49 protein-coding genes and 2 pseudogenes (2 of these 51 only partly in view) are annotated in these 56,947 nt (G+C 72.0%); 17 read left to right on the forward strand and 34 right to left on the reverse strand.

Going from position 1 to position 56,947, the window contains the following annotated elements; genetic code table 11:
• Both AB0D18_RS08290 and AB0D18_RS08295 read right to left on the reverse strand, forming a co-directional pair.
• Positions 1 to 135, reverse strand: the 5' portion of a protein-coding gene (locus tag AB0D18_RS08290) for a 3-keto-5-aminohexanoate cleavage protein (protein WP_362414252.1). It extends 765 nt beyond the left edge of the window; only the first 135 of its 900 coding nucleotides appear in the window; it begins with the start codon at positions 133 to 135; the stop codon falls past the left edge of the window.
• A gap of 56 nt (positions 136 to 191) precedes the next feature.
• Positions 192 to 1,079, reverse strand: coding sequence for a TetR/AcrR family transcriptional regulator (locus AB0D18_RS08295; RefSeq protein ID WP_362414254.1), 888 nt, complete (start codon positions 1,077 to 1,079; stop codon positions 192 to 194).
• Positions 1,080 to 1,258: 179 nt separating this feature from the next.
• Between AB0D18_RS08295 and AB0D18_RS08300 the strand changes: the two genes are divergently transcribed.
• Positions 1,259 to 2,569, forward strand: coding sequence for an MFS transporter (locus AB0D18_RS08300; protein ID WP_362414256.1), 1,311 nt, complete (start codon positions 1,259 to 1,261; stop codon positions 2,567 to 2,569).
• A 56-nt stretch (positions 2,570 to 2,625) separates the two neighbouring features.
• Here AB0D18_RS08300 and AB0D18_RS08305 read toward each other — a convergent pair whose 3' ends face one another.
• The 8 genes from AB0D18_RS08305 to AB0D18_RS08340 form a co-directional block, all read right to left on the reverse strand.
• Positions 2,626 to 5,304 (reverse strand): AAA family ATPase, encoded by a 2,679-nt coding sequence (locus tag AB0D18_RS08305; protein WP_362414258.1) that lies wholly within the window; start codon positions 5,302 to 5,304, stop codon positions 2,626 to 2,628.
• Between the two features lie 261 nt (positions 5,305 to 5,565).
• Positions 5,566 to 6,408 (reverse strand): SAM-dependent methyltransferase, encoded by an 843-nt coding sequence (locus AB0D18_RS08310; protein ID WP_362414259.1) that lies wholly within the window; start codon positions 6,406 to 6,408, stop codon positions 5,566 to 5,568.
• A 55-nt stretch (positions 6,409 to 6,463) separates the two neighbouring features.
• Positions 6,464 to 7,510, reverse strand: coding sequence for a putative sulfate exporter family transporter (locus AB0D18_RS08315; protein WP_362414261.1), 1,047 nt, complete (start codon positions 7,508 to 7,510; stop codon positions 6,464 to 6,466).
• Positions 7,510 to 8,079 carry a cysteine dioxygenase family protein gene (locus AB0D18_RS08320; RefSeq protein ID WP_362414263.1) on the reverse strand — a complete coding sequence of 190 codons (570 nt, stop codon included), beginning with the start codon at positions 8,077 to 8,079 and terminating at the stop codon, positions 7,510 to 7,512. Before AB0D18_RS08320 ends, AB0D18_RS08315 begins: the two co-directional genes overlap by 1 nt.
• Before the next feature lie 111 nt (positions 8,080 to 8,190).
• Entirely contained in the window at positions 8,191 to 9,096 is a 906-nt protein-coding gene (locus AB0D18_RS08325; protein ID WP_362414264.1) for a LysR substrate-binding domain-containing protein, read from the reverse strand.
• Positions 9,097 to 9,194: 98 nt separating this feature from the next.
• Positions 9,195 to 9,734 (reverse strand): hypothetical protein, encoded by a 540-nt coding sequence (locus tag AB0D18_RS08330; RefSeq protein ID WP_362414266.1) that lies wholly within the window; start codon positions 9,732 to 9,734, stop codon positions 9,195 to 9,197.
• A complete protein-coding gene (locus AB0D18_RS08335; protein WP_362414268.1) occupies positions 9,731 to 12,976 on the reverse strand; it encodes a M36 family metallopeptidase in 3,246 nt (1,081 codons plus the stop codon). The genes AB0D18_RS08330 and AB0D18_RS08335 overlap by 4 nt, the downstream gene beginning before the upstream one ends.
• 148 nt (positions 12,977 to 13,124) lie before the next feature.
• Positions 13,125 to 14,807: a cytochrome bc complex cytochrome b subunit gene (locus AB0D18_RS08340; RefSeq protein WP_362414270.1), complete on the reverse strand. Its 1,683-nt coding sequence runs from the start codon at positions 14,805 to 14,807 to the stop codon at positions 13,125 to 13,127.
• Between the two features lie 562 nt (positions 14,808 to 15,369).
• On the opposite strand from AB0D18_RS08340, the gene AB0D18_RS08345 reads away from it, so the two are divergent.
• Positions 15,370 to 16,764, forward strand: a complete 1,395-nt coding sequence (locus AB0D18_RS08345) for a hypothetical protein (protein ID WP_362414272.1) — start codon at positions 15,370 to 15,372, stop codon at positions 16,762 to 16,764.
• Here AB0D18_RS08345 and AB0D18_RS08350 read toward each other — a convergent pair.
• Positions 16,751 to 18,904 carry a tetratricopeptide repeat protein gene (locus AB0D18_RS08350; RefSeq protein WP_362414274.1) on the reverse strand — a complete coding sequence of 718 codons (2,154 nt, stop codon included), beginning with the start codon at positions 18,902 to 18,904 and terminating at the stop codon, positions 16,751 to 16,753. The two genes, AB0D18_RS08345 and AB0D18_RS08350, sit on opposite strands and share 14 nt — an antisense overlap.
• 168 nt (positions 18,905 to 19,072) lie before the next feature.
• On the opposite strand from AB0D18_RS08350, the gene AB0D18_RS08355 reads away from it, so the two are divergent.
• The gene (locus AB0D18_RS08355; RefSeq protein ID WP_362414276.1) at positions 19,073 to 20,245 is read left to right on the forward strand and encodes a M20 family metallopeptidase; all 1,173 of its coding nucleotides are present in this window, start codon (positions 19,073 to 19,075) and stop codon (positions 20,243 to 20,245) included.
• Here AB0D18_RS08355 and AB0D18_RS08360 read toward each other — a convergent pair.
• Genes AB0D18_RS08360 through AB0D18_RS08370 form a run of 3 tightly spaced genes read right to left on the reverse strand, consistent with a single transcriptional unit; the run spans position 20,202 to position 23,348 of the window.
• Positions 20,202 to 21,005 carry an ABC transporter ATP-binding protein gene (locus AB0D18_RS08360; RefSeq protein WP_362414278.1) on the reverse strand — a complete coding sequence of 268 codons (804 nt, stop codon included), beginning with the start codon at positions 21,003 to 21,005 and terminating at the stop codon, positions 20,202 to 20,204. The two genes, AB0D18_RS08355 and AB0D18_RS08360, sit on opposite strands and share 44 nt — an antisense overlap.
• A gap of 4 nt (positions 21,006 to 21,009) precedes the next feature.
• On the reverse strand, positions 21,010 to 22,263 hold the full coding sequence (locus tag AB0D18_RS08365; protein WP_362414280.1) for an iron ABC transporter permease: 1,254 nt from the start codon (positions 22,261 to 22,263) through the stop codon (positions 21,010 to 21,012).
• Complete coding sequence (locus tag AB0D18_RS08370; protein WP_362414282.1) at positions 22,260 to 23,348, reverse strand: iron ABC transporter permease; 1,089 nt, start codon at positions 23,346 to 23,348, stop codon at positions 22,260 to 22,262. Before AB0D18_RS08370 ends, AB0D18_RS08365 begins: the two co-directional genes overlap by 4 nt.
• A gap of 167 nt (positions 23,349 to 23,515) precedes the next feature.
• On the opposite strand from AB0D18_RS08370, the gene AB0D18_RS08375 reads away from it, so the two are divergent.
• The 6 genes from AB0D18_RS08375 to AB0D18_RS08400 all read left to right on the forward strand — a co-directional run bounded on the left by AB0D18_RS08375 (position 23,516) and on the right by AB0D18_RS08400 (position 31,361).
• Positions 23,516 to 24,502, forward strand: a complete 987-nt coding sequence (locus AB0D18_RS08375; protein WP_362414703.1) for an iron-siderophore ABC transporter substrate-binding protein — start codon at positions 23,516 to 23,518, stop codon at positions 24,500 to 24,502.
• 146 nt (positions 24,503 to 24,648) lie between these two features.
• Positions 24,649 to 26,289: a (2,3-dihydroxybenzoyl)adenylate synthase gene (locus tag AB0D18_RS08380; RefSeq protein ID WP_362414284.1), complete on the forward strand. Its 1,641-nt coding sequence runs from the start codon at positions 24,649 to 24,651 to the stop codon at positions 26,287 to 26,289.
• A 57-nt stretch (positions 26,290 to 26,346) separates the two neighbouring features.
• Positions 26,347 to 26,991, forward strand: coding sequence for an isochorismatase family protein (locus AB0D18_RS08385; protein WP_362414286.1), 645 nt, complete (start codon positions 26,347 to 26,349; stop codon positions 26,989 to 26,991).
• Between the two features lie 4 nt (positions 26,992 to 26,995).
• Positions 26,996 to 27,244 carry a phosphopantetheine-binding protein gene (locus AB0D18_RS08390; RefSeq protein ID WP_362414288.1) on the forward strand — a complete coding sequence of 83 codons (249 nt, stop codon included), beginning with the start codon at positions 26,996 to 26,998 and terminating at the stop codon, positions 27,242 to 27,244.
• Positions 27,241 to 31,173 (forward strand): amino acid adenylation domain-containing protein, encoded by a 3,933-nt coding sequence (locus AB0D18_RS08395; protein WP_362414290.1) that lies wholly within the window; start codon positions 27,241 to 27,243, stop codon positions 31,171 to 31,173. The genes AB0D18_RS08390 and AB0D18_RS08395 overlap by 4 nt, the downstream gene beginning before the upstream one ends.
• Entirely contained in the window at positions 31,170 to 31,361 is a 192-nt protein-coding gene (locus AB0D18_RS08400; RefSeq protein WP_362414292.1) for an MbtH family NRPS accessory protein, read from the forward strand. The genes AB0D18_RS08395 and AB0D18_RS08400 overlap by 4 nt, the downstream gene beginning before the upstream one ends.
• Positions 31,362 to 31,406: 45 nt before the next feature.
• Here the strand turns inward: AB0D18_RS08400 and fes are convergent, their stop codons facing one another.
• On the reverse strand, positions 31,407 to 32,660 hold the full coding sequence (fes, locus tag AB0D18_RS08405) for an enterochelin esterase (protein ID WP_362414293.1): 1,254 nt from the start codon (positions 32,658 to 32,660) through the stop codon (positions 31,407 to 31,409).
• Between the two features lie 197 nt (positions 32,661 to 32,857).
• On the opposite strand from fes, the gene AB0D18_RS08410 reads away from it, so the two are divergent.
• Positions 32,858 to 35,197 carry a molybdopterin cofactor-binding domain-containing protein gene (locus AB0D18_RS08410; protein ID WP_362414295.1) on the forward strand — a complete coding sequence of 780 codons (2,340 nt, stop codon included), beginning with the start codon at positions 32,858 to 32,860 and terminating at the stop codon, positions 35,195 to 35,197.
• 27 nt (positions 35,198 to 35,224) lie between these two features.
• Entirely contained in the window at positions 35,225 to 35,701 is a 477-nt protein-coding gene (locus AB0D18_RS08415) for a (2Fe-2S)-binding protein (RefSeq protein WP_362414297.1), read from the forward strand.
• Between the two features lie 63 nt (positions 35,702 to 35,764).
• Here the strand turns inward: AB0D18_RS08415 and AB0D18_RS08420 are convergent, their stop codons facing one another.
• The 8 genes from AB0D18_RS08420 to AB0D18_RS08455 all read right to left on the reverse strand — a co-directional run bounded on the left by AB0D18_RS08420 (position 35,765) and on the right by AB0D18_RS08455 (position 43,975).
• Positions 35,765 to 36,511: a ferredoxin reductase gene (locus tag AB0D18_RS08420; RefSeq protein ID WP_362414299.1), complete on the reverse strand. Its 747-nt coding sequence runs from the start codon at positions 36,509 to 36,511 to the stop codon at positions 35,765 to 35,767.
• Entirely contained in the window at positions 36,504 to 37,172 is a 669-nt protein-coding gene (locus AB0D18_RS08425) for a sulfite oxidase-like oxidoreductase (RefSeq protein ID WP_362414301.1), read from the reverse strand. The genes AB0D18_RS08420 and AB0D18_RS08425 overlap by 8 nt, the downstream gene beginning before the upstream one ends.
• Entirely contained in the window at positions 37,169 to 38,458 is a 1,290-nt protein-coding gene (locus AB0D18_RS08430) for an amidohydrolase (RefSeq protein WP_362414303.1), read from the reverse strand. Before AB0D18_RS08430 ends, AB0D18_RS08425 begins: the two co-directional genes overlap by 4 nt.
• Complete coding sequence (locus AB0D18_RS08435; RefSeq protein ID WP_362414305.1) at positions 38,455 to 39,213, reverse strand: nucleoside phosphorylase; 759 nt, start codon at positions 39,211 to 39,213, stop codon at positions 38,455 to 38,457. The genes AB0D18_RS08430 and AB0D18_RS08435 overlap by 4 nt, the downstream gene beginning before the upstream one ends.
• Positions 39,210 to 40,151, reverse strand: a complete 942-nt coding sequence (locus AB0D18_RS08440; RefSeq protein WP_362414307.1) for an ABC transporter permease — start codon at positions 40,149 to 40,151, stop codon at positions 39,210 to 39,212. The genes AB0D18_RS08435 and AB0D18_RS08440 overlap by 4 nt, the downstream gene beginning before the upstream one ends.
• Positions 40,151 to 41,215, reverse strand: a complete 1,065-nt coding sequence (locus AB0D18_RS08445) for an ABC transporter permease (RefSeq protein ID WP_362414309.1) — start codon at positions 41,213 to 41,215, stop codon at positions 40,151 to 40,153. The genes AB0D18_RS08440 and AB0D18_RS08445 overlap by 1 nt, the downstream gene beginning before the upstream one ends.
• Positions 41,212 to 42,780 carry an ABC transporter ATP-binding protein gene (locus AB0D18_RS08450; protein WP_362414705.1) on the reverse strand — a complete coding sequence of 523 codons (1,569 nt, stop codon included), beginning with the start codon at positions 42,778 to 42,780 and terminating at the stop codon, positions 41,212 to 41,214. Before AB0D18_RS08450 ends, AB0D18_RS08445 begins: the two co-directional genes overlap by 4 nt.
• Positions 42,781 to 42,913: 133 nt before the next feature.
• Entirely contained in the window at positions 42,914 to 43,975 is a 1,062-nt protein-coding gene (locus AB0D18_RS08455) for a BMP family ABC transporter substrate-binding protein (RefSeq protein WP_362414311.1), read from the reverse strand.
• A gap of 249 nt (positions 43,976 to 44,224) precedes the next feature.
• Here AB0D18_RS08455 and mtnA point away from each other — a divergent pair, with 249 nt between their 5' ends.
• Entirely contained in the window at positions 44,225 to 45,298 is a 1,074-nt protein-coding gene (gene mtnA / locus AB0D18_RS08460) for an S-methyl-5-thioribose-1-phosphate isomerase (RefSeq protein ID WP_362414313.1), read from the forward strand.
• A gap of 122 nt (positions 45,299 to 45,420) precedes the next feature.
• On the opposite strand, the gene mtnB is transcribed toward mtnA, so the two are convergent.
• The 9 genes from mtnB to AB0D18_RS08505 form a co-directional block, all read right to left on the reverse strand.
• Positions 45,421 to 46,035, reverse strand: coding sequence for a methylthioribulose 1-phosphate dehydratase (gene mtnB / locus AB0D18_RS08465; RefSeq protein WP_362414707.1), 615 nt, complete (start codon positions 46,033 to 46,035; stop codon positions 45,421 to 45,423).
• 28 nt (positions 46,036 to 46,063) lie between these two features.
• Entirely contained in the window at positions 46,064 to 46,777 is a 714-nt protein-coding gene (gene mtnC, locus AB0D18_RS08470; protein WP_362414315.1) for an acireductone synthase, read from the reverse strand.
• Positions 46,774 to 47,382, reverse strand: a complete 609-nt coding sequence (locus AB0D18_RS08475; protein WP_362414317.1) for a cupin — start codon at positions 47,380 to 47,382, stop codon at positions 46,774 to 46,776. The genes mtnC and AB0D18_RS08475 overlap by 4 nt, the downstream gene beginning before the upstream one ends.
• Before the next feature lie 160 nt (positions 47,383 to 47,542).
• Entirely contained in the window at positions 47,543 to 48,334 is a 792-nt protein-coding gene (locus AB0D18_RS08480; RefSeq protein ID WP_362414319.1) for an amidohydrolase family protein, read from the reverse strand.
• Between the two features lie 147 nt (positions 48,335 to 48,481).
• A complete protein-coding gene (locus tag AB0D18_RS08485) occupies positions 48,482 to 49,057 on the reverse strand; it encodes a hypothetical protein (protein ID WP_362414321.1) in 576 nt (191 codons plus the stop codon).
• Positions 49,054 to 50,448 (reverse strand): hypothetical protein, encoded by a 1,395-nt coding sequence (locus AB0D18_RS08490; RefSeq protein ID WP_362414323.1) that lies wholly within the window; start codon positions 50,446 to 50,448, stop codon positions 49,054 to 49,056. The genes AB0D18_RS08485 and AB0D18_RS08490 overlap by 4 nt, the downstream gene beginning before the upstream one ends.
• Positions 50,445 to 51,251 carry an ABC transporter ATP-binding protein gene (locus AB0D18_RS08495; protein WP_362414325.1) on the reverse strand — a complete coding sequence of 269 codons (807 nt, stop codon included), beginning with the start codon at positions 51,249 to 51,251 and terminating at the stop codon, positions 50,445 to 50,447. Before AB0D18_RS08495 ends, AB0D18_RS08490 begins: the two co-directional genes overlap by 4 nt.
• 101 nt (positions 51,252 to 51,352) lie before the next feature.
• Positions 51,353 to 52,165, reverse strand: a complete 813-nt coding sequence (locus tag AB0D18_RS08500; RefSeq protein ID WP_362414327.1) for a zf-HC2 domain-containing protein — start codon at positions 52,163 to 52,165, stop codon at positions 51,353 to 51,355.
• Positions 52,162 to 52,665, reverse strand: coding sequence for an RNA polymerase sigma factor (locus AB0D18_RS08505; RefSeq protein WP_362414709.1), 504 nt, complete (start codon positions 52,663 to 52,665; stop codon positions 52,162 to 52,164). The genes AB0D18_RS08500 and AB0D18_RS08505 overlap by 4 nt, the downstream gene beginning before the upstream one ends.
• Before the next feature lie 261 nt (positions 52,666 to 52,926).
• Here AB0D18_RS08505 and AB0D18_RS08510 point away from each other — a divergent pair, with 261 nt between their 5' ends.
• On the forward strand, positions 52,927 to 54,339 hold the full coding sequence (locus tag AB0D18_RS08510) for a cytochrome P450 (protein WP_362414329.1): 1,413 nt from the start codon (positions 52,927 to 52,929) through the stop codon (positions 54,337 to 54,339).
• On the opposite strand, the gene AB0D18_RS08515 is transcribed toward AB0D18_RS08510, so the two are convergent.
• On the reverse strand, positions 54,296 to 54,556 hold the full coding sequence (locus tag AB0D18_RS08515; RefSeq protein ID WP_362414711.1) for a nuclear transport factor 2 family protein: 261 nt from the start codon (positions 54,554 to 54,556) through the stop codon (positions 54,296 to 54,298). The two genes, AB0D18_RS08510 and AB0D18_RS08515, sit on opposite strands and share 44 nt — an antisense overlap.
• 22 nt (positions 54,557 to 54,578) lie before the next feature.
• Positions 54,579 to 54,704 (reverse strand): annotated as a pseudogene (locus AB0D18_RS08520) (nuclear transport factor 2 family protein); the annotation flags it as partial.
• Positions 54,705 to 54,732: 28 nt separating this feature from the next.
• On the opposite strand from AB0D18_RS08520, the pseudogene AB0D18_RS08525 reads away from it, so the two are divergent.
• The 4 genes and pseudogenes from AB0D18_RS08525 to AB0D18_RS08540 all read left to right on the forward strand — a co-directional run.
• Positions 54,733 to 55,266: pseudogene (locus AB0D18_RS08525) on the forward strand (LysR substrate-binding domain-containing protein); the annotation flags it as partial.
• 60 nt (positions 55,267 to 55,326) lie between these two features.
• Positions 55,327 to 56,088, forward strand: a complete 762-nt coding sequence (locus AB0D18_RS08530) for a class I SAM-dependent methyltransferase (RefSeq protein ID WP_362414713.1) — start codon at positions 55,327 to 55,329, stop codon at positions 56,086 to 56,088.
• A 307-nt stretch (positions 56,089 to 56,395) separates the two neighbouring features.
• The gene (locus AB0D18_RS08535; protein ID WP_362414331.1) at positions 56,396 to 56,725 is read left to right on the forward strand and encodes a 2Fe-2S iron-sulfur cluster-binding protein; all 330 of its coding nucleotides are present in this window, start codon (positions 56,396 to 56,398) and stop codon (positions 56,723 to 56,725) included.
• Between the two features lie 52 nt (positions 56,726 to 56,777).
• Positions 56,778 to 56,947 carry the 5' end (the start) of a 2OG-Fe dioxygenase family protein gene (locus tag AB0D18_RS08540; protein ID WP_362414333.1) on the forward strand. Its footprint extends 544 nt past the window's final position, so the window shows 170 of its 714 coding nt (coding positions 1-170); it begins with the start codon at positions 56,778 to 56,780; its stop codon lies beyond the right edge, outside the window.

Raw genomic sequence — 56,947 nt, forward strand, 5'->3', positions numbered from 1 at the left:
GGCCCCTGCCCCGGCCGCCTCGACGGCGGACTTGGCTATCTGCTCGGGAGTGACGGGGACGTGCGGGCTCTTGCGCACGGTGTCGCCCGCGCCGGTGAGGGCGCAGGTGATGATGACGTCCTGGTTGACGGACATGGGTAACTCCTAGCGAGTGGAGGGGGGTTGGGGGGTGCCGGAGGAAGCAGCGGGCCTCAGGAAAGGAGCGTGGCGTCCACGTACGCGAGCAGCGCGGCGTGCATGTCGTCGGCGCCGGTGGCGCCCGCGACGGTTTCACCGGGCGTGGAGGCCAGGACCTGGCCGGCCAGTCCGTCGATGAGCGCGGTCAGCCGGAGGGCGGCCGCCTCCGGGTCGGTGCCGGTCCTGAAGGCACCCTGGTCGACTCCGCGTCGTACGACATCGGCGACGGTGTCCCGCCACTGCCGGTAGTAGTCGACGTGCAGACGTCCCACGGCAGTTGACCGTGCCGCCTCCGCCCACAGGTCGAGCCACACCCGCCACTGGCGGCGCTGCTGCTCGGTGTACGGGGTCTGGAGCTCGATGAGCTGGCGCAGTTCCTCGGCGGCGTCGGACACCTCGGCCGTACGGGCGGCGCGCCGCGCGGTGTCCTCGTCCATGCACCACCTGACGGCCGCTTCGAGGAGGTCGTCGCGGCCGGGGAAGTGGTAGTGGATGGCGGCGGTACTGGTGGCGCAGGCCTCGGCGATGTCGGCGACGCGCACCGCGTGGAAGCCGTGCTCGGCGATCAGCCGGACCGTCTCCCGCACGATCTGCAGCGGCCGCCCGCCGTCCGGGGCCGGGTTCGCGGCGGCGGCACGGGTACGTCGTACAGGTGCGATCGGCGGTGTACGGGACCCCAGCAGCCAGCCCGCGTCCACGCCTCCGGTGTCCGCGATCCGGGCCAGTTCCGCGGCGGTGAACCGGCGGGTACCGCCCAGCGAGCGGGACAGCTTCGACGGGTCCATCACGATCCGCCGGGCGAACTCCCGCTGGCTGACCCCGGCCGCCGCGATGACCTGCCGAACGCGGTCGGCGACGGCGGAGGGGGACTCGGGCGCCGGCTCCGCTGCTTCTTGCTGCATGGTGGGCCACCGTACCCACGGATTGAGGCAATCTCAACACGCGAACGCCGCCCACAGTGGAATTGCGCCTCTGACTGACCCATCAGTCACATTCGCAACGCAGAGTGTCCCGCATTGTTTGACGCAGCCTTCACACGGGGCTCTTGTGCCCGCCCCGCAACTCGGCAATCGTCCGGATCATGAAAGAGACGCCGACGCCGACTCCCGACACCCTCACTCCCCCGCCTCCGGCCGCCCGCCGCCCCGTGCGGCAGCTCCTCGCGGCCTCCGTGGGCAATGCGGTCGAGTGGTACGACTGGTACGCGTACACCTTCCTCGCCACGTACATCGCCGGACAGATCTTCCCCAAGAGCTCCGGCAGTCCGCTCGTCCCGCTGCTGTCCACGTTCGCGGTCTTCGCGGTCGGCTTCTTCATGCGGCCGGTCGGCGGGCTGCTGCTCGGCGCGGTGGCGGACCGGCGCGGGCGGCGGACCGCGCTGACCGTGACGATCCTGCTGATGGGCGGCAGCAGCCTGCTGGTCGGGCTGACCCCCACGTACGCGTCGATGGGCATCCTCGCCCCGATCGTGCTGGTGGTCGCGCGCCTGCTCCAAGGTCTGTCCGTGGGCGGTGAGTTCGCCGCTTCGACGACCTTCCTGGTCGAGTCGGCGGGGCCCGGCAGGCGCGGTCTGTTCTCCAGTTTCCAGTACGTGTCCACGACGGCCGGGCAGCTGGCCGCCTCGGGCATCGCCGCGCTCCTCGTGTCGAGCCTGAGCGACGGGCAGATGGACGGGTGGGGGTGGCGGGTCCCCTTCGTGCTCGGCGCACTGCTGAGCCTGGTGGGGTTCTGGATCCGGCGCGGGGCGCACGAGACGCACGCCCCGGCGGAGCGGGCGGAGCGCCCCGGCCTGTTCGACGCGCTGCGCACGTACCCCCGGCAGTCGCTGCTGATCTGCGGCATCACCGCGGGCGGCACCATCTCGTACTACACGTGGACGTCGTACCTGCCCACGTACGCGGAGCTGAACGCCGGCTTCGAGAAGTCGGACGCGCTGCTCGCGGGCACCATATCGCTCGCCTTCTTCGCCCTGCTCCAGCCGCTCGGCGGGCTGCTCTCGGACCGGATCGGGCGCCGTCCGCTGCTGCTGTTCTCCGGGCTCGGCTTCGCGCTGCTGATCGTGCCGCTGCTGAAGGTCGTCGACGGAGGGATCACCTTCGGGACCCTGGTGCTGGTGCAGTGCGCGGGAATGGTGCTGCTGACCGGGTTCACGTCGATCTCGGCGGCGGTCAACGCGGAGATCTTCCCCGCCAAGGTACGGGCGTCCGGCATCGGCTTCCCGTACTCGCTGACCGTGGCGCTCTTCGGCGGCACGGCCCCGTACATGGGCACGCTGTTCAAGGAGATGGGCAACCCGGGTCTGTTCGCCTGGTACGTGGCGGCGCTGTGTCTGGTGTCGTCGGCGGTGTTCTTCCGGCTGCCGGAGAACGCGCACAAGGAGCTGGAGAAGTAGCTCCGGTCAACTCCGCTTCCGGGGCGGGTGCTTGAGGGGCCGGTGCCTGAGGGGTGTTACTCGTCGCTCCTCAGGCACCCCAGTTCCCGCAGGGCCCGGTCGGCTGCCTTCACCAGGGCCGAGGCGCCGCAGTTGCGGGCGTGGTCGCGACCCTGCTCCAGCTCCGTACGGGAGCGGGCCGCGATGCCCAACTCGACGCGGGCGGCGGCGTATTCGTACTTGGACGGGGAGGCCTTGAGGCAGTTCACCGCCCGGCGCAGCAGCTCGACGGCGCGCGGGCCATCCGTCAGTGCGGCCTGGCAGCGCAGGGCCTCGCCGATCGCCGTGTACGTACCGAACCTTTCAGCCTTCTCGCGGGCGTACACGGCGAGTTCGCCGGCCCGGCCCGGGTCGTCGGGGGCGACCGCGCGGGCCAGGTCGAGGGCCCAGGGCGCGAGGACCGTGTTGTGCCTGCCGCGGGCCTTCAACGCCTCGCCCGCCGCTTCGAGTTCGGCCACGGCCTCCTTCGTACGGCCCTTGGCGAGCAGCAGCCTTCCCCGGACCGAGCGGGCGTCGGGGATGACGATCGTGGAGGGGTAGTCCGGGCCGAAGCCGAAGTCCTCGGCGGCCTGCCAGGCCTGTTCGACCAGGCCGCGGGCGAGGAGCGTGTCGATGAGCATGCACACGGCGTCCCAGTGCATGGGCAGCCCGTGCCCGACGCGCTCGGCGAGCCGCACGCTCTCGCGCAGGTCCTCCTCGGCGCGCACCAGGTTGCCCCGTCTGCGCTGGAGGTATCCGGTCAGGGCGTACGCGAAGGACAGGTGGCCACCGCTCCAGCCCGCTTCGGTGAAGGCCCGGCGGGCCTCGGTGAAGAGGCTGTCGGCCCGGTCCAGTCTGTCCGCGAACGCGTAGCTGAGCCCGAGGAGGGCGGCCGGTTCGAAGCCCCAGATGGTGTCCGTCCAGGTCAGTCCTGCGGGCAGGCTGCCGTTGACGAGGGCCAGGTCGCCGATGGCGACGACGGACTCCGCGTCCTCGCCGATGGCCGTCGCGTCGAAGGCGCGGAGCATCAGCAGGGCCTGCTCGGTGGTGTTGCCGCCGTCGACCTTGGCGGCGGCCTCGGCGAGGCGGCGGGAGCGGCCAGGGCCGTCCGTCTCGACCGCCAGTACGCCCTCCCACAGGAAGTGCACGGTCTGCAGGCGCATCCGGGTGGGTCCCGCCGGTGCGGCGGCGGCCGCCGCGGCGACCATCCGGCCGGCTTCGGCGATCTGGTTGTTGTGGGTGAGGGCCTGCGAGAGCAGGAACACGGCGTGCGCCTGCTGGGCCGAGTCGAGGCCGGGCTGGTCGAGGGCGGCTCTGAGGTGCTCGACGGTGGTGGCGGGGTCGCCGAGGTAGATGGCCTGGCCCAGTTCGTACCGCACCTGGGCGAGGACGGTGGGCAGCGGCGGCTCTTCGAGGGCCCGCTCCAGGCAGCGCCTGGCGGCGTCGGGCGCACCGACCGCGACGTACTCGCGGGCGGCGGCCCGCATCTGCTCGACCAGCTCGGGGTTCTCCTCCCTGGGCACGTCGATGAGGTGCCGGGAGGCGGCGGCCGCGCCGTGTCCCGCGTCGGCGAGGATTTCGGCGGCGACGCCGTGCATGGCCTTGCGGAGGTGCTTGGGGATGGCGTCGTAGACGGCGCCCGCGATCAACGGGTGGGCGAACTCCAGGTGTTCGTCCTCGCCGGCAAGGATGCGGGCGGTACGCAGCCGGTCGGCGGAGTCGGCCGCGTCGCCGAGCGAGATGGCCGCCAGTTTCGCCGCGAGCCGCAGCGAGACGTCGGTCCCCAGGATGGCGGCGGCGAACGCGAAGTGGGCGGTGGTGGTGCCCATCGCCATCAGCCGCTCGACGAGCCCGGGGCCGCGGGCGGACATGATCAGGTCGCGCAGCGAGCCCGCCGTGTCCTCCACCGGATCCAGTCCGCTGTCCTTGGCGCGGGCGAGCAGCTCCACCGTCTCGTACAGGTTGCCGCCGGTGACCGCCCACACCTCGCGGCAGAACGGGTCGTCGGCGTGCTGCCCGAGCTCGCTGCGGGCGAACTGGGCGGTGGCGGCGGGGGACAGCGCGTGCAGGGCGACGGCGCTGCCGGTGGCCCTGGCCGCGGTGTCGAGGTCGCGCAGCAGCTCCGCCGTGTCGCCGTCGGCCTCGTCGGTGCGGTAGGCGGCGACGAGCAGCACCGGCAGCCGGTTCCCGCGCTGGGCGTAACGCACCAGCCAGGTCAGCGTCTCCAGGTCGCTCCACTGGGCATCGTCGACGACCAGCACGAGCGGACGGTGCGCCTCGGCGAGCCCGCCGACCAGTACGTCCAGGCCGTCCCTGACGCCCTGCGGGTCGGCCTTCACCTCGCTGTTGGGCGGTGCGATGCCGAGGGCAGGGCCCGCGCTGCCGTACCGCTCACCGAGGAGGTCGCGGGCAGCGGCGTCCCCAGTGAGGGAGAGGGCGGGCTGCAGCAGCTGCCGCACGACGTGGAAGGGGACGGAGGTGACGGTCTCACCGCCGCGGGCGGCCCACACCGTGCAGCCCTGCTCGCGGGCGATCCGCTGGACCTCGCCGAGCAGGGCGGTCTTGCCGATGCCGGCGACTCCCCGGTAGACGAGAACGCCGCCGCGGGCGGGATCCGCACACAGGTCGCCGACGGCCCGCGCGGCAAAGCCGAGTTCGTCCTCGCGCTCCAGCAACGGCGGTACGGGGACCGGGTCTTCCGGCCGGGACACACCCATGCCATCCCCCTTGCGGTATCGGAGCTCCGAGCCTAGCCCGGTGGGCCGGACACTGACCAGACTCCTTGGTAATTCACCGGTACGGGTCCGCTCGGCTGATGCTCAGAGCGGGGCGGCCACGGAGGGGGCATGCCCCGCTGCCCAAGAGGGCTAGCGGGCTGAGGGGCAGGCATTTAGGGGCGCGGGGAACTGCGCGACCAGCCACGACGCACCCGCACGGAACAACCCCCGCCCGGACGGGCACCCACCGGCCCAAGAAGCTCACGGCTTGCGGGCCACCGCCGCGTACAGCGGGATCGGCGCCGCCGTGCGGGGCTCGTCTCCGGACGAGGCGAGCTCCGGATGCCAGTCCTCCAGGAGTACGAGACCGGGGGCCACCGGCACCAGGCCCTCGAAGAAGCGGGCGATCTCGGTGCGGTTGCGCGGAGCAAGGCTCACGCCCCCCGCCGCGTACATCTCGACGCCCCGCTGCACCCCCACCGGGTCGAGTTCCGGCGTGAGCTGGGAGAGGACCAGGTAGCTGCCGGACGGGAGGGCGTCGACGAGGTGCTTGACCAGTTCGTACGCACCGTCCTCGTCGGGGACGAAGTGCAGCAGGGCGACCAGGGACACGGCAACCGGGCGTGTGAGGTCGAGGGTGGCGGCCGCCAGGTCGAGGATGCGGCGGGGCGAGCGGACGTCGCACTGGAGGTAGTCGACCGAGCCCTCGGGGGTGCTGTGCAGCAGGGCCGCGGAGTGGGCGAGGACGACGGGGTCGTTGTCGGCGTAGACGACGCGGGTTTCCGGGGCGGTCGCCTGGGCGATCTGGTGGAGGTTGGGGGCGGTGGGGATGCCGCTGCCGATGTCGAGGAACTGGCGTATGCCCGCCTCGGCCGCCAGCCAGCCGGTGGCGCGGCGCATGAAGGCGCGGTTGCCGCGGGCCACGTGCTGGGCGCTCTGGTCCAGGGACATGATCTGCTTGCCGAGCGCTTCGTCGACGGGGTAGTTGTCCTTGCCGCCGAGGAACCAGTCGTAGACCCGGGCGGGGTGCGGCTTGCTGGTGTCGATGCGGGCACCGGCGGGGGCGCCGGTGGGCGGGAGGGCGGCGGGCTCGGTGCCGGTCATGTGCGGGGCTCTCCTTGGTCGGTGATCATGCGTGCCCGCCAACTCTCCTATCCCGTCACCCGGTTGTCAGCAGAACTCCCCCGTAGGAAACTCCGGCCACGACCACCCAGGCGCACAGCCCGAGCCCCGCGACGCGCCCGCCGGTGCGGGTCAGCGAGGGGAGGTGGACGGCGCTGCCGAGGCCGAACAGGGCGGCGGCGAGGAGGAGTTCCTGTGCGTGCTGCGCCAGGTCGAGCGCGCCGGTCGGCAGCCATCCGGTGCTGCGCAGCGCGACCATCGCGAGAAAGCCGACGACGAAGAGCGGGACGATCGGCGGGCGCTTCTGTCCGGCCGCCGCCGACGACTGCTTGCGTCGCTTGCGTACGGACAGGGCGACCGCCGCGACCAGCGGTGCGAGGAGTGCGACGCGCATCAGCTTGACGAGGACCGCCTCGCCGAGCGCGCCGGGGCCCGCGGTCTGCGCGGTGGCGACGACCTGCCCGACGTCGTGCACGCTCGCCCCGACCCACCGCCCGAACTCCGGGTCGCTGAGCCCCAACGGGCCGTGCAGCAGTGGGAGTACGGCGATGGCGAGCGTGCCGCACAGGGTGACGAGGGCCACCGAGGTCGCGGTGTCGCGCTCGTCGCTGTCGGTGGCCTCGGCGACCGCGCCGATCGCGGAGGCGCCGCAGATCGAGTAGCCGGTGGCGATGAGGAGGGGCTGGTCGCCCGGCAGCCCCATCTTCCGGCCGAGCCACCAGGTGCCGAAGAACGTCGCGGCGACCACCACGAGGACCATGGCGACCGTCGCCCAGCCGATGCCGAGTACGTCGTCGAGGCTGAGCTTGAGGCCCAGCAGGACGATGCCGACCCGCATCAGCCGTTTCCCGGCGAAGGTCAGCCCGGGACGCGCCGCACCCCGTACCAGCGGACGTGCGAACGGCAGGTGCGCGACGACGATGCCCAGGACCACGGCCACGGTCAGCATCGGCACGGCGGGCAGCAGCAGGTGTACGCACCAGGCGAAGGCGACGCCGCCCGCGGCGAGCGCCAGGCCCGGCACCTTGCGGGGCCCGGCGGGGGCGACGGACGGCGGGCGCGTGGGGCGTTGCAGCAGCGCCATCAGCGGTCGGCCGGGAGCGCGTACACGCGGCGGACGCTGGAGCCGATGCGGGATATGTCGGCGCCGTAGATGTGCAGGGATATCGCGAGGTCGGTGCAGGCGTTCCAGACCCGGTGGATGTCGCCGGGCGGGGCGAAGCCGCAGACCGCGCCCTGCGGGTTGACGACGTCCTCGGTGGCGACGAGTCGGGCGTCGGTGTGCTCGCCCGCGGGGACCAGCCGGTAGCGGCGCTCGCGCTCCTCACCGACGTGGACCCCGGTCGTACACCAGGAGACGTGGTCGTGGACGGAGGTCTCCTGGCCCGGCAGCCAGACGAGGGCGACGATCGAGAAGCTGCCGTCGCGCTCGGCGTGCAGGAGGTGCTGGCGGTAGCAGGTGGGGTCGGACTCCTGCTGCTCGGCGGTGAGCAGGTCGTCGGCGCCGAGGTGCGGGGCGAGGCGTTCGCCGACGAGGTAGGCGGTGAGGTCCGGCGGCAGTCCGCGGCCGACGGCCTCGCGCACCGAGGCGACGAGGGCGTCCAGGCGGGCGGTCGTGCGCGCGGCCGAGTAGGCGGTCGAAGTCGTGGTCATACGGGCAGCGTGGCGCCGTTCGACCCATCACGTCCAACGCCGGTTCCTAGGCCGTACCCCTCTTTCTGCTTATGGGTTCGGCGTGGTGGGCGGAGCGGGTTCCGGCGGGGCTCAGCAGCCGATCTTGTTGGCGGCGACCGTTCTGAGTTCGTCGAGTACGAGAGCGGTGGCCGGTATGCGCAGGTGTTCCCGCAGGACGTACGCGGAGACCTGGCGTCTGGAGGCGGGGGCGAGGGCCCGCCCGGTGACCTTCTCGTGGCGCAGGAAGTTGAGGACGAGGCCGGGCATCAGCGCGATCCCGAGCCCTTCGGCGACCAGGCTCTGCACCACCAGGTTGTCGTCGGTGGTGAAGGCGATGTCGGGTGCGAAGCCCTGCTCGGCGCATTCGTGCAGGAAGTTGACGCGGCAGCGCAGGCACCCGGCGATCCACCGCTCCTCGGCCAGGTCGGCAAGGGTCACGGTCCGCCGCCGGGTGAGCGGATGCCGGGTCGGCAGCAGTACGAGGAGCTGGTCCTCCAGGAGCGGAACCGCCACCACCTCCTCGGGTACGTCCTCTTCGAGGCCGGGGTAGGTGAAGGCCAGCGTGATGTCGCACTCCCCGCGCACCAGCCGCTGGAGCGACTCCGGGGGTTCGTCCTCGCTCAGCTCGACCCGCACCCCTGGGTGCCCGGCGGCGAGGCGGGCCATGGCCTCGGGGATGAGGGTGGCGCTGGCGCTGGGGAACGCGCAGACCCGCACCCGTCCGCTGTGCAGCCGGGTCAGCGCGTTCATCTGCTGCTGGGCGGCGGACATGGTGTCGAGGATGGCGGTCGCGTGCCGCGACAGGGTCTCCCCCGCCTCGGTGAGCCGCAGGCCACGGCCCGCCCGGGTGAAGAGGGGGGTGCCGACGTCGCGTTCGAGTGCCTTCATCTGCTGGGTGATCGCGGGCTGGGTGTATCCCAGAGCGCGCGCGGCGGCGGAATAGGAACCGGTCCGCACCACTTCGTGGAAGGTCTTGATGTGCCTCGAATCGAACACCGGGTCAGCATAGCCGGGGCCGGGGCCGGGACTGCGGCCGTCACTGCGACCGCGCCCACGGCCGTGACCGCGGCCCCGGATCATAAGCAGAATTTGGGCTACTGCCGCACCGGCTCCAGGACCCGGAATCCGATCCGCACGCCGGGTCCGCCGCCCCGCTCCCCCACGCGTACGGCGACCGTGCCCGCCCGTACCGCCCGCACCTCCCACTCGCGGAAGCCGGGGTCCGACTCGTAGTCGACCGGGACCAGGGTCACCTCGGGCCCGTCCGTGACGGCGTCCGCCCAGCGTGCGGAACCCGTGAGCCGCAGCTGGGCGACGCCGCCGACGGCGAGGGCGAGGGTGCGGCCGGCGTCGTCCTGGGTGAGGGAGAGACGGACGGGGGGTGTGGCGGCGGGGGAGGTCGGGGTGGGGATGGGGGTGCGGGGCCCCGCGGGGGTCGTGGGAGGCGCTGCGGGGGTCGTGGGAGGCGCTGCGGGGGTCGTGGGAGGCGCTGCGGGGGTACGTGCCCCGGTCGGCCCGGAGGTTCCCGGCCCGCTCTCGGCGCAGGCGGTCGCCGCCACCCCGAGAACCAGGGTGACGGCGACCAGCGCACCGCGTGTGCGCAGTGTCGTACACAGGGTCGTACGACGGGTCATACGAGCGGAACGTTGATACACGTGAGGATCTTCGCCTGCCTCGTCAGGGCCTGCCAGTCCGACGCCGGGTCCAGCCGTACCTTCTCCGCGTTCTGAAGGGCCGTCAGGAACGGGGTGTCCGCCAAGAGGTCGCCGTCCGTGTCGACCTTCTCGTCCGGCTCGAAGGCGCCGTTCGCGAAGTTCAGCCAGGCGCCGAGGAGTTGGCGGTCCACGGCCTTCTTGGCGTCGAAGAGGGTGGGCGCCAGGGTGTGCGCGGCCCGTGCCTGCGTCGAGATGTCGACGGCCTCCGAGAAGACCGCACTCGCGTGCTGGACGATCTTCAGGTAGCAGTCGAGGCGTTCCTTGCCGAGGCCGGTGAGGTCTCCGGTCAGGTACTTGACGTACCAGATGTCGGCGAGGAACGAGAGCGGCGCGTTGCCCTGGACGATCACCTTGACCTTGTCGGAGCCGGTGCCCGCGTCGTCGTCACGGGCGCCGAGGCTCACGTCGTACAGGCACGGCTTCCGGTACTCGTGGGCCTGTGCGTCGGTGAGGTCGCGCGGCTGGACGCTCGGGCTGTTCGCCGGGTCCGGATTCGGCGGATTCACCAGGGAGTGGGTGACGGTGTCGGGGGTGCCGTCCCCCCACTTCCAGGTGAGGGTCTCGTCGTCGCTGCCGGGGTCGGTGACCCGCCCGGACAGCTTGGACTCGTCGTCGCCCGCGTGGACGACGATCGTCTTCCCGCCCGCGAGGTCGACGGCCTTGGACTTGTCGATGGCGACGGCCGGGTCGACGTTGGCGACCTTGACCTCGGCCTGCTCGCAGGTCTGCGTGTCGTCGTCCTTGCCGCAGACCTTCACGGTGAAGGTGCCGTTGTCGCCGAAGACGGTGTCGGTGGAGAAGGTGAGGGTGGCGTCGGGCCGTCCGTTCTCCACCTTCCCTTCCAGAGGTACGGACTTGCCGTCGCCGAGGTCGACGGTCGCGGTGAGCGCATCGAGCCAGCCGGGGTCGGTGACGGTGCCGCTGACGGTGAGCTTTCCGCCCTCGACGGCCTGGCCCTTGACGGTGAAGGCGATCGCGGGGGCCACGTTGGTGACGGTCACGGTCGCCGTGTCGGTGCTCGCTCCCGCGGCGCTGGTGACCCGCAGGCCCACCGTGTAGGTGCCGTCCTGGCCGACCCGGTCGAACAGCGGGGCGGGTCCTGTCGCGTCGTCGTACGTGCCGTCGCCGTCGAAGTCCCAGGCGTACGAGGCGCCGCCGCCGGGCGAGGTGCTGCCGGAGCTGTCCAGCCGGACGTCCGCGCCCTCCTTGGTGGTGTACGGGCCGCCGGCGTTCGCGGTCGGCTTGCAGGTGGCCGGGAAGTCGGTGGCGGGGGTGGCCTGGTCCTGGGCGGAGGAGGAGGCGCTCGCGCCCATGCCGCGCTTGGCGAAGGCACCCCACAGCAGGCACTGGTTGGCGCCGTTGTTGTTGGCGCGGTCGGCCGCGAGGATGCCGTCGCGGGCGTCCAGGAAGTCCGGCTTGGTGGGGGTCAACTTCATTCCGTCGACCATGAGTTGCTCGTGCTGCGCCTTGCCGCCCGCCGCCCCGTGCGCGCCGACGAGGGTCGAGCGCATCTCCCACATGGCGGTGGCCCAGATCTCGCCGTCCCTGTGGACCTCGCAGCCGCCGTCCTTGCAGAGGTCGCCGTAGGTGAGCGGACTCTTGTCGTACGCGTAGCGGCGCACGCCGGTCGCGGTGCCGGTGGCGTACTCGCCGTAGACCGGGTCGCTCCACATGGAGGTGGCGATGGCGTCGCCCCAGCCCTCGCCGAGCGCGCCGGTCTGGACGCCGCCGCCCATGTTGCCGCCGCCGACGAGGCGGTGCGAGAGGCCGTGGCTGTACTCGTGGCCGACGGTGTCGCCGTTCATGCCGCGGTGGGTGTTGAGCGGGCTGCAGGAGGTGCGGCCGACGAACAGACGCATGGTCGGGTTCTGGCCGTCGGCGGGGGTGCCGAAGTTGGCGTTGCAGGCGCTGGGGCCGGAGGCGTTGTAGTCCACGTAGACCTGGACGCGGTCGCTGCCCTTGCCTCCCTTGCCGAGGTTGTCCTCCTGGAAGTTGCCCGACGCCTCGTCGAAGCCGAGCTTGTACAGGAAGTCGTGCATGTTGTTGGTGTAGTAGAAGGCCTGGGTGACGACGGCGTCGCGGTCGGTGGTGAGGTCGGTGCCGCCGCTGGTGCGGAAGGCGTCGGTGAAGGCGTAGTTGAAGTGCTGGTAGGCGGGGTCGCCCGCGGGCGGGGTCTGCGGCTGGTAGCCGAGCGACTCCTGGCCGGTGAGGTTCTGCGACGTCTCGGCGTTGTTGCCGGTGGGCACGCGGCCCTCGACCCAGGAGCGGCCGAGACCGCTGAAGGGGACGGTGCTCTGACTGCCGACGTTGGCGTTCTGCCCGGTGAAGACGCGGCCCTCGGGGCCCTCATTGTGGCTGAGGTCGGTGCGGCTGAGGATCTTCCCGGACCCGGCGTCGACCACCGTGTCGTACACATGGCCGTTCTTGGCGGTGAGTTGGGTGCGCCAGGCAGGGCGTACGGTGCCGTCGGCGAGCGGGAGGACGACGCGCGTGGCGGTGGTCTCCCCTGCCGGTTCCGCGGTACCGACGGAGGCAGCGGCGAGGTCAAGTGCCTTTGTACGGTCGAGGGTTGCGGCACCGGCCGCACGCAGGCCGGTGACCAGAGCGCCGGTGGCGGTGACGATGCGGCCCTGCTTGTCGACGGCCACCGAGAGCTGGGCTCCGTGGACCGGGATGCCCCGGTCGGTCTGGCCGAGGAAGACGTGCCGCACGCCGTTGTGCTTCGTACCGTACGACTTGACGACTTCGAGGCCCGCGAGGTCGGCGGAGTCGAGTCCGTACAACGCGGCGTTCTCGCGCACGTAGTCGAGGGCGACGGTACGCGCGTCGGCCTTGCTCGCGCCGGTGAGGGCGGGGCGGCCCCGGGGGACGACGAGACGCGGGGTGCCGGTGCGGCCCCAGCGGACCGCGGCGGAGTCCAACTGCTGGGCAGCGGCGAGTTGTTCGGCGGACGGGCGGATGCGCACCGAGCCCTGTCCTTCGATGTCCGGGTAGGGCTGGTCGGACTTCTGCTCGGCGGACTCCCCTGCCGTCGGGGCCTGTTGGCCGGCGGCGGAGGCGGCCGGTGCGGCCAGCGCGGTGGCGGGCAGCGCGAGCAGCGCCGCTCCGACGACGAGCGCTCTGGCCCCTCGGGTTCCTCGGCTTCTTCGGGTTCTTCGCATGCGTGCGGACGGCATCGTTCTCCCCCTGGTGCATGGGCCTCACGGACTCGATCCGAGTCAACGTACGTGAGCATGACAAGAGGGAAAAGGGTATGGAGGAGCGGAGGGGCAGGCTGGCCGAAAGTTGCGTACACCTACCCCTGTGACGTCAGTGGTGCTGCGACTCCTCGCTCTGCCCACTGTGTCCGCCGTCTCCGCTGTGCAGCGCCCGGTACTCCTCCGCGGTCGGCTTGGGTACGTACGTCCCCGGCCCGTACATGGACTTCGCCAGGCGGGCCCGCAGCCGGTCGGAGCGCTTGACCGGCCGCCGGACGCCGTTCGCGTCGACCGCGGGGCCCGCCTCGAACGGGATGGGCTGCTCGTGTGCGGTGAGGGTGTGCAGCTCGGCCTGGCTGAGCGGGGTGTGGATCTCGACGAACTCGCCGTGCGGCAGCCGCTTGATGATGCCGCTCTCCCGCCCGTGCAACGCCTTCTCGCTGTCACGGAGTTGGAGCCCCTGACAGATCCGCCGGGTGAGGACGAAGGCCAGTACGGGCACGACGAAGGAACCGATCCGCACGAACCACGTGATGGAGTTGATGGAGAGATGGAAGTGGGTGGCCCACAGGTCGTTACCACCGCCGACCAGCAGCACCGCGTACAGCGACAGCCAGGCGACGCCGAGCCCGGTCCTGGTGGGGGCGTTGCGCGGGCGCTGGGCGATGTGGTGCTCGCGCTTGTCCCCGGTCACCCACGCCTCGATGAACGGATAGACACCGATCGCCAGCATGATCAGCGGGAAGAGCGTGAAGGGGATGAAGACGCCGAGCTGGAGCGTGTGCCCCCAGGCGCTGATCTCCCAGCTGGGCATCACCCGGATCAGCCCCTCGGAGAAGCCGAGGTACCAGTCGGGCTGGGCGCCGGTGCCCACCAGGTCGGGCCGGTAGGGGCCGATCGCCCACACCGGGTTGATGGAGGCGACCGCACTCATGATCGCGAGGACGCCGAAGACCAGGAAGAAGAAGCCGCCGGCCTTGGCGATGTAGATGGGCAGGAAGGGGGCGCCGACGACGTTCTTCTCGGTCCTGCCGGGGCCCGCGAACTGGGTGTGCTTGTGGTAGAAGACCAGGATCAGATGGGCGACGACCAGCCCCAGCATGATGCCGGGCAGCAGCAGGATGTGGATCGGATAGAGCCTGGCGATGATGTCGTCGCCGGGGAACTCGCCGCCGAAGAGGAAGAAGGCGAGGTACGTCCCCACCACCGGCACCGACAGGATCGCGCCCTGCGCGAAGCGGAGCCCGGTGCCGGAGAGCAGGTCGTCGGGGAGCGAGTAGCCGGTGAGCCCGGTGACCAGACTGAGGAACAGCAGGGTCCAGCCCAGCATCCAGTTGAGCTCGCGCGGCTTGCGGAAGGCCCCGGTGAAGAAGACCCGCATCATGTGCACGAGCATCGCGGCGACGAAGACCAGAGCGGCCCAATGGTGGATCTGCCGGATCAGCAGACCGCCGCGCACCTCCATGCTGATGTCGACGGTGGACTCGAACGCCCTGGTCATCCGGATGCCGTGGAGCGGTGTGTACACGCCGTCGTAGACGACTTCCGCGCTGCTGGGCTCGAAGAACAGGGTGAGGTAGACGCCCGTGAGGATGATGATCAGAAAGCTGTAGAGGCAGATCTCGCCGAACATGAACGACCAGTGGTCCGGGAAGATCTTGCGCATATTGGCCTTGGCCAGCGGATAGAGCCCCAGCCGGCCGTCCGCCCAGTCGGCGATCTTCTCGCCCTTGCCGGGTGGCCCCTTCCGTGCACTGGCGCCTTCGGTGAGTGCCCTGTCGCTGCCCTCGCTCATACGACCCCCTCATACGGACCTTCAGAGTAGGCGCGGCGCCTTACAGATCCAACAGACATGACGACGCGGGGAGTTGATATGTGAGGTGACGGCGGAAAAGAGTCCGGACGGCGGCTCGGCACCGGTGCACCGGCCGGTGCGACGGCTGGATATCGTGGCCGGTCACAGGGTGTGCGGCAGTGCGGGAGCGAGGGTGGGGGCGGGCGGCGAGTGACGGATCCGGAGCGCGAGGACTGGATACGCGTACCGGTCGGGGACGGCGCGGTGCGGTGGGCCACCCGGGGCCAGTGCCGGCGGGTGCTGCTCGTGGTGCACAACGTGACGTCGGCGACGCGGCTGCTGGATGTGCTGCCGCTGTTCGACGACGATCTGGGGGTACAGCTGCTGGTGACCTGCCCGGGGTCGTCGGCCTTCCGGGCCGGGGTCGCGGAGCTGTTCGCGGAGATCGGGGTGCCCGTACTGCCGTGGAAGCAGGCGCTCGCGACGCCGGTCGCGCTCGCGATATCCGCGAGTTTCGGCGGTGAACTCCAGTTGATTTCAGGGAAGTTGGCCATCCTCTCGCATGGGGTTGGCTACACTAAAAGGCTGGCCACACCGGACACCGGACACCGGACACCGGACACCGGACACCGGACGGCTTGCGGCCGGGGCCCAGACCTCGCCACCCACCTTCGGGCTCTCCCCCGAGTGGCTGCTCCACGACGGCGTCCCGATCGCCGACGCGCTCGTCCTCTCGCATCCCGAGCAGCAGGAGCGGCTCAAGGACGTCTGCCCGGAGGCCGCCCATACCGGTGTGCTCGCCGGTGACCCCTGTTTCGACCGGATGCTGGCGGCCCGCCCGTACCGTGAACGCTTCCGCCGGGCGCTCGGGGTCCGCCCCGGCCAGCGGCTGGTCGTCCTCAACTCCACCTGGAACCCCGAGTCCCTCTTCGGCGACGGCGGCGACGAGAACCTGCTGCCCGCCCTGCTCCCTCGGCTGACCTCGGAACTCCCCGCCGACGAGTACCGGGTCGCCGCCGTCCTGCACCCCAACATCTGGTACGGGCACGGCCCCGGCCAGGTCCGCGCCTGGCTGGACCGGGCGCGGCGGGCAGGGCTGACCCTGGTGGATCCCTTGCGGCACTGGCGGCAGGCGATCTTGGCTGCGGATGCGGTAATCGGTGACCACGGGGCGGTCTCCTACTATTCCGCTGCAATCGGGGCACCTGTCCTGCTGGGTGCCGCCCCGCTCGCCGGACTCGACCCCGACTCCCCCGTGGCCGACTTCGTCGCCGGTGCGCCGCGCCTGGATCCATATGGTCCGCTCGCACCCCAACTGGACCAACTCATCGCCGCACACCGGCCGTTGGCCGCGGCTGCCGAGTTCACCACTTCCGTGCCCGGCCAGTCGGCGGCCCTCCTGCGCAGGCTCTTCTACGGGCTGATGGACAGCCCCGAAACGCCGGACGCACCCACTGCCTCCCTCCTACCGCTACCGCGGCCTCCGTACGAACCCGCGCGGCGCACCGCACCCACCCTGGTCGTCACCCGGCCGACCGGGCGGCCCGGTGAGGTGACCGTCACCCGTTACGCGGACCCGCGCGGGCGACCCTGGGAGCCGGGCGGCGAGGTGCACATGGCGGTGCACGAGGACGTACGGGACCCGGGGCGGCTCGCACTCGCGGATGTGATCCACCGCGAGGGCGCGCCGGACGACCCGGTACTCGGGGGCCCGGCGCGGTGGACGGCCGAGGTGCTGGAGCGGTTTGCGCAGTGCGGGCTGGCGGCGTACGTCACGGGGGCCGACACCTGCACCGTGCGCACCCGGGAGGGCTCGCTGTGGTGCCTGACCGGGACGACCGGCGCGGACCCGGCCCTGTACGCCTCCGCGTGGTACGCCCTGCTCGGGGCCGGGGAGTCCGGATTCACGGTGCGGACCGGGTCCGCCGTTCACCCGGTGACGGTCACTCCGGGCTGACGCACAGGTCGCGCAGGCGCCGCAGATAGGCGAGGTGGTAGTCGGCCTGCTCCCCCTCCAGGACCGTGAGCGCCTCGTCGACCAGCGGCAGCGCGGCGGCCTTCTCCGCCGGGCTCGCGCGCCGTGTCCCGTCGACGTACGAACGGGCGAGGTCGGTGAGCGTGCGGGCCGTGTTGTACGCGTCCGTGCTCGTACGGAAGTACCGCAGCGCGGTGCCGAGTCGCTCGCGCCCCTCGTCGAGGCGGTCCATGCCGGTGAGCACCCGGCCCCGGTGGCGTTCCAGGAGGGCGCGGGCGCGGGGCAGGTCCGCGGCGCCCTCGTCGTCCGGGCCGATGGCCGCGTAGAGGGCGTCCACCTCGTCGAAGAGGTCGTACGCCTCGGGCAGACGCCACTGCGCCAGTCGCAGTAGCCCCAGCCCTTCGACCGCCGACGCGTGTCCGCGGACGTGCCCGGCCGCGCTTTCGTCGCGGGCGGCGGCGCGCAGTTCGATCTCGGCCTCCTCGTACCGTTCGAGGGCGGTGAGGGCGAAGCCGAGATGGGTGTGCGTCATCGCGGCGCTGCGGGTGCCGGGGAAGTGCGTGTCGGCGGTGCGGGCCCCGGCGTGCAGGGCGGGGAGCAGGGTTTCGAGGTGGCCCGCCTTGAGCTGGACCGGCCACAGGGCGCGCACCAGGCGGCACACCGTGTCCGGTGCCCCGAACTCCTCGGCCGCGGCCACCGCTTCGGCCAGGTTGCCCGCTTCGGTGGCCAGCGCGGCGACGGCCTCGCCCGCGCTCCCGTAGGTCAGCTGCTCGTCGCTGTCCGTGGGCCGCGGTGAGCGCCAGCTCTCGGGGAGGGCGGCGCGGGCGGTCGGCTCGGCGAAGTGCAGGAGTCCGCGCAGGACCCGGTGCACGGCGGCGGAGCACACGGCCACCCCGTCCTCGGTGACGGCCGCCTGTTCGGCGTGGGCGCGTACGGAGGGCCGGTAGCGGTAGCGGCCGGACGGGGTGGTGTCGAGCAGTCCGAGTGCGGCGGCGGCGTCCAGCGCGCGGGCCGCTTCGGCGGTGGAGAGGTTCGCGGCCAAGGCGGCGATACGGGCGGTGCAGTCCGGCCAGGGACGGAGGGCGGTGAGTCGGTACACACGGGCGGCGACGGGGTCGAGGCAGCGGTAGGAGTCCTCGATCGCGGTACGGACGGGGTCGCTCTCGGGATTCTGGGTCATGGCGGGTACGGGTGACCTTTCCGTACGGGGTGGCGGCACATGTGCCAGCCGGGGTGCCGCGGCCCGCAGCGCGTACGGCGAACCGGCGCAGCGGGCGAACAGCTGGGGCAGTGCGTCGCGGGCCGCGTCGACGGCGGGCTTCCCCGCCACGCCCACGAGGAGGCGGTGGGCGTCCTTGTCAGCAAGCGGCCCGACGGGAATCCGCAGCGCGTCGAGCCCGTAGAGCGGGTCACGGGAGACGATCACGGTCAGCACCTTGGGTGCGGAGGTGACCAGCGGGCGGACCTGGGCGGCGGAGGTCGCGTGGTCGAGTACGACGAGCAGTTCGCGGTCGGCCGCACAGGTGCGGAAGTACTCGGCCCTGCGTTCCTCGCAGACCGGTATCTCCTCGTCGGGGAACCCCAGTTTGCGGAACACCTCACGCAGTGCGGCGCCCGAGCCCATCGCTCCGTCCGGGCCGCTCCGCAGGTCGAGATAGACCTGCCCGTCCCCGTAGCGGTCCGCGTTGCGGTTGCCCCAGCACTTGGCGACCTCGCTGGTTCCGATGCCCTCGGGCCCGTACAGCAGGACGGTCCGGGGAAGGCCGTCGGGTCTGCGCGAGGCCTCCTTGTCCAGCAGCTTCATGAGCTTCACGCGGTCCGTGAACGCACGCGTGGTGGCGGGGAGCTGCGGTGTGGAGCGGATCCCGTGCCCCCTGCCCACGGTGCTCGCGAAGACGGCCCAGTCTCCGGCGAGAGCGGGGTCGCGTCGCATGGCTTCATGTAACTGCCGTGCCAGCTCTGCCAGTTGATGGCCGTTGGCCGGGGCGGGCACTTCTCGCCCCAGGGCCCGCCGCGCCAGACCGCCGGCAGACTGCCAGACCCACTTCCCCGCCTCGCTCGCCGTCCCGTTGGCCACCGCCGCCAGCACCGCCGCAATGCCCGCCAGTGAAATGGGATCCATCAGGCAACTCCCCCGTCGTCCCGGTCCGTGGTGGAACAGTCGTGGATCAACGGTATCGGCAGATGCGGCCGATCAACACCGGGCGGGGAAACCGGTGTTGATCGGCCCGTCCGGTACCCCCGTATGGTGGCAAGGACAGCACAAAAGCCATGGTCAGGAGGGCAACAGGTGTCGGAGAGCGGCGACGTCAAGGCAGCGGTGCGCGCCAGGGTCGGTGAGGTGCGCGAGGAGCTCCTCTCCCTCAGCCGCCGCATCCACGCCCACCCCGAGACCGCTTTCGAGGAACGGCAGGCCGCCGGGTGGTGCGCGGACGTGCTGCGTGGGCACGGGTACGCGGTGACGGCTCCCGCGTACGGGCTGGAGACCGCCTTCGAGGCGACCGTCGGGTCGGGTCCCGTGACGGTCGCGCTGGCCTGCGAGTACGACTCGCTGCCCGGGATGGGGCACGCGTGCGGGCACAATCTGATCGCGGCGGCCGGAGTGGGTGCGGCGCTGGCGCTTGCTCCGTACGCCGATGAACTCGGGCTGACCGTCCGGGTGTTGGGCACTCCGGCCGAGGAGAGCGGGGCCGGGAAGGCGCTGCTGCTCGACGCGGGGGCGTTCGACGGGGTGGACGCGGCGATGATGATCCACCCGTGTCCGTTCGAGGTGGCGGACTTCCGGTCGTTCGCGATGGGCTCGCTCGACGTCACGTACACGGGCAAGTCGGCGCACGCGGCGATGAACCCGCAGGACGGGCGGAACGCGGCCGACGCGCTGACCGTGGCGCAGGTGGCGCTGGGGCTGCTGCGGCAGCAGTTGCCCGGGGAGTGGAAGGTGCACGGCATCGCCACCGAGGCGGGTACCGCGCTCAATGCGATCCCGGAGCGGTCCCGCGCCGCATACGCGCTGCGCACCCCTTCGGTGGAGGAGCTGCGGGAGCTGCGCGGCCGGGTGGAGGACTGCTTCCGGGCGGGGGCGCTGGCCACCGGGTGCGAGATCGACCTCGCCCAGCCCTCGCCGGACTATCTGGACTTCCGCTCCGATCCGCAGCTGGTCGCGCTGTGGTCGGCGAACGCGCGCGAGCTGGGGCGTCCCGAGCCGCAGGTGCGCGGCCCCTTCGCGTCGACCGACATGGGCAATGTGTCGCACGTGGTGCCGTCGATCCACCCGGTGCTCGACATCGGCAGCGGTACGAGCGGCCCGCACCAGCCGGAGTTCACGGCGGCCGCCGCCACCCCGGCCGCCGAGCGGGCGATGCTCGACGGCGCGGTGGGACTGGCGTGGACGGCGGCGGACTTCGCGCTCGGCCGACAGCTCAGCCGACGGGCGACAGCCGGTCCGTCTTCACAGCGGCCGTAGGTACGACGATGGGTGAGCCGTCGCCCGGGGCCCGGAGGATGTCGGCGTCGATGCCGTACAGCTCCTTGACCAGGGCGGCGGTGACCACCTCGCGGGCGGGCCCGTGGGCGACGACACGGCCCTCGTTCATGGCGACGACGGTGTCGGCGTAGCGGGCGGCGCTCGCCAGGTCGTGCAGGACCATGACGACGGTGCGGCCGGCCGCCGCGACCTCCCGTACCAGGGACAGGACTTCGACTGCATGGCCGAGGTCGAGTGCGCTGGTCGGCTCGTCGAGGAGCACGATCGGGGTCTCCTGCGCGAGGACCATCGCCAGCCAGCAGCGCTGCCGCTGCCCGCCGGAGAGCTGGTCCAGGCGCCGTTCGGCGAGGGCGGTGGTGCCGGTGGCTTCCAGCGCGGCGCGCACCGCCGCCTCGTCCTCGCGGGACCACTGGCGGAACAGGCCCTGGTGCGGGTGGCGTCCGTACCGTACGAGACCTGCGACGGTGACCGCCTCGGGGGCCTGCGGGGACTGGGCGAGCAGGGCGATGCGGTGGGCGGCCCTGCGCTGGGTGAGCTGCCAGACGTCCGCGTCCCCGGCCCGTACGGTGCCCGACTCCGGCTTGTGGAGGCGGGCGACGGCGCGCAGCAGGGTCGACTTGCCGCAGCCGTTGGGGCCGACGATCGCGACGACCTGTCCGCTGGGAACGGTGAGGTCCACGGCGTCGACGACGGGGTGTCCTGGGTAGCCGGCGGTGAGCGCCTCTACGGTCAGTTCCACGGGGTCAGGCCTTTCCGGTCTGCGAGGGGCTGGCTGACTTCTTGCCGAAGAGAACCCACAGCAGGAAGGGTCCGCCGAGGACGCTGGTGACGACTCCGACGGGGATCTCCACCGGGGCGATGACCCGGCCGAGCGCGTCCGCGCCGCCGACGAGGGCCGCGCCGACGAGCGCGGACCCGATGATCGGCACCCGGGTGGGGCCGCCGAGGCATGCGGCGAGGACGGGGGCGGCGAGCGCGACGAAGGCGATCGGGCCGCCGATGCCGACGGCGATGCCGGAGAGAGCGACCGCGAGGGCGAGCGTCACGGCCCGTACCCGGGCGACGTTGACGCCGAGGGTGGCGGCCGTGTCGTCGTCGAAGCGCAGGAACTGCAGGCGGCTGCCCGCGACGAGCGCGAGCGGCACGAGGACCAGCAGGAGGAGGGCGAGGGGTGTGCCGACGCCCCAGTCACGGCCGTTGAGCGAGCCGACGGTCCAGAGGAAGACGCCGCCCGCCGTGTTGTCGTTCTCGCGGGACATGACGAGGTCGGTGACGGCGCCGATGACGGTGGAGACGCCGATGCCGACGACGAGGATGCGGTATCCGCTGCGGCCCGCGCCGCCCGCACAGGCGACGACGACCATGGCGGCGGCGGCCGCTCCGAGCGGGCCGAGCCACCAGTCGCCGATCATGCCGGTCGACGAGCCGACGACGGAGGCGACAACGGCCGCGGTGGCACCGTCGTTGACGCCGATGATGTCGGGGGTGGCGAGCCGGTTTCCGGCCAGGGTCTGGGTGAGGCAGCCGGCGACACCGAGGGCGGCGCCGACCATCAGGCCGACGGCGATGCGCGGCAGCCGGAAGTCCTGAACGAGCATCACGGTAGCGGAGTCACCGGTTCCGAGGAGTCCGGCGAGGCTCTCGGAGAAGCTCATGCTGGTCGAGCTGGCGAAGGCCGCGAAGGAGACGATCACCCCGATCAGCACGGCGAGAGCGACCGCGACGAGGGCGCTGCGGTGCGGGAAGAGCCAGGAGAAGGTGCCGACGCGGACGGGGAGGGAGTCGGGCGGGACGAGGGGCCCGCCGGCCTTCACCGGGTCTGCGTCGATGGCCTTCACCGGGTCCGCGTCGCCGGGCTTCACCGGGTCCACGTCGCCGGCCTTCACCGGGTCCGCGTCGCCGGGTTTCACCGGGTCTGCGTCGCCGGGTTTCACCGGGTCCGCGTCGCCGGCCTTCAGCCGGCTCTCGTCCGCGCCCTTGGCCAGGTCCTGGCTCATCCGTTCGCTCCCGCCGTCGACATGCGCTGCGAGCGCGCGATCCAGATCAGCAGCGGGCCGCCGATGAAGGCGAGCAGCACGCTCACCGGGGTCTCCCAGGGCCGGATGACGACCCGTGCGAGGAGGTCGGCCGCGATCATCACGCACGCCCCGACCAGTCCGGACAGCACCAACTGGCCCGCCATCCGCGGCCCGGTGACCATGCGTGCCGCGTACGGTGCGAGCAGTCCGAGGAAGGCGATCGGCCCGGCCAGTGCCACCGCGGAACCGGCGAGCAGCGTCACCGCCACCGCCACGATCAGCCGGATCCGCCCGGGGTGGTGGCCCAGCGAGCGCGCGCTGTCGTCGCCGAGTGCCAGCGCCGACAGCGGCCGTACGCACCCGAAGGCGATCAGCAGGCCGATCACGATCAGCGGGATCAGCGGGTACGTGTCCTTGGTGTCGATGCCCGCGAGGGACCCGATCGTCCAGTAGCGGTACGTGTCGAACGTCGACTGCGTGCCGAGCAGGACGTACGAGGTGGCCCCGTGGAAGGTCGCGCCGAGCGCGGACCCGGCGAGCACCAGCCGCAGCGGCGAACCGGCGGCCCGTCCCGACGCGGCGAGCAGCAGCACCACCGCGCTCGCGGCCATGCCGCCAACCAGTGCCCACACCAGGACTCCGTACGCCGACGTCACTCCGAAGTACGTGAGTCCGATCACGACGCCCAGCGCCGCACCGGAGTTGACGCCGAGCAGGCCGGTCTCGGCGAGCGGGTTGCGGGTGACGGCCTGGAGGAGACAGCCGGCCGCGCCGAGCGCGATGCCGACCAGCAGCCCGGCGAGCGTGCGCGGCAGTCGTACGTCCATGACGGCGAGCCGGATCTGCGCATCGGCGCGGGCGGCGGGGTCTCCGGTGAGGAAGTCCCAGGCGCGGGCCATCGGGTTGGACCCGGAGCCGATCAGCAGGGACAGCACGGTCAGTGCCGCCAGGAGCAGGACCAGGGCGGCGGCCGCCCAGAGGGTGGGGCGATGGAGCCTCGCCGAGCCCGGTATCGGGGGTTCGGTTCCGGCCTCCCGGACCCGCCCCTCTTGCGCAACCAACATGAAGTTAGCCTAACCTAACCACGACGTGGAACCCTTGGCCGGGGCACTGCGAACTCCCTGTTCCCACAGGTGGATTCCGCAATGCCCCGACTAGGGGTGTGTCACCCCGTATGTCCGGATCCCGTCCGGGCAGCAACTTCGCCTTCACCAGCATGGAGATCACGGACATGTCCTCGAACCTCATCCCGCGCGCCCGGCTGACCGCGGTGGCGGCCCTCACCCTGGCCTCCGCTCTCACCCTTTCCGCCTGTGGTTCGGACGACTCCGGCTCCGGCTCGGGCCCCGACAGCCAGGCGAAGAACGCCAAGGGCGGCAGCACCGTCACGGACGCCGCCGGCGCCGAGGTGAAGCTCAAGGCCGACACGAAGAATGTCGTCGTGCTCAGCGAGATGGACCTCGACTCCGCACTCGCCCTGGGCGTCAAGCCGGTCGGCCTGTCCGCGGGCCGCGGCCAGAAGGGCGCCCCGGGTTACCTCACCGAGCAGGCGAAGGGCATTCCGGTCGTCGGCGCGGTCACAGGACCCGACATCGAGAAGGTCATCGCGGCCAAGCCGGACGTCATCCTGGCCGGTCAGCTCGCCGACAAGCAGGTCCTCAAGCAGCTCCAGGCGATTGCTCCGACGGTCGTCACCATCGACAAGAAGAAGGACTGGAAGAAGTCCCTCGAACTGACCGGCAAGGTGCTCGGCAAGTCCAACGAGGCGACCGCCTTCCTCAAGGGGTACGACGCCAAGCTCGCCGAGGTGAAGACGGCCCTCGGCAAGAACGCCGGCGGATCCGTCTCGGTGGCCCGCTACTCGGCCAAGGGCACTGCGGTCATGCAGCAGGGCGTGTTCATCTCCGACGTCCTGAAGGACCTCGGCCTGGGGCGTCCGGGCATCCAGAACGAGAAGGGCCAGGGCCACTCGACGCCGCTCAGCGACGAGGACCTGAAGCAGATCGACGCGGACTGGCTGTTCATCGGCACGCTCACGTCGGCGGGCAAGGACGCGGACCTCTTCACGCAGCTGAAGGCGAAGGCCGCGTACAAGGAGCTGGACGCGGTCAAGAAGAACCACACCACCGAGATCGACGGCTCCAAGTGGACGAGCCTGGGCGGCCCCCAGGCAGCGATGTCCGTCCTGGACGACATCAAGAAGGCCATGACCGCCTAGGCGCTCTGCTTCGCTGGGGGTGCGGGGATGAAATCCGCGGGTCGTTCGTGGCTGGTCGCGCAGTTCCCCGCGCCCCTGAAAGCCCCCTTGGGCGGCGGTACCGCCCCACCCCCGACCACCACTCCCACCCACCTGCCGAGGCCAAAGTGACGACCCCCTCCCCGGACACCTCCACCCCGGACGCCCCCACCTGGCCCCAAGAAGCCGCCGCCCGCTACCGCGCCGCCGGCTACTGGCAAGGCGAGACCTTCGCCGAAATGCTCCGCACCCGCGCCGAGTCCCACCCCGACCGCATCGCCCTCACCGACGGCGACCGCCACTGGTCGTACGCCCAACTCCACACCCGGGCGATGCACCTGGCCGCCGGTTTCGCCGACCGCGGCATAGCCAAGGGCGACCGCGTCGTCGTCCAGCTCCCCAACGTCGCCGAGTTCTTCGAAGTGATCTTCGCGCTCTTCCGTATCGGCGCCCTCCCCGTCTTTGCCCTCCCGGCACACCGCGAGACGGAGATCCGCTACTTCTGCGAGTTCACCGAGGCCGTCGCCTACGTCGTCCCCGACCGGCACGCCGGCTTCGACCACCGCGACCTCGCCGCCAAGGTCCGCGCCGAAGTCCCCACACTCCGCCACGTCTTCGTCGTCGGCGACCCGGGCGAGCACACCGCCCTCACCGACGTCCCGCTGTCCGACACGGACTTGAAGGCCGAGGAGCCCACCCCCTCTGATCTCGCCTTCCTCCAGCTGTCCGGCGGCAGCACCGGCGTCCCCAAGCTGATCCCGCGCACCCACGACGACTACATCTACTCGCTCTGGGGCTCCAACGAGCTGTGCGGCGTCACCAAGGACTCCGTCTACCTCGTCACCCTCCCTGCGGCGCACAACTTCCCGCTGTCGTCCCCCGGTTCGCTCGGTATCCTCCACGCGGGCGGCCGCGTCGTGATGTGCCCGCAGCCCGATCCGGACACCGCGTTCCCCCTCATCGAGCGCGAGCGGGTCACGATCACCGGCGTCGTGCCGCCGCTGGCCCTCGTCTGGACGGAGGCGGGCGCCACCACCTCGTACGACCTCTCCAGCCTGGAAGTGCTGCTGGTCGGCGGGGCGAAGTTCAGCGAGGCGGCGGCCCGCAGGATCGGCCCCGCGCTCGGCTGCACCCTCCAGCAGGTCTTCGGCATGGCCGAGGGGCTCGTCAACTACACGCGCCTCGACGACGATCCGGAGACGATCGTCACCACCCAGGGCCGTCCGATCTCCGCCGACGACGAGATCCGCATCGTCGACGACGCCGACAGGGACGTCCCCGAGGGCGAGAGCGGCCACCTGCTGACCCGCGGCCCGTACACCATCCGCGGCTACTGGCGGGCACCCGAGCACAACGCCCGTTCCTTCACCGCCGACGGCTTCTACCGTACGGGCGACATCGTCCGCCGCACCCCGACCGGCCACCTGGTCGTGGAGGGCCGGGCGAAGGACCAGATCAACCGTGGCGGCGAGAAGATCGCCCCGGAGGAGATCGAGAACATCATCCTCGGCCACCCCTCCGTGCACGACGTGTCCCTGGTCGCCGTGCCCGACGACTACCTCGGCGAGCGCACCCTCGCGTACGTGATCCTGCGCGGCGACGCCGAGCCGCTGAAGTCCGTGGCGGTCAAGAAGTTCGTACGGGAGAAGGGCCTCGCGGCGTACAAGGTCCCCGACCTCGTCGAGTTCGTGACGGCCTTCCCGCAGACCGGCATCGGCAAGATCAGCAAGAAGGACCAGCGGACGATCGCCTCCGCACCCCAGGCCTGACGCGTCTCAAGGACTGCAGCGCCGCACCGCCCCCGCACCCCCGAAAGGCCCCCGTTCATGGCTCTCCCCGCCGTCGCCCCTTACCCGATGCCCACCCCCGACGAGCTGCCCGACAACCGCGTCGCGTGGACTCTCGACCCGCAGCGGGCGGTGCTGCTCGTCCACGATCTGCAGAACCACTTCCTGACCGCGTACACCCCCGACTCCTCGCCGACCAATGAACTCCTGGCGAATGTCGCCGAGTTGGCGAAGTCGGCGCGCGCCGCGGGCGTCCCGGTCATGTACTCCGCACAGCCCGGCGGCCAGAGCCCCGCCGAGCGCGGTCTCCAGCAGGACTTCTGGGGCCCCGGCCTGCCCGACGACGAGCACGCCAAGGCGATCGCCCCTCCGGTCGCGCCCGAGCCGGGCGACACCGTGATCACGAAGTGGAAGTACAGCGCGTACGTCCGCACCGATCTGGCGGAGCGGATGCGCGAGGCGGGCCGCGACCAGCTCGTGATCGTCGGCGTGTACGCGAACATCGGCGTACTGATGACGGCGTGCGACGCGTGGATGCAGGACGTACAGGCGTTCGTCGTCGCGGACGCGGTGGCAGACTTCTCGCGCGAGGACCATGACCAGGCGCTGCGGTACGCGGCCGGCCGGTGCGCGGTCGTCACCACCACCGAAGCCGTCAACGGCGCTGTTCTGAAGGGGATCTGACGACATGACCGCCACCGGACCCGCCACCCTGACCGTCGCGCAGATACGCGCGGACGTCGCCGACGTCCTGGGCGAGGACCCCGAGGACATACCCGTCGACGAGAACCTGGTCGACTACGGCCTGGACTCGATGCGCATCATGACGCTCGTCGAGCGGTGGCGCCGCGACCACGGCATCACCACGACCTTCGTCGACCTGGCGGAGCAGCCCGCCATCGAGGCCTGGGCACCGCTCCTGGGGGCGGATTCATGACGACGGCTCACCCCACCCGTCCGGCACTGAAGCTGACCGCCGCCCAGTCGGGCATGTGGTTCGCGCAGGCCCTGGATCCCCGGAGCCCGGCGCAGAACACCGCCGAGTGCCTGGAGATCCACGGGCCGATCGACCCCGAGGTCTTCGCCCGGACGCTCCGTCAGGTGGTGTCCGAGGCCGACTCGTTGCGCATGCGCATCGTCGAAGAGGCCGACGGGCCGTACCAGTCGGAGATCGAGGACCTCGAACTCCCCCTCCACGTCAGTGATCTGCGTGCCGCCGCGGACCCTGCCGCGGACGCGTACGCATGGATGGAGACCGACCTCGCCACGCCCTTCGACCTGGCGGCCGGTCCGCTGTTCGCGCACGCGCTGCTGCGCGTCGCCGACGACCGGTGGCTGTGGTACCAGCGGGTGCACCACATCGTGATGGACGGCTTCGGGTACTCGCTGCTCGCCCGCCGCACCGCCGAGGTGTACACCGCGCTCGCCGCGGGCGAGACCCCGTCGGCCAGCCCTTTCGCCCCCCTGTCCGACCTGGTCGACGAGGACGCCGGATACCGCGTCTCGGAGACGTACGACAAGGACCGCCGGCACTGGGACGGCGCCTTCGCCGACCGCCCCGAGGCACCGACCCTGGCCGGGCGCGCCGCGCTTGCCTCCCGCACCTTCCACCGTCGCAGCGCGCACCTCTCGCCGCAGGCCACCGACGGCCTGCGCGAGCTGGCCTCGTCGATCAAGGCGACCTGGCCCGAGGTGCTGATCGCCGCGCAGGCGCTGTACGTGTCCCGGGCCACCCATGCGGCCGAGGTCGTGCTCGGTCTGCCGATGATGGGCCGGATGGGCTCGGTGGCACTGCGCGTTCCCGGCATGGTGATGAACGTGCTGCCGCTGCGGCTCACCGTCACCCCCGAGGCGACGTTCGCGGAGCTGACCCGGCAGGTCGTGCTCGGCATCCGGGCCGCCCGCCGCCACCAGCGCTACCGGTACGAGGACATCCGCCGCGACCTGGGGCTGCTCGGCGAGGGACGTTCGCTGGTCGGCCCCCTCGTCAACATCATGCCGTTCGACTATGAGTTGACCTTCGCGGGCGCCCGCACCGAGGCGCACAACCTGTCGGCGGGCCCCGTCGAGGACCTCACGGTCAACGTCTACGACCGCACCGACGGCTCCGGCCTGCGCATCGACTACGACGGCAACCCGGCCCTGTACGAGCCGGACGCGCTCGCTCTGCACCAGTCCCGCTTTCTGGAGCTCCTGGAGCGCATCTCCCGGTCGGGTCCGCACACCCCGCTCGCCGCGCACACCATCGCCCGCGAAGACGAACTCGCCCTGGTGCTCGACGAGTTCAACGCCACCGGCCGGCCGGTTCCCACCACCACGCTCATCGGCCCGATCGAGGAGCAGGCGGCCCGCACCCCGGACGCCACTGCCCTCGTCTTCGGCGACGAGCGGCTGACGTACGCGGAGCTGAACACCCGGGCGAACCAACTCGCCCATCACCTCACCACGTTGGGCGTAGGTCCGGGGGCTCTCGCGGCGGTCGCCGTGCCCCGCTCCCTCGACCTGGTGGTCTCCCTCCTCGCCGTGCTCAAGGCGGGCGGCGCGTATCTGCCGCTCGACCCGGACTACCCGGCGGACCGGCTCTCCTCCATGCTGGCCGACGCCGAGCCCGCGTGCGTGATCACCGACCGTGCGGACCGGACCCCGGCCGCCGGCGTCCCGGTCGTCGCCCTCGACCACCTGGACACCGCCCCGTACCCCACGGGGAACCCGGCCCCGGACCTGGGCCCCCAGGACCCGGCCTACGTCATCTACACCTCCGGCTCGACGGGCCGGCCCAAGGGTGTCGTCGTGGGCCACGCGGCGATCGACAACCGGCTGCGCTGGATGCAGCACGAGTACGAAATCGGCCCCGGCGACCGGGTGTTGCAGAAGACGCCGTCCGGGTTCGACGTGTCCGTGTGGGAGTTCTTCTGGGCGCTGCGGGTCGGTGCGACGCTCGTCGTCGCCGAGCCCGGCGGTCACAAGGACCCGACGTACCTGGCCCGGATCATCCGCGAACAGGCCGTCACCGTCTGCCACTTCGTGCCGTCGATGCTCCAGGTGTTCCTCACCGAACCCGCCGCTTCGGCCTGCACGGGTCTGCGGCACGTGTTCTGCAGCGGTGAGGCGCTCCCCCGCGAGACGGTCCGCGAATTCGGCCGCGTACTGGGCGACGACGCGGCGCGAGGCGGCGTACCGCTGCACAACCTGTACGGGCCGACCGAGGCCGCCGTCGACGTGACGTACCACCCGTGCGCCACGGACGGTTCGGGCCCTGTGCCGATCGGCAGGCCGGTGTGGAACACCCGGCTGTACGTCCTGGACGCGGCGCTCCAGCCGTGCCCGCCCGGCGTGCGGGGCGAACTCTTCCTGGCGGGCGTGCAGTTGGCGGACGGCTATCTCGGCCGCCCGGCGCTCACCGCGTCCCGCTTCGTCTCCGACCCGTACGGTGCGCCGGGCGAGCGCATGTACCGCACCGGCGACCTCGCGCAGTGGACCGCCGACGGTGAGATCGAGTACCTGGGCCGCACCGACCACCAGGTGAAGCTGCGCGGTCAGCGCATCGAACTGGGCGAGATCGAGGCCGAGTTGGCGCAGGACGCATCGGTCGGCGCCTCGGGTGTACTGGTCCGCGAGGACCGCCCCGGCGACGAGCGGCTCGTCGGCTACGTGACGCCCGCCGCCGGGGAGGAGGCGCCGGACCCGGAGGCGCTGCGTGCCCGGCTGGCCCGTGCACTCCCCGAGCACATGGTGCCCGGTGTGATCGTCGTCCTGGCCGACTTCCCGCTCAGCCCGAACGGCAAACTGGACCGACGGGCCCTGCCCGCCCCCGCGTTCACGGGATCCGGCGACGAGGGCCGGGTGCCCGCCAACCATCGCGAGGAGACCCTCACCCGGCTCTTCGCGGAGATCCTCGGGGTGCCCAGGGTCGGCGTCGACGACGCGTTCTTCGACCTGGGCGGCACCTCGCTGCTCGCGGCGCGTCTGGTCGCCCGGGTGCGGGACACGCTCGGTGCGGAGCTCACCATCGGCACCCTGTTCCAGGCGCAGACCCCGGCCTCCCTCGCGGCCCAACTGGACGCGGGCAACACCGAGTCGGACCACGCCCTGGACACCCTGCTGCCGCTGCGGGCCACCGGGGGGCGCACACCGCTCTTCGCGTTCCATCCTGCGGGTGGCATCAGCTGGTGCTACTCGGGGCTGCTGTCACGGCTCGACCCGGACCAGCCGGTGTACGGGCTGCAGGCCCGCGGTCTGCACGGCGAGGGCGGGCTCCCCGCCACCATGGAGGAGATGGCCGCCGACTACATCGACGCCCTGCGCAGCGTGCGCCCGCACGGCCCGTACCGGCTGCTCGGCTGGTCGGTGGGCGGCGTGCTCGCGCACACGGTCGCCGTGCGTCTCCAAGAGGCGGGCGAGCAGGTCGAGTTGCTGGCCCTGATGGACGCCTACCCGTCCGACCAGTGGCAGGACTCGGCGATCCCTGCCGAGGCCGACGCGCTGACGGCACTGCTGCGGATGGCCGGGTACGACCGTACCGACGAGCTGACCCGCGAGGACGTCCTGGCCACCCTGCACCGGGAGGGCAGCGCCCTGGCCGGGCTGCCGGACCGCACCCTGTCCGCGGTGGTCGACATCGTGGTCAACAACGCCCGGCTGATGCGGGCCCACACGCACCGGCGTTTCGAAGGCGACGTGCTGTTCTTCACGGCCGCCGCGCCGCGCGCGGAGAACTGGCTGACACCGGACGCCTGGGCGCCGTACGTCGGAGGGCTCGACAATCACGAACTGGACTGTCTGCACCCGGAGTTGACACAACCGGGCCCGCTTGATGAGGTCTGTGCCGTGCTCGCCGCCCGCCTCAAGGAGTTGGACCACTCATGACGACGTCACCCTTCGACGCCCCCGAGGCGGAGACGGCGAACGAGCCGACCCACCTGCTCCTGCGGAACGGCCGTGGCGCGCACTCGCTGTGGCCGGTGTTCCGCCAGGTGCCGGACGGGTGGGAGACGGTGCACGGCCCGGCTCCGTACGGGCAGTGCGTGGCGCACCTCCAGGAGCCGCCGGAGTAACGGGCGAGGGGACGAGGGGGCTGCCCGGCAGGCAGCCCCCTTCCGCTACTTCAGCAACTCCACCAGCCCGTCGGCCAGTTCGGTGCGCCAGCACAGGTAGTCGTGCCCGCCGTTGTACTCGCGGTACGCGGCGTCGTCGTACCCCTTCTTCTCCAGGGTGTCGCGCAGTCTGCGCGCGGCGGGAAGCGCGACCCACTCCTGCTCGCCCACCGAGAGCCAGAACCGTACGGGCAGCCGCTCGGCGGCGGCGATCCGCCCGGTCAGCCACTCGGAGCTCTCCAGGTCGGGCCCGTCCGGCCACCAGAACGACCCGGACTGCGCGAGCACGCACCCGAACCTGGCCGGCGCGGACACGGCGGCGTACGCGGCGGTCAGACCGCCCAGGCTCTGTCCCGCCACGACGGTCCGTGCCGGGTCCGCCGTCAGTGACAGCCGCTCCCCCGCCCACGGCAGCAGCTCGTACTCCAGGAAGCCGACGAAGCTTTCGTTGCAGGCGAGTTCGGCCCACCGCTGGTCGGCGCCCACCGACTCGGGAAGCAGTGCGACGAGCGGCGGGATCCGGCCGTCGGCGATCAGGTTGTCGAGCAGCGCCGCGACGTCGAGCCCCGGCTGCCACATCTCGCCGTCCATCAGCACCAGTACGGGCAGGTCGCGCCCGCCGCCCGGCGGCTCGTACACATGCACCCTGCGCTCGTTGCCGAGCAGCTCGCTGCGGACGACGTACTCGCCGACCGTGCCGCGCGGGACGCCGTCGCGCCGCTGCCAGTCCGCGCCGTGCGGGGCGTGCGGCAGCTCCACGTACGAGACGGGTTCGCCGCCCCAACGGCGGGTCAGCGTACGCGGGTTGAGCGGGTCCGCCTGCTGCCTGCCGCGCAGCCAGGGCCAGTATCCGGCCGCCTCGGGCTCCGGTCCTTCTCCCTCGTCCACGCAGAAGCTGTACGTGGCCCGCCAGTCGGCGCGCATCCGCACCGACCAGTGCCAGATGTCCGTGCCCGGCACGCGCTCCATCAGGTTGCGGGCCATGTCGCGCGGGTCGACGATCTTGTTCGGCAGGACGAGGACGGCCCGGGTGGACTCTGTCCCCCGCCACAGGAAGGTGACCACCCGGTGCTCGGGACCACCCGCCGGATCGGGCTCCACCACCGGCGAGCCACCGGCCCGCACCGCCGCCCCCCAGAAGTCACCCTCCGCGACGGTCCGCTCCACCCACGCGCTGTCCGCACGCTCCACGGGCTGCGGCCGGACGATGCGGGGCGGCCGGCGGGTCGTCCCGACGGGCGGCGGGGCGGTCAGCGGCATGGGGGCCTCCAGCGATCACTTCGACGAACAACATCACCAAATAAGGTTCACCTTACTTGGGGTCACCGCGAGGTCGTCTGCCTGGGCTGCGGGGCATGTCCGGACTGGCCGCCCGTGCGATGACGCCCCGTCAGCCGGCCGGGCACGAGCAGGTAGTGTCATGTCCCGCGCAAGCGTGACGGGAAAGGGCGTCGTAGATGAGCAGAGCCGACCGTTCGGCCAAGGCGGAGGATCGGGGCAGGTCCGGCATCGGACGACGCCGCTTCCTCGGTTACGTACTGGCCGCTCCCACCCTGGTGACCGCCGCCCAGATCGGATCCGCGCCGGAGGCCTCGGCCGGGACCCCGGCGGCCCAGGGCCCCGCGGCGGAGATCCCGTCCGGGGACCTCACCGATCTCGTCGACCTCAACGACGTGCTGACCCTGGCGGCCCTCCCCACCTCGAACCTGATCAGGATCGAGGTCAACAAGGACGGCACCGTGTCGTTCGCACTGCCCCGCGCCGAGGTCGGGCAGGGCATCACCACGTCGACGGCCATGCTGATCGCCGAGGAGCTGGACGTACCGCTCGCGCAGGTGCGGGTCACGCTGGCCGACGCACGGCCCGAGCTGGCGTTCAACCAGTTCACCGGTGCGTCCAACACCACCATCTCGACGTTCACCCCGGTCCGGGTCGCCGCCGCCGTCGCCCGTGGCCGGCTGCTCGACGCGGCGGCGGCCGTACTCGGCGCGGCGGTCACCGACCTCACGCTGAAGGCCGGTGTCGTCACCGACCGCGCGGGCAGGAGCGTCGGCATCGGCGCCCTCGCGGAGAAGGCCGCGAGCGTCGCGCCGCGGCGGGTGGCCGTGGAGCTCAAGGAGCGCGGCGAGTTCACCGTCATCGGTACGCCGCACAACCGCATCGACGCGCTCGCCGCCGTCACCGGGCGCAAGAAGTTCGCGATGGACCTCGCCGTGCCCGATGCCCTGCCGACCATGGTGTGCCGTCCGCCGACGATCAACGGCAAGGTCGGCTCCGTGACCAACCTCGACCAGGTCCGCGCCCTGCCCGGCGTCACCGACGTCGTGGCGGTCTCCACCGGAGTGGCGGTGCGGGCGAGGACCTTCGGCCGGTGCATCGACGCCGTACGTGCCCTGCAGGTGTCGTGGAAGCCGGGCACCGCGGAGGGCAAGTCCGACGAGTCCGTACGGAAGGAACTGCAGGCCGCGGAGCTGCCGATGGGGCTGCCGGCGCTGACTCCCTCGGTGGAGGCCACGTTCTCCTTCGCCTTCCGCAGCAACAGCGCACTGGAGACCAACTGCGCGATCGCCGACGTGCGTGCGGACCGTGCGGAGATCTGGTCGGGGCTCAAGGCGCCGATCGTCGCGAAGACCGCCGTCGCCGCCCGGCTCGGGCTGCCCCCGGGCGCGGTCACCGTGCATGTCACCGAGGGCGGCGGCTCCTTCGGGCGCAAGCTCTTCTTCGACGCGGCACTCGAAGCCGCCGAGATCTCGCAGAAGATGCGCAAGCCCGTCAAGCTCATGTGGCACCGGGCCGACGACTCCCGCCAGGGCCGCACCCACCCCATGGCCACCTCCCGGGTACGCGCCGCATACCTCGGCAGCACCGTACTCAGCTACAAGCAGCGGCACACCAGCGTCGCCACCGACCTCTCGCACGGGCTCGGCGAGGTCTTCACCGCGCTGGCCGCGAAGCTGCCGGTGGGCGACATCGGCTTCTCCGAGACCTTCTTCCAGCTCAGCCAGAACATGCCGTACAACTTCGGTGTCCACAGCAGGCTGCTCAGCGAGACCGACAAGGGCTTCAACACGGGCAGCATGCGGGGCGTCTACTCCCCCGACGTGGTCTGCGCCCGGGAGCTGATCGTGGACGCCCTCGCCTCGAAGATGAGCAAGGACCCCCTCCGGTTCCGCCGCGACTTCCTGCGCGACGCCCGTGCCCGTGCGGTGCTCGACAAGGTCGCCGAAGCCGGGAACTGGGGTCGTACGATGCCGGCCGGGACCGCGCAGGGCATCGCCTTCCACTCCGAGTACCACTCGGTCAGCGCGGTCCTGGTGGAGATCGACTGCCGGCCGGAGACGGTCGACCGTCCCGTCCGTGACGGTGTCGCAGGACCCCGGGTCACCAAGGCCGTCTGCGCCGTGGACGTCGGGCTCTGCGTCAATCCGCGCGGGTTGGAGGCCCAGATGATGGGCGGCCTCATGGACGGGATCGCGCAGACGCTGACCTCCAGCCTGCACCTGCGCGACGGGCACTTCCTGGAAGCCAGTTGGGACAACTACTTCTACACCCGGCAGTGGAACACCCCGCCCGAGCTCGACATCATCGTCATGCCCACCACCACCGGCAAGCCCGGCGGTGCGGGAGAGCTGGGCGTCGCCGCGTCGATGGCGGCGGTCGCCTGCGCCTACGGCCGGGCCACGGGCACCATGCCGACCAGCTTCCCGATCAACCACGCCACCCTGTCCTTCGAGCCCAAGCCGACCGTTCCGCCCGTACCCGCATCCCCGACGGACGGCATGGAGCATGTCCGCTAGAAGCGCCAGAACCAGGAGTCACGTCCCATGCCTGAGTACACATTCCGCGTCAACGGGGAGCAGATCACCGTCGAAGTCGACGGCGACGAGCGGCTGTTGTGGGTGCTGCGCGACATCCTCGGCATCACGGGGCCGAAGTACGGCTGCGGCATCAACGTCTGCAAGGCCTGCACCAGTCACGTCAACGGCAAGGCCGCCAACCCCTGCGCGATCCCCGTCAAGGCCCTGCGGCCGACCGACGAGGTCACCACGATCGAGGGCCTCCCGGGCACCGTCGGCGCCGACCTGCACCCGATGCAGCAGGCCTGGCTCGACGAGGACGTGGTCCAGTGCGGCTACTGCCAGCCGGGCCAGATCATGGCCGCCGTCGCCCTGGTCCGCCGCGTCAAGGAGCAGGGCCGCCAGGTCACCGAGGCCGACCTGGACGGCATCCGCAACATCTGCCGCTGCGGTACGTACTTCCGTGTCCGCGAGGCGATCAAGGCGGGTGCCGAGCGCATGTGAGGCGGGGGCCCAGTGCATGTGAGGCCCCGGGCCCAGCGCATGCGAGGCCCAGCGGCCCCCGGCTCAGCCGAAGCGTTCGATCCTGATCCGGTCCACCGGCTGACCCAGCTCGACGAGGAGCCGGGAGGCGTGCTCCGCGAAGGCGTTGGAGCCGCAGACGTACGCCTCCCACTCCTCGTCCATGAACGGCGCCAGGTGCTCGGCGGACAGCCGCCCGCCGCCGGGGGTGCGGGTGAAGACGGGGGTGGTCTCCGCCCCGTACTCCTCGGCATAGACGAGGTCGTCGGGCGTACGCGCGGACACGATCAGCCGCAGGGGAACGGTGAGAGCGCGCAACCGGTGGTGGCGCACCATCGACATCAGCGGTACGACGCCCGAGCCCGCGCCGACGAGCAGCGCCGGGCGGTCGCCCGGCCAGGCGAAGAAGCCGCTGAGCGGGCCGCGCACCTCGAAGACGTCGCCGGGGCGGGCGACGGTGTGGAGGTGCCCGGAGACCTCGCCGCCCTCGACGTGGTCCAGGGTCAGCTCGATGTGGCCGCCGTCGTCGGGGGCGGAGGCGATCGAGTAGTGGCGCTGGGCCACGTACCCGTCGGCGGCCGTCAGGCGCAGCATCAGGTGCTGGCCGGGGAGGTGGCCCTGCCAGCCGGGGACCGCGAGGCGGAAGGTGGCGGCGTTCGGGGTCTCGCGGCGGATCTCGGTCAGGGTCGCGCTCTGCCACCGGGCGGCGGCCCGGTTGCTGACGGCGATGCGGCCGGGGACGGCGAAGCGCGTCGGCGGCACGAAGGCGGGGGGCGTAAACGTGTCAGTCACCGGAGTAGCGCTGCTCTTCCCAGGGGTTGCCGCGGTGGTGGTAGCCGTTCTGCTCCCAGAAGCCGGGTGCGTCGTGGTCGAGGAGGGTGATCCCCGCGATCCACTTGGCGCTCTTCCAGAAGTACAGGTGGGGCACGATCAGCCGGGCCGGGCCGCCGTGCTCGGGCGGCAGCGGTTCGCCGTCGTACTCCCAGACGATCCAGGCCCGGCCGCCGGTCAGGTCCTCCAGGGGGAGGTTGGCGGTGTAGCCGGTGTGGGAGTACGCCACCGCGTGGGTCGCGGTGGGCAGCGGTCCTGCCGCGTCGAGGAAGGTGTCGAGGGACACCCCGCCGAAGCGGACGCCGAACTTCGACCAGCTGGTGACGCAGTGGATGTCGCCCTCGTAGGAGGCGGCGGGTAGTGCGTGCGCCTCGTCCCAGGACCAGGTCTGCGCGTCGGCGACCAGGCCTTCGATACGGAACGACCAGTCGGCGGGCGGCAGTTCGGGGGTCACCTCGGCGGAGAGCACCGGCCAGGAGTCCCGCGCGTCGTACTGTCCCGGCGGCAGCCGCGGGTCGCGGTCGGCTGCGCGGGCACGGCCCGTGAAGCCGCGGGTGACACCGGTGACGCCCGCGACGCCGGTGCCGGTCACGCCGGTACCTGTGACGCCGGTGCCGGTCATGCCAGGGCCTCCAGGTCGGCCCGTACGGCCGCCTCGTCGAGGGTCAGCAGGACGCGGTCGCGCATCAGCACCCGGCCGTCGACGACGGTGTCCCGTACGTCCGAGGACTGGGCGGCGTAAGCGAGCATCGCGTACGGGTCGTGCCTCGGGGTGAGGTGCGGGCGCCCGGTGTCCAGGACGATCAGGTCGGCGCGCTTGCCCGGCTCAAGCGAGCCCAGCTGGTCGGCGAGCCCGAGCGCGCGGGCGCCCTCCACGGTGGCCATCCGGACGGCCTGCTCGGCATTCACGGCGGTCGGGTCGCCGCCCGCCTTGTGGACGAGGGCGGCCTGGCGGATCGCGCCCATCAGGTCGAGGGTGTTGGAGCTGACCGCGCCGTCGGTGCCCAGGCCCACGGTGACGCCCGCGTCGAGGAGGGCGGGGACGGGCGAAATGCCGCAGCCCAGCTTGAGGTTGGAGACCGGGCAGTGGGCGGTGGAGGTGCCGGTGCGGGCGAGCGCCGCGATCTCGTCGGGGGTGAGGTCCACGGCGTGCGCGAGCAGCACGTCGGGGCCCAACAGGCCGAGGGATTCGAGGAGTTCGACGGGCCGCTTGCCGTAGCGCTCGGAGACCATGGCGACTTCGCCGGCGTTCTCGGACGCGTGGATGTGGATGAGCGCGCCGAACTCGCGGGCCAGCGCGAAGATGTCGACGAGCTGCCCCGGGTCGAGGGTGTAGGCGGAGTGCGCGAAGACCACCGGGCGGGTGCCGGGGGCGGGGGTGTACGCCTCCAGGCTGCGGCGGGCCCAGCCGAGGCGCTCGGCGTACGCGCGGCCGTCCGGCGGTCCTGGGACGTCCATGAAGGTCGGCCCGGCGTGCAGCCGCCAGCCCGCGTCGCGCGCGGCCTGTTCGGCGGCCTCGTGGAACCAGTACATGTCGAGGGCCGAGGTCACCCCGGCCCGTACGGACTCCGCTATCGCGAGACGCACGGCGGCGGCGACGTTCCCGGGAGCGAGCAGCTCGGCCTCGGCGGGGATCACCCGGGCCAGGAACTCCTGGAGGTCCACGTCGTCGGCGCGGCCGCGGAACATGGTCATCGCCAGATGGGTGTGCGTGTTGATCAGCCCGGGGAGGACCAGGCAGCCGGTCGCGTCGACGGTCTCGGCGGCCGTCTCGTACGGCAGGTCCGCCCCGACCGCGACGATCACGCCGTCGCGGACCGCGACCGAGCCTTCGCGTACGACGGTGCCGGAGGCGTCCATGGTGAGGACTTCGCCGCCGTGCACCAGGAGGTCCATGCGCTCGCTCATCGCTGCTCCCCCTCGGCCAGCAGCCGCAGCGCCTCCAGTGCGACGACGCTGCCGCGTGCCACGCCTTCGGCGACGACGTCGCGGTGCGGGTCGTAGCCGCCGGTGGCCTCCTCGTCGGCGAGTTCGTCGGCGTTGACGCCGTCGATGACCAGGACGCCGCCCGCGACCAGGCCGCGGGTGGAGGCCAGGATCAGGAGCGCGGAGAGTTCCATCTCGATCGCGGCGATCCCGGCGCGGGTGTACGCGTCGACGGGCAGGTCGACGAAGCCCGGCTGGAAGGCGGCCCGGGTCCACACCACACCGCGGTGGTACGGGGCGGCTGCCTCGCGGGCGGCCTGCTGGAGGGCGAGGACGCTCTCGGGGGACGCGAAGGCGGGGTACTCGGGCGCCACGAGCTGCTGCGTCACGCCGTCGTCGCGCACGGCCGCCTCGGCGATGACCAGGTCGCCGTCGTTGATGCCGGCGGCGATGGCGCCGGCCGTGCCGAGGCGGAGGAACGTCCGGGTGCCGGCGTCGGCGAGTTCCTGGAAGAGGAGGATCGCGCCGGGGCCGCCGACGCCGTGCGAGGCGACGGTGACCGGGGTGCCCTTCCACGTACCGGTGAAGGTGCGGTACTCGCGGTGGTGGGAGACCTCCTCGGGGTTCTCCAGGAGCTCCGCGACCGCTGCCGCGCGCGCCGGGTCGCCGACCACGATCGCGTGCGGGGGCAGGCCGGTGCGGGGGATGCGGGTGATGGGCAGCAGGTCCTGCGTCATGCTTCGGTCACTCCGGCGTGGGGTTGGGTTCGGGCGGGGGTACGGGCTCGGGTACGGCGGCGGCGCTCGGCCGTCGTGAGGAACAGTGCGATCAGCGTAACGACGTACGGCGCGGCGTCGGTGGCCTGCTGGGGCAGACCGAGGCCCTGGAGGCGGAACCCGGTGGCCTCGGCGATGCCGAAGAGCAGCCCCGCGAGGAGCACGCCGACGGGCAGGGCACGGCCGAGCATCACCGCGACGACGGCGATCCAGCCGCGTCCCGCGGTCATGTCCTCGGTGAACAACGTCACACTGCCCAGTGCCAGTTGGGCGCCCGCGAGACCGCACAGCGCACCCGAGACGAGTACCGCCGCGTACTTGTACTTCACGGGGCTCACCCCGAGGGTCGCGGCGGCGTCCGGGCTCTCGCCGACGCCGCGCAGCCGCAGGCCCCACGGGTGGCGGGAGAGGAGGACGGCGGCGACGGCGACCGTGATCCAGGAGAGGTAGGTGAGGCCGGTGTGCCCGGACAGGACGGACCCCAGGAACGGAATGTCCTGGACGACCGGTATGTCGATGGCGCCGAGACCCTTCAGTCCGGGGTCGTCGAAGGTGCCCCGGACACCGAAGACCGTACGGAGCAGGAACCCGGTGAGGCCGACGGCGAGGAGGTTCATCGCCACGCCCAGGACCACGGCGTCGCCCTTGAAGGTGACCGCGCCGACGGCCAGGATCAGCGAGTACGCGGCTGCGGCGAGGGCCGCGACCAGCACGCCCAGCCAGGGCGAGCCGGTGAACCAGCTGACGGCGACCGCGGTGAAGCAGCCCATCAGCATGGTGCCTTCGAGGGCGATGTTGAACACGCCCGCCCGCTCGCAGACCGCGCCGCCGAGAGCGGCGAGGAGGATCGGGGTGAGGGCGCCGAGGGCGGCGAGGAAGAGGTCGGAGTCGAAGAACATCAGACGCTCTCCTTCTGCTCGGCGGGGGCCGGGGCCACAGTGGTGGCCCTGCGCCGCTTGAGGGTGAATCTGGCCGCCAGGAAGACGATCACGATCGCCTGGAGAATCCCGGTCAGCTCGCTCGGCACCTCGGTGACCCGCTCCATGTTCAGCCCGCCGACCTTGAGCGCAGCGAAGAACAGCGCGGCGAGCACCGTCCCGACCGGCGCCGCGGAGACGAGCAGCGCGGCCATCAGCCCCGTCCAGGTGTCCCCGGCCGAGGTGAGCACGCCGTCGGTGAAGCGGTACGGGAAGCCCAGCACGCCGACCGCCCCGACCAGCCCGGCGACCCCGCCGGACACGGCGAGCAGCCGGACGGTGAGCCGGGGCCTGTCGATGCCCGCGTAGGAGGCGAACCGGCTGTTGAGGCCGGACATCCGGATCTCGTAGCCGGTGGCGGTGCGCGCGTCGACGAAGCAGAAGGCGACGGCCACGGCCAGTACGAGAAGGAGGCCGAGGGTCACCGTCGACGTACCGAACTCGGGCAGCGCGACCCCTTCGGGGAGCTGGCGGGTCTGCGGGAGGCCGGAGGCGGGGTCCTTGAGGGGGTAGCGCGCCAGGTAGGAGGCGAGGGAGACCGCCGGGTAGCTCAGCAGCAGGCTGCTGATCAGCAGCGGCACCCCGAAGCGGTTCTGGCACACGGCGGCCAGCGCTGCGTAGGCCGCGCCTGCGCCCGTCCCGGCGAGCAGGCAGAGCAGTACGGTCAGCGGGGCGGGCAGCGGCGAGTACAGGCCGACGACCGCGGCAGTGATGCCGCCGAGGACCAGCTGGCCCTCGCCGCCGAGGTTGAGGAGTCCGGCGCGCAGCGGGATCGCGAGGGCCACGGCGAGACCGATCACGCTGGTCGCGCTCGCGAGCGTCGAGCCGATGCCGTCGGCGCCGAACGCGCCGCCCAGGATCGCGCCGTACGCGGTGAACGGGTCGGATCCGGTGGCGACCAGGAAGACCGTGCCGACGACGAGCGCGCCGAGCACGGAGAGGAGCACGGGGGAACGCAGTGCCCGGCCCGGTATGCGGGTACTCACGTCTTACTCATCCTCTTGGTGGTGCTTGTGCTGGTGCTGGTGCTGGTGCTGGTGTTGGTACTCGTACGGGGTTCTGGCACGGCGCCGGCTTCGGGCAGCTTGCCGCCCGCCATCGCGAGTCCGAGGGTGCGTTCGTCGGCCGCCTCCCGGTCGTACTCGGCGGCGATCCGGCCCTCGTACATGACCAGGACCCGGTCGGACAGGCCGCGGATCTCACTGAGCTCGGCGGAGACGAGCAGCACCGCGTGACCGGCGTCGCGGTAGGCGACGAACTCGCGGTGGATGTTCTCGATCGCGCCGATGTCCACGCCCCTGGTGGGCTGCTCGACGATCAACAGGGGTGCGTCGTGGGCGAGTTCGCGCCCGATGACGAGTTTCTGGAGGTTGCCGCCGGAGAGCGAACCGGCCGCCGCGTCGGGCGAGGACGCCTTGATGCCGAAGCGTTCGATCAGCTTCAGCGCGTGCGCGCGGACGGCGGCCCGCGGCAGCAGGCCGCGCCGGGAGAGCCGCGGGGTGCGGTGGTGGCCCATCACGAGGTTCTCGGCGATCGAGGCGGTGCGGGCGGTGCCCACCTCGCCCCGGTCCTCGGGTACGTACGCGAGCCCGGCGGCCCGTCGTCCGGCGGCGCCAGCCCGGGTGACGTAGGTGCCCGCGACCTGGACCTGGCCCGCTTCGGCGGGCCGCAGCCCGGCGAGGGCCTCGACGAGTTCGGACTGGCCGTTGCCCGCGACGCCCGCGATGCCGACGATCTCCCCGGCCCGTACGGACAGCGAGACGTCGTGCACCCCGGGCAGGGTGAGGCCGCTCACGGACAGCACCTCGTCGGCGGGTGTGCCGCCGGGGTGGATGCGGTCGAGCTCGACCTCGCGGCCGGTCATCGCGGCGGCGATGTCCTCGGCCGTGGTGTCGGCGGTGCGGAGCAGGGCGGCCACCTTGCCGTCGCGCAGCACGGTGACGTTGTCGGAGCCCTCCAGGACCTCGCGCAGCTTGTGCGTGACGAGGAGCACGGTGCGGCCCTCGTCGGCGAGCGAGCGCAGGACCGCGAAGAGGGAGTCCGCCTCGGCGGGGGTGAGGACGGCGGTCGGCTCGTCCAGGATCAGCACCTGCGCACCGCGGTGCAGCAGCTTGAGGATCTCCACCCGCTGGCGTACGCCGACGGGCAGTTCGCCGACCTTGGCGTCCGGGTCGACGTCCAGGCCGTGCGCGGCGGCGAGTTCCGCCGTCCGGCGGCGGGCGGCGGCCCGGTCCACCAGGCCGAACCGGCGCGGCTCGGCCCGGTAGACCACGTTCTCGGCGACCGTCAGCGACGGGAACAGCTTGAAGCTCTGGTGCACCATGCCGAGCCCTGCGGCGATCGCCCGGCTCGGGTCGGCGAAGGTCACCTCGCGGCCGTCGAGCCGGATGCTGCCGGAGTCCGGCTGCTGGAGGCCGTACAGGATCGACATGAGGGTCGATTTGCCCGCGCCGTTCTCGCCCATCAGGGCGTGGATCTCGCCGCGCCGGACGGTGAGGTCGACACGGTCGTTGGCGAGGACGCCGGGGAACGCCTTGACGATCCCCCTCATCTCGACGGCGGGAGCTTCTTCTGTCCCGGCGGCGGGGGCTTCTTCTGTCCCGGCGGCGGGGACTTCCCTCTCGCCGAGAACAGCGGCCCCGTCGGCGGGAGCGGCCGCTCGGGCCGGTCCCGCACCGGTTTCCTCAGGCTGCGGGGTCATCGATCTTCAGCTTCCCTGAGACGATCTGCTCGCGCAGCGCCTTGACCTTCTCGATCACGTCGGTGTGCTCGGCGATGACGCAGCCGGACTGCTCGATGCCGCGCTCCAGGCCGGTCAGGCTCATGCCGTCCTCCTTGAGGCCGTAGGAGATGGTGTGGCCGGTGTCGCCCTTGAGGATCGCGGCGACGCCCTTCTCGATGGCGACGTCGGTCTTCTTGATGACGTTGTCGACGACGGCGCCCTTGGCGACCGGGCACTGGTTGGCGTCCACTCCGTAGGCGTACGCGCCCTTGGCCTTCACGGCCTCGAAGATGCCGTAGTTGCCGCCCGCCGCTGCGGCCATGACGTGGTCGACGCCGCCGGAGATCAGCGAGTTGGCCTGTGCCTTGGCGCGTGCGGAGTCGGCGAACGGCTTGTCGCCGCCCACGTAGCGCGTCGAGGCGGTGGTGCTCGCGGCGGTCTTCTTCGCCCCCTCCTCGAACGCGTCGCTGTAGCGGTGCACCGCCGGGCTGTCCTCCGCGTCCACCGAGCCGACCTTGCCGCTCTTGGTCAGCAGCCCCGCCTCGGCGCCCGCCAGGAAGGCCGCCTCCTGTTCGCGGAAGGTCGCACAGGTCACGTTCGGGAACTTCTTGATGGTGCAGGTGTCGACCAGCAGGAACTGCTGGTCGGGGTGGGACGTGGCCTGCTGGGCGGTGAGGTCCGCGAACTCGTAGCCGACCATCACCACGACGTCCGGCGCGTCGTTCACCGCGGCGGTGAGGTTCTGCGTACGGGCGGAGGCGTCCGCGGACTCGTACGTCTTCGAGGTTCCCTTGTGGGTCTTCGCCACCGCCTTGATGCCCTGGACGGAGAGCTTGAGGAAGGCGTTCTGGGCGACGGGGTCCGGGGTGACCAGCACGAAGGACTTGCCGTCGGCCGACGCGGCCTTGTCGGACTTCGTCGCGGAGGCGTTGCAGGCGGTCGCCAGCAGCACGGCCCCGGAGGCGAGAGCGACGGTCCGGAGGGTGGCAGCCCGGAAAGTGGCGGTACGTATTCGCTTCAGCATGTGAATCGCCTAACGGGCAGGCCTGGCACGGAATGTGCGCCCAGGCGGCAGCAGCAGGAGGAGAGAGACGAACACACCGTGAGGGTGCAGGTGCAGGACAGTAACACCGGTGTACGACACCTCTAAGTGGCCGTCCGCATTTTGGACACTTGTCTCAAAAAGCATTTCCGCAGCTCAAGTACCGTGTGCGCACACTGTTTTCAGACCGCGAAACCACTGCCAGCCCCCGCAACCGCTCAGGAGACGCCCGTGTCCCAGCCCGCCGCCACGACCGCAGCCATACCTGCGGCCGCGACCGCCGAACTCCGTGCCGTCGAGTGGTCCGGAGACCACTTGCGCCTCATAGACCAAACCATCCTCCCCCATCACTTCGCTTACGTCGAGATCCGCGATACGGCCCAACTCGTGGACGCCATAGTCCGGTTGGTGGTACGCGGCGCTCCCGCGATCGGCGCGGCCGGTGCCTACGGGGTGGCTCTCGCCATGATCGAGGGAGAGCGCGAGGGCTGGTCCCGCGAGCAGGTCCTGGCGGCGGTCCACCGCGTCCACGAGGCCCGTCCGACCGCGGTGAACCTCGCGGTCTGCGTGGACCGTGTCCTGCCGCACCTTGACGCCGGGCTGCCGGCCGTCCTGGCCGAGGCCGCCGCGATCCAGCGCGAGGACATCCGGGCCAACAAGGACATGGGGGTGTTCGGCGCCGACTGGCTCATCGCGCGCACCGGTCTGACCCGCCCGCTGCGCATCCTCACCCACTGCAACACCGGTGCGCTGGCCACCGCGGGCTGGGGCACCGCACTCGGCGTCATCCGTGAGCTCCACGCCCGCCAACTGGTCGAGCTCGTCTACGCCGACGAGACCCGCCCCCTCCTCCAGGGCTCCCGCCTCACGGCCTGGGAGCTCGACTACGAGGGCATCGCGCACTGCGTCCAGGCCGACGGCGCCGCGGCGGGCACCATCCTGCGCGGCGAGGTGGACGCGGCCGTGGTCGGGGCCGACCGCATCGCGGCCAACGGCGACACCGCCAACAAGGTCGGCACCCTGGGCGTGGCCCTGGCCTGCGCGGACGCGGGGATCCCGTTCCTCGTCGCCGCGCCCACCACCACCGTCGACGTCGCCACCGCCTCGGGCGACGACATCCACATCGAGCTCCGCGACGGGGACGAGGTGGTGAACTACGGCGGCGCCCGCACGGCCCCGCCCGCCACCCGGGGCCACAATCCGGCCTTCGACGTCACCCCGGGCCGGCTGATCACCGCCCTCGTCACCGAACGGGGCGTCCTCGACTTCGGGGCGGGCGAGCTGCCGGGCAGCCACTTGGCGTGACGGCTGCCGGGGCCGGCGGCCGGGGCCTGCTCCTGCTACCGGCCCCGGCCCCGGCCCCGGTTCGCCAGGGCGGGCCGGTCAACGGTTCCGGTTCGCCAGGGCGGGCCGGTCAACGGTCCCGGTCAACGGTCCCGGTTCGCCAGGGTGAGTTCGAGGAGCCACTCGACGACCTCGGTGTGGTGGCGGGCCCGGCGGGCGTCCGCACCCCACACGTACATGCCGTGACCGGCGACCACGACGGCGGGCATCCCGGGGTTGCGGGCGGCCTCCAGCCGGTCGCCGAGCACCTTCATGTCCTGGCTGTTGGCGATCACCGGGAGGGTGACGTCGACGCCCTCGGCCGGCTGGCCGACACCCTTGAGCATCTCCAGGTCGCGGAAGACGATGCCGCCCGGCTCGCGGTGTCCCATCGCTACCGAGGCGACGGTGTGGACGTGCACGACCGCGCCCGCACCGGTCAACCGCGCGACACGGGCGTGCAGTTCGGCCTCGGCGGAGGGCCTGCCCTCGCCTATTGCCGCGCCGTCGGCGTCGACCAGGACGACGTCGGATTCGGTCAGCTCGCCCTTGTCGTGGCCCGACGCGGTGACCGCGAGCCGCAGCGGGTCCCGGGACAGGACCTGCGAGAGGTTCCCCGAGGTGCCGCGCATCCAGCCGAAGGACGCGAAGCGCGCCGACTCGGCGGCCAACACCGCGCCCGCCGCCTTGAGTTCCCGCTCGGACACGCCGCCGGACAGATCACTGGTGCTGCTGCTCATGCTGTGCTCACTTGCCTCTCGGGTGGATCCGGTCGAATGTCGCCGCTTCGGGGTGGTCGCCCACCCCCGCCTCGTAGTACGGCTCCCCGGCCCGGCGGACCCCGGCGGTCTGCCAGCCGGCCGCACGGGCCGCGTCCAGCTCACCGGGACGGTCGGAGAGGAAGAGGGTGCGGTCGGCGGCCGTGCCGATGGCACCGGTGATGGCCCGGTACGAGGCGGCCTCCTGCTTCGGCCCCGCGTTCTCGGTGTCGTACAGGCCGCTGACCAGCGACGAAAGGTCCCCCTCCGGGGTCGAGGCGAACCACGCCCGCTGGGCGGACACCGACCCCGAGGAGTACACGTAAAGGCTCAGCCCTGCGGCCTTCCAGGCGTGCAGCGCCGGCAGGACGTCCGGGTAGAAGTGCGAGACCAGTTCGCCGCGCGCGAAGCCCTCCGCCCACACGATGCCCTGGAGGGTCTTCAGCGGGGTGGCCTTGCGGTCCTCGTCCAGCCAGCCGTTCAGGAGGGCCTCGATGCGGGCCGCGTCCGCGTCGGGCTCGCCCGCCAACTCCCGTACCTGGGCGATCGCTCGGGCGACCTCGGGCTCGGCGGCCCGCTCGCTCAGCAGCGCACCGAAGCTCGCCCGCGAGTACGGGTACAGCACGTCGACGACGAAGCCCGTGGCGCTCGTGGTGCCCTCGATGTCGAGGACCACCGCGTCCACGTCGTACACAGGAGTCACTGTGCGACCTCTGCCTCTGCTTCGGCGGCGTACGCGGCGGTGATCGTGTCGAAGTCGGGGAAGCGCGCGGCGATCGGGGACCCGGTGAAGTTCCCGATCCAGCCGTCCTCCTCGTGGAAGAAGCGGATCGCGGTGAAGGAGGGGGACGTGCCCATGTCGAACCAGTGGGTGGTGCCGCGCGGCACGCCCAGCAGGTCGCCCTTCTCGCAGAGCACCGCATGCACCTCGCCCTGCGCGTGCAGGTAGAAGATCCCGGACCCGGCGACGAAGAAGCGCACCTCGTCATCGTCGTCGTGCGTGTGCTCCTGCAGGAACTTCGCCCGCGCGGCCGCGGCTTTCGCCGGGAACTCCGGGTCGTCGCCGGGGTGCAGCGCGACCACGTCGACCATCTTGAAGTCTTCCTCGGCGGTCAGCTTGTCGATGTCCGCACGGTACGCGGCGGACACCTCCTCGATCCCGGCGTCAAAGGGCACGTGCTCCAGGACCGGCCACTGCTCGTACCGCACGCCGATCGGGGCGAGCGCGGCGGCGATCTCCGCCGGGTCGGCCGTACGGCGGACGACGGTCTCGGGGCCGGACTCGGGCCAGGTGGTGAGGAGGGTCACGGCGACTCCAGGGCACTCGGAAGGCAAGGACGTACGAAGAGCGAACAGAAAGGGTAGCCCGCCCATCCAGCACCTGGTACGTACATTTCAGGTACTGGGACGCACGCCACCCCGCACGCCCCCGCACTCCACCCCGCACGCCCTCGCACGCCCCTGCCGGTCAGAGACGGAAGATCCGGCGTGCGTTGCCGGACAGGAACAACTCCGTGGTCTCCTCGTCCAGTTCCAGTTCAGCGAGGTGCTCCAGCGCCCGACCCGGGGTGATCATGGGGTAGTTCGAACCGAACAGCACCTTCCTGCGGCCCCGGCCGCGGAAGTAGTCGACCAGTTCGCGCGGGTAGCGGCGGGCGGTGTAGGCGCTGGTGTCGATGTAGACATTGGGGTGCTTGTCGGCCACCGCGATCATCTCCGTGGTCCACGGGTAGCCGATGTGCCCGCACACGAGGGTGAGCTCCGGGAAGTCGAGCGCGACCTGGTCGATGTACGGGATGGGGCGCCCGGTCTCGGACGGGCGCAGCGGCCCGGTGTGGCCGACCTGGGTGCAGAACGGGACGCCCAGGTCGACGCAGGCCGCGTAGAGCGGGTAGTACAGCCGGTCGGTGGGCGGGAGTTGCCACAGCCAGGGCACGATCCGCAGGGCCACGAAGCCGAGTTCCGTCACGGCACGGCGCAGTTCGCGCACGGCCGCGACCGGCCGGGTGAGGTCCACCCCGGCCACCCCGCGCAGCCGTCCTTCGGACTGGGCCACGAAATCGGCGACCTCGTCGTTGCTGATCAGCGCGCCCTCGGGGCCGTACCAGGCGGACGAAAGGCCGATCTCCACATCGGCGGCGACCATCGCGTCCACCGTCGCCCCGACCGGCAACGGCTCTGTCAGCAGCTCCATCCCGGTCCATCGGCGCAGGGACTCCAGCATGTCGTGGTTGAAGTGGCGGACCGTGGGGTGCTGCATCCACGCATCGATGACCGGCACGGAATCCCTGCCCTTCTCACAGACACTTCCTAAGCGATCGCTTATCACGACACTAGTCCCTGCCCGTCCTCAACTGCCACCCCTTGCTCGGGAGTTGTCAGACCCGAAGAGGTGCCGCCACCTCCGCTAACGCTTCGGGCCCCGGACCGTATAGACCGCGAAGCCGGTGGCTGCCAGGACGAGGGCCGTCCAGCTGCCGGCCTCCGTACCGGGCGGCAGCATCATCCAGGCCAGTATCTGCGTCGCCACGTCCGTCCCGGGCGGGACGATCAACGAGAACGACAGCCATGCGACCGGCAGGACCCACGCGTACTGTCCCCCGAACCAGGCAGCTCCCAGGGCGACAAGTCCCATCAGCCCCGCAGCGTTGCGCGCGACGAGGGACGGGGACGCCGGCTGCCCGCTCATCGTCTGCACCGCCAGCAGCACCCCGCCGATCAGCACCCCGGCGAGCAGTAGGTGCGCCGCCCGGCGGGGCATCCAGCGGATCGCGGCCGTCCGGTCCAGTGCGAGGTCCTGCCCGCCGAGTCCGACGGAGAACGCCGTCGCCCCCGCGGCGAGGATGAGCGCGGCCAGCCGCGGATCCGCAGGCCCTCCGCCGCCGAGCCTGGCGAGTGCCCACACCACCAGCGCGCTGAGCACCACCACGGCGAGCGAGGCGGGCACCTGCCGCGCACGCGCGTACAGCGTCAGCCATCTCACTGGAGCGCACCGCCGTTCAGTACGGCGAGCGCGTCGCCCGAGCAGGAGACCGCGGCGGCGTGCGCGGCGGCGATCCGCTTCCGCTGCTCCGCCTGCGGCAGCGCGGTGAGCTTCTTCCAGACCGGGCGGCCCATGACGTCCTGATCCTTCGCGGAGTGCATGGTTCCGTCGAGCGGTCGGAGGTCCTCCCCGAGCACCCAGGCGGCCGCGATGCTCTGTGCGACAGCGTCCTCCTGCGTACCGCTCTCGGTTTCGCTGCGGGGGCGGCACAGCGGGACGACGCCCTGGGCGACCAGGGCCCGGGTCAGCTGCCGGTCGCCCTCGGCGCCGCCGAACACCCCGTCGTCGAAGTCGACGAGTACGGCGTCGCGCGGCCGCTCCGGCGTGGCGCTGAGTGCCCGCAGGGCGGTCGTTTCGCGAACGGCGACGGGTGCCCGGTCGCCCAGCGCGCCGCGCAGCAGCCGCAGCGCCTCCTTGCCGGGGCCCGCCAGGTCGTCGAGCCGCGCCCCTCGCGCCGTCGTCACACACACCGGCCCTTCACACACCTGCTCCGCCGCGGCCCGGTCGACCACATACGTGTCGCGGGCATCGGCCGGCAGCAGGAGCAGGGCGAGTGCCCCGCCCGCCAGAAGAGGGGTGAGGGCGAGCAGCCGGGCGCGCAGACCGGCGACGGCCAGCAGCGCGAGGCCCGTCGCGGCCATGCCGAGCAGCCAGAGCGTCTGCCCGAGGTGCACGGGGAGGGAGAGCGTGAGGAGTGTTTCGCGTACGTCCACCACTGCCGGCGACAGCAGCGACAGGGGATTCGGCACCGCGGAGACCGGCAGCACCGAGTCCGAACTCTGGACCTGGCGAAGGAAGTTGTTGAACAGAAGGGCGGCCACGGCCAGCGCGGGCGGGGTGAGGGCGGAGGGCAGGGCCCGCGCCACCCCCATGCCCAGGACGGCGCCCGCGCCCAGTGCGAGCGCCCCCACCAGCGAAATGGGCAGCCAGCCGAGGTGGGTGTACGAGGCGTCACCGGCGAGCACCTGTACCGCGCCCACGAGGACGAGGAGGACGAAGGCCGAGACCAGGGTGAACGCCGTCGTGCCCGCGAGGGCGGCCGCGCGGTGCCGGGTGGGCCGCGGAGTGCTGGTCAGCAGCTCGGACATCTTCGAGCGGGGGTCGCGCAGCCCCTGCAGCGCTCCGAGTCCCACGGCGAGCGGCCACAGGAAGGCCAGGAGGTAGCGGGTCCACAGGGCCATGGAGGTCCACTGGCCCGTCCACCGCGCGGTGCCGTTCCACCACGCTCCGGGGATGAGGTAGAGGAACGCGAGCGCGGCCACCAGGACGACGGCGCCGGCCCACGGGGCGACGGACCGGCGCAGTTCGATGCGCAGGATACGGAGGTTCACCAGGTGCCGCCCGTCCGTACCGGGTCGGCCAGCAGCGCCGAGTAGCCGCGCTCCAGCGGGCTGTCGCCCACGTGTTCCGGGCCGCCCGCCGCGGCCAGCTCGTCCGGGGTGCCCTGGAAGACCAGCCGTCCCTCGGCGAAGAGCACCACGTCGGTGCAGGCGGCGGCCACGTCCTCCACCAAGTGGGTCGAGACGACCACGCAGGCGTCCGTCCCCAACTCCTGGAGCAGATCGCGGAACCGCAGCCGCTGCGCCGGGTCCAGGCCGACCGTCGGCTCGTCGAGGAGCAGCACCGACGGGTCGTTGACGATGGCCTGGGCGATGCCGGCCCGCCGCACCATCCCGCCCGACAGGGCCTTCATCCGCTCGTCGGCGCGGTCGGCCAGGCCGACCCGCTCCACGGCGCGCTGCACCGCTGCGGGGATGTCGGCCGTGGGCACCTCCTTCAGCCATGCCATGTACTCGACGAACTCGCGCACGGTAAAGCGCTTGTAGTAGCCGAACTCCTGCGGCAGGTAGCCGATCCGGCGGCGCAGCGCACGGTGCTCGCCAAGCCCGCCCGCGGACTCCCCGAGCAGCTCCAGCTCGCCCTCGGTGGGGCGCAGCACGGTGGCCAGCGCCCGGATGAGGGTGGTCTTGCCCGCTCCGTTGGGGCCGAGGAGACCGTGTACGCCGGTGCCCAGCGACAGGTCGAGGCCGTCGACGGCCATCCGCTTCCTGCCGACCCTGACCTTCAGCCCGGTCGCCCGGATCTCCCAGGCGTAGGCCGTGGGGGCGATGTCGGCCCTGCTCACTGCGCTCACACGCTTCCTCTTCTTCTCTCTCGGTTCTTTGGGTTCTTCGGGTTCTTTGAGCTCTTTGGGTTCTTCGGGTTCTTCGGGTTCTTCGGGTTCTTCGGAGGGATTCAACGGTGGGCTCCCAGCACGGTGTACGCGCCCCTGCGGGCGACCACGACGCCGATGCCGAGCGCGAGGATCAGCCCCCACACCGGCAGTCCGTACGGCTGCAGGGCGAAGGCCGTACGGCTGGTGGCCAGGGTCGGCGCCACCACCGCGACGGCCCATGCGGCCACCAGGCCGACAGCCGCGCGGGTCACGCCGATGACCCCGCCGAGCGCCAGGGTCATCGAGGTGAAGGCCAGGCAGGGCAGCAGCCACTGCGCGGCCGTCACGCCCGTCGCCCATCCCCCGGCCAGCAGCGCGGGGATCACCACGGCGAGTACGGACGCGGTGCGCCGCAGCACCAGTTGGAGCCCCGCCCTCGGTGTGGAGGCCGTCAGCTCGTACGCCGGGTCCAGGCCGCGCGACCACGAGGCGGCCACGCCGCACACGGGCAGGACGGGGGCGAACAGCAGCATCAGCGACACCCGGCCGGGGCCCACCAGGTCCAGCAGGAGGGCGAGCAGCGTCACCACCAGGACCATGGCCAGCCACGGCACCATGACGGGCGTCGTCCACGCCGACAGCCGCGCCCTTCGCCGCCGCACCGGCGCCGGGGCGGCGGCGGCCAGTTGGTGTTCGAGGCCGGACCAGACGGCGTCGGTCAGTACCGTCACTGCGGGCGCCCCGACCGCCACGGCGGCCGACAGCAGGTCACGGCAGCCCCGGCACCCCTCCAGATGGGCCTCCAGGGCCCACACCTCGTCCGCGACGAAAGCCGAGTCGCCGCGCACGTACCTCTCGATGAGCCGTGCCGAAGCGTGTTCCACGTGGTTCATGCCAGCGCCTCCCGCATCACGGTCCGGGCCCGGCGGGCACGGGTCTTGACCGTTCCCTCGGGCAGTCCGAGCAGAACGGCGGTCTCCCTGACGGACAGTCCGTCGAGCACCATGGCCTGCAGTACCTCTCTGAGTTCCGGCGCGAGGCGCCGCAGCGCGTCCCCGACGTCGCCGCCGACGGTGGCCACCAGCGCCTCGTCCTCCGCCGCGGGCGCAACGGGGTACGGAGCGGCGGCGGGCGGCGGCTCCGCGTGGTGGGCCCTGCGCCGGAACGCGTCGACGAGACGGCGGGCTGCGATCGTCCACAGCCAGCCGACGGCCGTTCCTCCGGTCCGGCTCCCGGCGAAGGTGCCCGCCGCCCGCCACACCGCCAGGTACGTCTCCTGCATGACCTCGGCAACGATCTGCTGGTCGGCACAACGCCTGCTCAACCGCACCGCCAGCCACGGCGACGTACGCCGGTACAGCTCCTCGAAGGCGGCCCGGTCGCCCCGGGCCACCCGTCGCAGAAGACGCTCGTCGTCCAGGTCCTGCGGCGCTGCCGCCCTCGCTCGCTTCACACCTGCTAGACGTGCGGCAGGGGCCGCAGGTTTTCCCCGGGGGGTGATCCGGGTCACATCCGGATCGCGTCCGGCCGCCCTCGACATCGCCCCGGGGGACGGCCTCGTGCGCGACCGCTGTCGGGTTCCCACAGGCCCGGCCCGTCGTCCCTGGCCGTACGCCGCTCCCTCCGGCAGTTCCGGCCCGGCGAGGATGCAGGGGTGACCGTTCCCCTGGATCCCGCAGATCCCGCCTTCGCCCGCGACCCGTATCCGTACTACGCCCGCCTGCGCGACCGGGCGCCGGTGGCGCGGATCCCGCTCGCCAACGGCACCCACGCCTGGCTCGTCACCGGTTACGAGCAGACGCGGGCGGTCCTCGCCGACCCCCGCTTCTCGAACGTGCCCCCGAAGGCCGCGGGGCGGCCGAAGAACGACTCACCCGCGCAGCACGCCCGTGCGTGCCTGGCGCGCCACATGCTCAACTCCGACGCCCCCGACCACACCCGGCTGCGGCGGCTGACCGCTGCCGCCTTCACCCCTCGCCGCGTCGACGCGCTGCGGCCCCGGATCGAAGAGCTGACCACCGGTCTGCTGCGGGATCTGGCGGGCCGCCTCGAAGGCGGGAAGCACGTCGACCTCGTGGACTCCTTCGCCTTCCCGCTGCCCGTACTGGTCATCGGCGAGGTGCTCGGAGTGCCGGAGGCCGACCGGGCGGACCTGCGGGACTGGACGTACCGGGTCGGCTCGCCCGCCGGCGCGCTGGAGCCGGGCGCGGTGGACGAGGCGTGGACCTGCCTGTACTCCTACTTCACCGAGCTGATCGCACAGAAAAGGCGCGCACCGGGGAGCGACCTCTTCAGCGCCCTCACCCAGGACGCGACACAGGGCGGGCTCGACGACGGGGAACTGCTCGCCATGGCGTTCCTGCTGCTGTTCGCGGGCTACGAAACCACCATGAACCTGCTGGCCTCGGCGTCCCTGTTGCTGCTCACGCACCCGGAGGAACTGGCGTCCGCGCACCGGGACCCGGCCCGCTGGCCGGCCGTCGTCGACGAGACGCTGCGGCACGCCAGCCCGCTGGAGGGCACGACCTGGCGGCACACGACCCAGGACGTGGACCTCGGCGACGGAGTCGTCATACCCGCGGGCGCCTCCGTCCTCGCCGTACTGGCCGCCGCCAACCGCGACCCCCTGCACTTCCCGGAACCGGACGCCTTCCGCCCCGGCCGGTACCTGGCCGGTGCCTTGTCCGGGGCTTCGGCCGGGGCATCGGCCAGTGCATCGGCGGATGCTTCGGCCAGTGCCTCGGCGGATGCTTCGGCGGGCGCTTCGGCCAGTACATCGGCGGGCGCCTCGGTGGGTTCGGGTGCTCCTGCCAGTGCTTCGGCCGCCGGCCCTCGCACAGCGCCCCACACCGCCTTCGGCCACGGCCCGCACTTCTGCGTCGGCTCACGGCTGGCCCGCCTTGAGGCGACGATCGCGCTCCCCCGGCTCTTCGCATCCTTCCCCGGCCTGCGTCTGACCGCCGATCCTGCAGAACTCCCCTACCGTCCGGGCCTCCTCGTCCGTGGCCCCCGCCGCGTCCCGGTCACCACAGGCGACCGTGCCGGCCGGCCCCTCGGCCTCTCATGAGCGGCGGTGGTAGGCCTTGTTGGCGATGTGCCAGCTGTCGTCGACGCGGACCAGCAGGAACCAGCAGGAAGATGTCGGTGAAGGTGTCCGCGCCGTGCGAGAGGGTCATGGTCGCGGTCGCGACGGCGCCGTGGACGTCGACGGAGTCGATCCGGCGGGAGCGGGTCGGTTCGTCGGGGGCCGGCCGGCCGTGGAAGAGAGCGCAGTACTCGTCCAGACTCGTCCAGCGGCCACGAGACGAACGCGCCGTCCCGGATCCCCTCGATGTGTGCGGTGGGCAGGAGCGCCTCGCGGAAGTGGGTGGGGTCGCCGGTGGCGTGTCCGCGGATGTAGGCGCGGAGCGGTTCGAGTACGGCGTCCTCCACGGCGGGGACCGTGGCGGCGGCAGCGATGACGTCTGCGGGCGAGGTGTTCCGGCGCCACGCCCTGGCGACGCTCAACGAGGCCGACCGTGCCGTTCGCGCGGTACGAGACGCTCACGACGGGGCGTTCGACCGGCCGCCGGCCGTCGGTGCGACCCCCTCGCCGGCCTCGGGGATCGCCCCCGAAGCCGTCCGGGGCCATCCGGGGCCTGCCGTATCCCTCCGATGGAGCCTGCTTCCCGGGCTCGCTGTGGTCACCGATGCGCCGCCGGGGCTGCCCCCTGACCAGCGGGTCGAACGACGGTTCCTCGGGCTGGACGGCATGGTCGTCGTCCGGCCCGTGGGTCATCCGCAGGCCGGGCGCGGTCCGGTGCGCATGGAGACGCCGGCCGACCAGACCTGGGCCGAGGACAACGACGGCTCGGCGGCGCTGCTGCGCCAGCACGCCGCCCGGGCCGGAGTCGGAGTCCGCATCGACCTCGCCGCGGCCGATCTGCTCGGCAAGCCGGCCCTGGTAGCGACCGGTCACGCGATCGCGCTGATACCCGGGGTGCTGACGTGCGCCGATACGGCTACCGTGAGGAAAATGACGGGAATCGACGCTGACCGGCAGTGGTCCGAGTCCATGCCTGCGGCCTATGAGCAGTACCTGGTCCCGGTGGTCTTCCGGCCCTTCGCCGATGACCTGGCCGCCCGGGCGTCGGCACTCCGCCCTCGGCGGATCCTCGAACTGGCCGCGGGTACGGGCGTTTTGACGTCGGGCCTGCTCGCGGCGGTACCGTCGGCCGAGGTGACGGCCACCGACCTGAACGAGGCCATGGTCGCCTTCGGGTCGTCCCGGGCCCCGGGCGCGGTGTGGCAGCAGGCCGACGCACAGCGGCTGCCGTTCCAGGACGGAGGCTTCGACCTGGTGGTCTGCCAGTTCGGCGTGATGTTCTTCCCCGACCGGGTCGCGGCCTTCACCGAGGTCCGCCGGGTGCTGGCCCCGGGCGGCAGGTTCCTGTTCAACACCTGGGGCCCGATCGGCACGCACGCCTTCGGCGCCGCGCTGCAGGCCGGGCTGGAGCGGGCCTATCCGGTCGACCCGCCGCGGTTCCTCCCGACGGTCCCGCACGGCTACGCCGACCCCGCCGTGGTGGCCGCCGACCTGGCGGCCGCCGGGTTCGCCGTCGAGGAGCAGCAGGAGCTGACGCTGGAGGGCCGGGCCGCGTCGGCCGCCGATGTCGCCACCGGGTTCCTCACCGGGACGCCGGTGCGCGCGGCCGTGGAGGAGCGGGGCGGCGGGCCGGCCGTCCGGGCCACCGTCGTCGGGGAGATGACCGCTCGTCTGGGCCCGGGGCCGGTTGCCGCCCCGATGACGGCGTACGTCTTCCAAGCCTCGGCCTGAACGCAGGGTGCGCACGGTGGGGCGGGTCGCTCAGTCCTGCTTGCTCTGGCGCGGGGGTGGTTCGTGGGCGGTTCGGGCAGCCAGTCGCGGGCCGGGTCGTACCCCAGCACCCCGGGCCCTTTTGGCGCTCTATGCAGTCAATTGCCTTCGTGACCCTGATCTCATTCGAGAGCGCCCTTCGGAGTCGGTCTTGTGCCGTGCGTGCCCGCCCTGTTCTGATCTTGCAACCGCGGCCGGCACCAGCTCGGCCCGGCACCACAGGCACCACAGGCAGCACACATGCGACCTGGCTCAGGGGGAGTTGAACATGGGCTCGGCGGAGGTCACCTATCTGCACCCCGACGGAACGCTGTCCGTACTGGACGTCCCGGTCGGGACCAGTGTCATGGCGGCGGCGGTCGGTCACGGGATCGACGGGATCGTCGGTCAGTGCGGGGGCCGCGCCGTCTGCGGCACCTGCCACGTCTTCGTGGACGCGGTGAACGGCTCCGTACTGCCGGAACCGGATGCGGACGAGGACGACATGCTCGACTACACGGCCGAGCCCCGCACCCACTCCAGCAGGCTCGGCTGTCGGCTCACCGTGGGCGAAGGGCTCACCTCGCTGGCCGTCCGGCTGCCGGAAGCCCAGTGCTGACGGCAGGTCCGTCGACGGCAGGTCCGATGGTGTCCGAGATGAGGATTACGGGATGAATCATGTGTCTGCCGGTGGTGTGCGCGAGCCGCAGCAGCCCTTCGTCCAGCTCGGCCCCGAGGTTCTGACAGCCGCGCTGGAAACGGTGCCCGTCGGCGCCGTCAAGGAGTTCACCGATTCGTGGAACGACCTTCCCGCCGATGAGCACCTGCCGACCGACGTGCC

It is taken from the genome of Streptomyces sp. NPDC048442 (genome assembly GCF_040651475.1).
Lineage (GTDB): Bacteria > Actinomycetota > Actinomycetes > Streptomycetales > Streptomycetaceae > Streptomyces.

Bases quoted from the DNA above. Each gene is read 5' to 3' on its own strand.
- AB0D18_RS08295 (WP_362414254.1), bottom strand. From the start codon at position 1,079: ATGCAGCAAGAAGCAGCGGAGCCGGCGCCCGAGTCCCCCTCCGCCGTC.
- AB0D18_RS08300 (WP_362414256.1), top strand. From the start codon at position 1,259: ATGAAAGAGACGCCGACGCCGACTCCCGACACCCTCACTCCCCCGCCT.
- AB0D18_RS08305 (WP_362414258.1), bottom strand. From the start codon at position 5,304: ATGGGTGTGTCCCGGCCGGAAGACCCGGTCCCCGTACCGCCGTTGCTG.
- AB0D18_RS08310 (WP_362414259.1), bottom strand. From the start codon at position 6,408: ATGACCGGCACCGAGCCCGCCGCCCTCCCGCCCACCGGCGCCCCCGCC.
- AB0D18_RS08315 (WP_362414261.1), bottom strand. From the start codon at position 7,510: ATGGCGCTGCTGCAACGCCCCACGCGCCCGCCGTCCGTCGCCCCCGCC.
- AB0D18_RS08320 (WP_362414263.1), bottom strand. From the start codon at position 8,079: ATGACCACGACTTCGACCGCCTACTCGGCCGCGCGCACGACCGCCCGC.
- AB0D18_RS08330 (WP_362414266.1), bottom strand. From the start codon at position 9,734: ATGACCCGTCGTACGACCCTGTGTACGACACTGCGCACACGCGGTGCG.
- AB0D18_RS08335 (WP_362414268.1), bottom strand. From the start codon at position 12,976: ATGCGAAGAACCCGAAGAAGCCGAGGAACCCGAGGGGCCAGAGCGCTC.
- AB0D18_RS08340 (WP_362414270.1), bottom strand. From the start codon at position 14,807: ATGAGCGAGGGCAGCGACAGGGCACTCACCGAAGGCGCCAGTGCACGG.
- AB0D18_RS08345 (WP_362414272.1), top strand. From the start codon at position 15,370: ATGGGGTTGGCTACACTAAAAGGCTGGCCACACCGGACACCGGACACC.
- AB0D18_RS08350 (WP_362414274.1), bottom strand. From the start codon at position 18,904: ATGGATCCCATTTCACTGGCGGGCATTGCGGCGGTGCTGGCGGCGGTG.
- AB0D18_RS08365 (WP_362414280.1), bottom strand. From the start codon at position 22,263: ATGAGCCAGGACCTGGCCAAGGGCGCGGACGAGAGCCGGCTGAAGGCC.
- AB0D18_RS08370 (WP_362414282.1), bottom strand. From the start codon at position 23,348: ATGTTGGTTGCGCAAGAGGGGCGGGTCCGGGAGGCCGGAACCGAACCC.
- AB0D18_RS08375 (WP_362414703.1), top strand. From the start codon at position 23,516: ATGTCCTCGAACCTCATCCCGCGCGCCCGGCTGACCGCGGTGGCGGCC.
- AB0D18_RS08385 (WP_362414286.1), top strand. From the start codon at position 26,347: ATGGCTCTCCCCGCCGTCGCCCCTTACCCGATGCCCACCCCCGACGAG.
- AB0D18_RS08390 (WP_362414288.1), top strand. From the start codon at position 26,996: ATGACCGCCACCGGACCCGCCACCCTGACCGTCGCGCAGATACGCGCG.
- AB0D18_RS08395 (WP_362414290.1), top strand. From the start codon at position 27,241: ATGACGACGGCTCACCCCACCCGTCCGGCACTGAAGCTGACCGCCGCC.
- AB0D18_RS08400 (WP_362414292.1), top strand. From the start codon at position 31,170: ATGACGACGTCACCCTTCGACGCCCCCGAGGCGGAGACGGCGAACGAG.
- fes (WP_362414293.1), bottom strand. From the start codon at position 32,660: ATGCCGCTGACCGCCCCGCCGCCCGTCGGGACGACCCGCCGGCCGCCC.
- AB0D18_RS08410 (WP_362414295.1), top strand. From the start codon at position 32,858: ATGAGCAGAGCCGACCGTTCGGCCAAGGCGGAGGATCGGGGCAGGTCC.
- AB0D18_RS08415 (WP_362414297.1), top strand. From the start codon at position 35,225: ATGCCTGAGTACACATTCCGCGTCAACGGGGAGCAGATCACCGTCGAA.
- AB0D18_RS08425 (WP_362414301.1), bottom strand. From the start codon at position 37,172: ATGACCGGCACCGGCGTCACAGGTACCGGCGTGACCGGCACCGGCGTC.
- AB0D18_RS08430 (WP_362414303.1), bottom strand. From the start codon at position 38,458: ATGAGCGAGCGCATGGACCTCCTGGTGCACGGCGGCGAAGTCCTCACC.
- AB0D18_RS08435 (WP_362414305.1), bottom strand. From the start codon at position 39,213: ATGACGCAGGACCTGCTGCCCATCACCCGCATCCCCCGCACCGGCCTG.
- AB0D18_RS08440 (WP_362414307.1), bottom strand. From the start codon at position 40,151: ATGTTCTTCGACTCCGACCTCTTCCTCGCCGCCCTCGGCGCCCTCACC.
- AB0D18_RS08450 (WP_362414705.1), bottom strand. From the start codon at position 42,780: ATGAGGGGGATCGTCAAGGCGTTCCCCGGCGTCCTCGCCAACGACCGT.
- AB0D18_RS08455 (WP_362414311.1), bottom strand. From the start codon at position 43,975: ATGCTGAAGCGAATACGTACCGCCACTTTCCGGGCTGCCACCCTCCGG.
- AB0D18_RS08480 (WP_362414319.1), bottom strand. From the start codon at position 48,334: ATGCAGCACCCCACGGTCCGCCACTTCAACCACGACATGCTGGAGTCC.
- AB0D18_RS08500 (WP_362414327.1), bottom strand. From the start codon at position 52,165: ATGAACCACGTGGAACACGCTTCGGCACGGCTCATCGAGAGGTACGTG.
- AB0D18_RS08530 (WP_362414713.1), top strand. From the start codon at position 55,327: ATGCCTGCGGCCTATGAGCAGTACCTGGTCCCGGTGGTCTTCCGGCCC.
- AB0D18_RS08535 (WP_362414331.1), top strand. From the start codon at position 56,396: ATGGGCTCGGCGGAGGTCACCTATCTGCACCCCGACGGAACGCTGTCC.